This window comes from Agathobaculum ammoniilyticum (genome assembly GCF_025567315.1).
GTDB classification, from domain to species: domain Bacteria; phylum Bacillota; class Clostridia; order Oscillospirales; family Butyricicoccaceae; genus Agathobaculum; species Agathobaculum ammoniilyticum.
The window spans coordinates 1-54,671 of record NZ_JAOQJE010000015.1; the positions used below are offsets into that span (position 1 = coordinate 1).

The following is a 54,671-nucleotide window of genomic DNA, read 5'->3' on the forward strand; positions in this document are numbered from 1 at the left end:
CTCGCCAAACTGCAGAATCTTCTCCGGCGCTTCCTCCAGAATATATCCCTTGTATCCGCTCGCTTTTATTCTTTTGTAATTTAGTTCTTCCATCTTTAATATTTCACTCCTCAAAACGCATTACCAAAGGTTGCCGTCCTCGTCAAAGGGCAGGTATTCCAGCTCGGACTCGATCTCCATCTGCGGATTGTTTTTTGCCTCCTCCAGATAGGATTCGGACAGCATGATATGCTCCAGATGCAGGCTGTTCGGGATGCGCACCACGCGCGGGTTGGATTTGTCGATCTCGTTGCAACTCTTGATGCAGACCTGGATCGTCTCCTTATCGCTTTCCATCACAATCGGGATGCGCACGCCGCCCAGCACTGTGCAGGTGATCGCGTTCGGGTACATGGACGCGAGATCGAGCTGGTCAAACACGCGCTTGGTCGTCGCGCTGGAATAGCCCAAGCCGATGCCGTTCCCATGGGTTTCCGGACTCAGGTCGAGTACCGCCACGCGTTGCGCGTCGATACCGCCGGTTGCGTAAGGCGTGCAGAATGTGCCTGTGATGTTCGGATCCATCCCGTCGCCGCTGAAATTCTTGCCGATCTGATCGACAATCAATACGTCACACGAATCGACAAGGATGCGCGGCATATAGGAAAACGCTTCCTTGAGCAGCTCAGGCTCGACCGCGTCGATATCCTCCGCCGCGACCGCAACGATCTTGCAGGTCTCGTCGAACGCATTCTCAATCGTCGGTACGCCGAACAGGATGGGTGCGTTTTTCAGGATGCAGCGGCCGAACAGCGGCACGTTTTTCGCCATGTTCTTGAAGCCCTCCGCATGGCAGACCTCCGCGCCGTACTGCTTGCCCAGGCCGATCGCCATCATTTTCATCAGACCGCTTTCATACGGCCCGCGGAACGCAGTGTGCGGCTTGACGCGGCAGCCCAGGATGATGCCGTCCGCCTCCGCCGCGTTTTTGTCAATATATACGTCGCCGCCCTCGTCGTTGACGCCGATCTTCTTGACCTCCATCGAGGAGATGATCGGGCAGCCGACATACTCCTCCACAATTCCGTAGCCGGCCAGAATCTCCCGCTGTCCCTCGGCGGTTGCGCCGCCGTGGCTGCCCATCGCCGGCACGATAAACGGATGCGCGCCGCGGGATTTGACAAAATCCGCGATGCACTTGGTGGTCAGCGCGACGTTCGCCACGCCGCGCGAACCTGCAGTGATGGCAATGCGCATACCGGGCTTGACGCGCGAGGCGAATTTCTCCTCGCTGAGCAGGCTGCGGATGATATCCGGTATATCCGCCGGATCGATGCGCGGACGCGGGAATTTCTGACGCACGCGGAACATCTTCGGCACAAAAGTATCCTTCACTAAATCAGCGACCAACGGCCGTTCTCTCATGGCAAAGCCCTCCATTCAAACAGCGGCAAAACCCGGCCTTCTCCAGCGCGCAATCGCGGCCGCAGCAGCACCGGGTCTTAGCCAATTTGCTATCAATTTTTCTCTTAGTAGATCAGATTAACCAAGAACGTAGACAGTGGCGGGAAGTATGTCAGCAGCAGGATATCGGCCGCGAACAGGATATAAAACGGTACCGCTTCCCTGATAAAGTCCTTGGTCGGACACTTGGTAATACCGCAGGTGACGAACATCAGCGTACCCATCGGCGGGGTGAACGCACCGATTGTGCAGTTGAAGATATAAACCATTGCAAAGTGGACCGGATCAATGCCGAACGCCAGCGCAACCGGATGCAGCAGCGGCCCGAGCACGATCATCGACGCATTACCTTCTACGAACATGCCCACGATGATCAGGAAGATGTTGACGACCAGCAGGAATATGTATTTGTTGTCGATGGCGTTGGTCATCCAGTTGGCAAACGTCTGTGGAATCTGCTCGCGGGTCAGCACCCAGGAAAAGCAGGACGCCGCCGCGACGATCAGCATAATCGAGCTGGTGGTGGTGACCGTTTCCTTGCAGCCCTTGGCAAAGTTCTTGAGCTTCATCTCATGGTACAGCACGCCGAGCGCCAGCGCATAAACGATCGCGACCGTGCCGGCCTCGTTCGCGGTGAACACGCCGATACGCACACCGCCGATAATGATGATCGGCAGCAGCATGGGCAGGATCGCCGGACGGATCGCATCCCATTTTTCATGCGCTGATATCTTTTCCGTCTGCATCGGCTTGTAGCCTCGCCTTTTGGATACAAAGTGCGTGAAGATCATCAGCGTGGCGGTCAGGAACAGGCCGGGGCCAATGCCAGCGACGAACAACTGGCCGACCGAGATGTTATTGATGCAGGCGTAAATAATCAGGCCGGTTCCGGGCGGAATCAGCGGCACGACCATGCCGGAGGCCGCGGTGATAACGGTCGAGAACGCCTTGGAGAAGCCGTGCGCCTCCATAGAGGGAACGAGCATCTTGGCTTCCATCGCCGCGTCCGCGAGCGAGGAGCCGGACAGGCCGCCCATCAGCGTGGACAGCAGGATGTTAACCTGCGCCAGACCGCCGGGCATGCGCGCGGTCAGAACGGCGCAGCAGTCCATGATGCGGCGCGTAACGCCCGTATAGTTCATGAATACGCCCGCCATGACGAAGAACGGGATCGCCAGCAGGGACAGACCCTGTGCGCCGGCCAGCGTCTGCTGGGCGAAAATCGTTGCGTTGGTTGCCGGATTGCCGAGGAAATAGATCGCCGAGGCCGCCAGCACCGAGATATACACCGGTACTTTCAGGAAAAGCATGACCAGCAAAAGGATGCAGGAGATACCAATGATATTCATTCTTTCTTCGCCTCCTCGAACTCTTCCTCCGTAATCGCTTCAATGGTTTCCTGCTCGGAATAATGGAAGAAATTCACCAGCACAAAGTTGAAGATCTGCCAGATGCAGGATACCGGTACAATGCAGTAAATTAAAATATAGGAAATGTGCAGCACCGCGGTGGTGCGGCCGCTGTTTGCGAACACCATCATGTACTGTATGGACAGGTAGCCCAGGAACAGCAGCGTGACAATGGTCACGAGCAGGATCAGGATGTTGATTATGTTCTTTACCGCTTTGGGGAAAAACTCAAAAAACACCTCGATCGCCGCATGGTTGCCGGTGCGGAACGCAGCGCCGGCCGCACCAAAAATCACCCAGACGATCATGGCCGCCTGAATCTCCTCAATCCAAGTAAAGGGGGAGCCTAAAATATAGCGTGCAACTACGCCGGCAAAGGTAAGGCCTACCAGCACGCACATCGCAATGGACGCGATCGCTACATCGATGTTGAGCAGCAGAAATCTCCAGTTGCGCTGTTGCTTCATGCGTTTTACCTCCGATCTCTCTTCTATTAACGCATCTTTTCGCACATATTCCGTCCCCGCGGGGAGGAGAAGCGGATCAGCGACCCGCTTCTCCCAGCGAAGAAAACAGATTATGTGTTGTTGTCGGATTATGCAGCGGCGCCGGTCGAAATCCCTTTCACGGTGTCATACAGGCCTTCGGTCCAGCCCAGGGTGCTGGAGGCTTCGTCGAAGAACTTCTGCGCAGCCTCAACCCACTGTGCCTTCTCGTCGTCGGTCAGCTCGATAACGGTTACGCCCGCGTCCTTCATGCCCTGCTCGGCTTCTTCCGTTGCCGCGTCGTACAGCTCGTTGTTATACAGACCCGCTTCGTCCGCGCATTCCATCAGGATCTGCTGCTGCTCTTCAGTCAGGGTGGTGAAGAAAGACTCGCCGCAAATCCACATCGAGGTAGCCAAGATGTGCTCGTTCTTGGTCAGGTATTTGGCAACCTCTTGGAAGGAACGGTTGTAGAGGGAGGTGATCGGGTTCTCAACCGCATCGATCGTGCCGCCGCTCATGGCCTGGTAAACGTCGCCCATATCCATGCCGACCGGCGTTGCGCCCAGGTCCTCAAAGCTTCTGACCGACAGGTCGTTGGAAGATACGCGCAGCTTCAGGCCGGACAGGTCGGACGGGGTGCGAACCTCCTTGATGGAGAGGATGTCGCGCGCGCCGTAAATCCAGTTGGAGGTCAGAACACGCAGGCCGCCGGTGCTTGCCAGCTGGTCGCACAGGTCAGCATACCAGTCGCTGTCCAGCACAGCCCACAGTTCATCCCAGCTCTCAAATGTATACGGCGCATAGAAGATACCGAAATCCGGCACGCCGTAATCTGCGAGGAACGCGCCGTCCGCAACCGTAATCACGCTTTCGCCCATCAGCATCTGGTCGATCAGGTCGTTTTTCTTACCTAACGTAGAGTTCGGGAACAGCTCAAGCTGAATCGAGCCGCCAGACTTCTCCTCAACCAGCTCTTTCCACTTCTCAGCCGCCTGTGCCGCCGGCTCGGTGGTCGCGTTCTCATAGCCAACATTGATTGTAACGGTAGCACCCGCATCATTCGACGCAGGCTCGTCCCCCGCCGTACCGTTCGCCGTCGTGTCCGTGCTGCTGTTGCCGCACGCCGCAAGGCCTGCCATCATCGCTCCGCAAAGCAGGGTGGCCATCATCCTCTTTGTCCATTTCGTTTTCATGCTGATTCTCCTTTTCTCACTTTTTTATTTCACTTCACCGCCGCATATCGGTTCTTCAGGTGAAGTCGATCACAACTTTCAGCATTTTTCCTGCGTTAGCGGAAAACTCCTCAAACGCCTGCGGCGCGTCCGTCCACTTGTAGGTGTTGGTGACGATCTTCTCCAAATCGATGCCGCCCGATTTCACCAGATCAATCAACTCCACAAAGTCCTTTTTCATCGCGTTGCGCGAGCCGTAAATGTTCAGCTCTTTTTTCTGGATGATCGTAAAAAAGAAATTGTCTAAGTTGCGCTTGGATACGCCGATCAGCACCACGCGCGCGCCGAAGCAGGCCGCGTCAATACAGTTCATGAACGTCTCCGGCATGCCGACCGCCTCGATCGTCACATCGAACCCATTCCCGTCGGTCAGCGCGGCGACACCCTTTGCGAACGCCTCCGGCGACTCGTTGAGCAGCTTGTGGTCCAGGCCGAATGTCCGGCAGGCATACTCGAGCTTGTCCGGTGCCACATCGCAGATCGTGACCTCGGCCCCCTTCGCCTTGGCCGCGACTGCGGCCAGCACGCCAATCGTGCCAGCGCCGACCACCAGCACCTTTTCGCCCGCCTTGACGTTTGCCCGCTGCACGCCGTGGTAGCTGATGCAGAATGGCTCGATCAGCGTCAACACCTTGGGGTCCAGCCCCTTGCCGTCGTAAATGCGCTCGACCGGCATGGTGATGTATTCGGCAAACGCCCCCTCGCGCTGCACCCCCATCGTCTCGTTGCCCGTGCAGGCATTGACCAAGCCTCTCCTGCACGAATAACATGTCCCGCAGTTGAAATACGGATTACAGGTTACGATCATGCCCGGCTTAAGCCCTTCCTCGTTTTCGTCGATCTCCACGATCTCCGCCGAAAACTCGTGTCCTGGTATACGCGGATACGATACATATGCGTTCGCACCCCGATAGGAGCCGAGGTCGCTTCCGCAGATACCCCCGTACAGAAGCTTGAGCAACGCTTCCCCCGGCTTCCTTACCGGTTTTTCAATTTCTTTGAGGACGACTTTCCCTGGCTTTTCTATGCAGATTGCTTTCATCTTTAACGGAATCCCTCCAAACCGACATTTTCCGGATCTCGGTGTCCGGACGCTGCACTGCGCGCGCCGCAGTTTGGGCTACAACTTGTATCCCAGATGTACCTTACGCAACCATTTTATTCCCCTTTCCCATTATTGTCAATGACACTTTATCAAAAACAAACAAAATTGTAAGATTAACCAATTTGTAAGCAAGCATTATGTCTAAATTAACAATTTATTTTTACTTGTATCCCTATTGCATATTACTGAAAAGCGCAATATAATTAATTTATATACTCTTTCGGAGGTGCGGATCATGGCGGTCCAAAAAGAGCCCTCAATGCAGTCCAAGGCTTACCATTTTATCAAAAACAAAATCACTTCGTGCGAATATGCTCCAAACCAGCTGCTCAGCGAATCCCTGCTTCAGGAAGAGCTTGGTTTTTCCCGCACGCCTGTCCGCGAGGCGATCAGCCGCCTGGCGCAGGAGGGTCTGCTCAAGGTGTTTCCCAAGCGCGGCATCGTTGTGTCCGGCATCACCGTCAGCGATATCCGCATGATTTTTGAGGTGCGCACCTTGGTCGAGCCATACGCGCTGCGCACCTGCGGCGATAACATCAACCAGCATGAGATCGAGCGCTTCTCCCAAATCTTTCACGATTTTGAAACGACCAATAATTGTCCGGATTTCTATGAACTGGACGACCGATTCCATCTTTTCCTGATTTCCGCCCTGCAGAATGATTATCTGCTTGACCTGTATGCACGCATCCAAACGCAGAATATCCGGCTGCGCATCATGAGCGGTCAGTCCATCGACCGCCGCCTGCAGGAGTCGATGGAGGAGCATGCGCAGATCGCTGACGCCTGCCTTGCGCGGAACTGGGAGCTTGCCGCATCCGCGATGCTGCAGCATCTGGAATTTTCCAAGCAGTCCGCTTTAACCACGATCCTGCGGTTCCGCAGTGACACAGATATTATTTAATTTGCTGAGAGGAGCAATTTCCAATGGACCATGCAACAGAACAGTCTTATTACAAGCGCTTCCGCGCAGCGGCGATCCGGTTTGAGGTTATCGGCGGCGCATTGCTGGCAATCGGCATTGGCGCCAATTTCATTTTCGGCACCTCCATGCTGGCTGTCAGCCTGATTTTCGCAGGTCCCGGCGCCCTTCTTTTGATCCTCGGCGGGTCCAGCCTGCGGCCGCACAACCTCGTAAAAGCGTTTGCCCAGCAATGCATGCGCGAACCGAGCCGCGAAATGGCCCAAGGCCTTCTGGATGCGCTGCACTCGTCAAAAAGAATCCGGCTGATGGGACGTTCTATCCAAGTGGTCCAGGCCGCGGTTGAGGTCTATGCCAATACCGAAGACGCGGATCCGGATATTGTGGACCAGCTTCGCCGTACAGTGGCGGACAGTGTGGTTAAGAAGATGTTTTAATCAGTGTTATGCTACCCCAGAGATTCGCATTTCTACTGCAAAAAAAAATGACATTGAAAACGAGCCTCGGTATAATAATTTTAAAAGGAGTGACTGGTAAGAAAATCAATCCGAGCTGTGTAGACTACGGCATTATGAACTGCCGTACGCTGGACAAACACTGGCCTGATTTTTGTCTGACGACCAATCTGGAAGAGGGGGAGTTAGACCGTATTCTGGAGCGGTATATGGAACCGGACAACAGTAAATATTCCTTGGCTTCAGCCGAGGTAGAGTACGAGGGATACCGTCTTCTGACGCGAGTTGAGGAAATCATCGCTGTAGCCCGTAAAATAAGCGCTTAAAAACGGGGATCGCTACTTGTGACGGTCTAATTGAGGGATCTCGTATTTTGGCGCGCATTTTGCATGTACATGGGTTTGATGTATATGGTGTTATCTGCAAAGTCGGAGCTACGTCCAAAAGCTGCATTGGAATTCCGAAAGAGTGTGAGGAGGTTGGCGTTTCTATATGCAACCCTATCATGCGGGCGGAACGTCTCAACAAAGCGCAAACCGATTTGAATATCGTCGTTGGTTTATGTGTTGGCCACGACAGTCTATTCTACAAATATTCCAATGCGTTTTGCACAACTGCTATTACCGAAAACCGTGTTTTAGGTCACAATCCTGCCGCTGCTCTGTATGGTACATCGTGCTACTATGCTCGGCTATTGAAAGGCGACGAGGACAAATAAAACAAACCGTCTTTGCCTGTGTTTTATACAGCAGGTAAAGACGGTTCTCCATTTTTATTTTATCCGTTGTTTATGAAGGAAAACCTTCGTACACTTTTGGTCGGCAGGCGTATTGAACGCCGACATATGACCTATACTTGGCGCGATGTTGCATTATATCCCTTGGCCGTTGGGTCTAAGGAAGATAATCTTCAGTACACTAAAACACTTCCTACGTTCAGCGCACTTCCATACTGGGGTACCACAAACATTTCTCCTCTCCTGCCTCGCCCCGAACCGGCAGCTTTGTTGGCTGATAAATTTATCCACAGCACAGTCGCCCCTCTTCATTGCCGATCGAGAAGCTGCCCTGCACGATATCCGCCTGATACTTGCATCGGTCTGGGTGTCCACAGCAGGAGGTATGGTCTGATCCGTGTCACCGCCCGTTTGCCTCTACACCATCGTATAAGAGATCGTTGCCCCCCTCGCTCTTGGTTCCCTTCGAGGTGTAGGCCTGTCCTACGGACAGCGGCAAAGCGATATAGGCGACTGTGCGTGCGAGCGCCCCCGCCTGATCAAACTCCTGAATCGTCACATCCAGGTTGCCGGCGCCGTTTCCGACATAACGGAAACCGTACTGTGCATTGTCATAGAACAAAAAGATCTTCTGGTCACCCTCGACAATAACCGAGATCATGCTTCCTTCGGCGCAGACGGGCTGGTTATCCTCCACCCACGCTACCGGATCCTGTTGGCCGTTTTGGTATACATAAACGGCCAACGGACAGGCGGCGGTATACTTTCTGGCCTGCCATTCTTCCAGCCGCTTATATTGCTCATACAGATCACGATGCTTCTCATTGTCTTTCAAAAATTCGATCTAGCCGGTTTGGGGTTCCTCAAAGCGTGCGGCATAGCCATCCTTTTTCCCGCTCACCTGCTCGATTAATTTGTCAAACGTTTCATCCCCCACGAAAAGTGCATCCCAACAGATTTCGTAATAGCGGATGGCCTCATCACAATCTTAGAGCAGCGCGCCGTATCCCAGATCGACGGCGGCCAGATAATTTGGGGCAAGCCTGATGTTTTCTTCTTCATCCGCCTGTATTCCCGTCAGGAATTCGTTTTTTGTGTCCGAATACACCTGATTTAACAGCGATTCCACGATCACAGTAGCCGCCAGCTTGCTCATCTGTTCAATTTTCTTATCATTATCCGTCAAGAAATTGACGATAAACCCCATCCCTTTATAGGCGGCATGGATGGTTTCCAGTTCCGGCAACATTACCAGCTTGATACCTTTCCAAATGAACTCATTCAGTAGATAGCCGGCCTCCTAGATACTGGCTGTCACACAGCTCTTTCCTATAAAATCGGTCAATGCGTCCCCCGTGCAGCTTTTCATGGCAGTTTTCCAACGCTGTCCACCACTTAGCGGAATCGACAAAGCCGCCCTCCTCCAGAAGCTGAAGCAGGGTTTCACCGGGGGGTATCGTTGTAGAGCAGGTCGCTATATGTGGTTTGGTCCTGGAGGCTTCCATCCTCCTTTTCTGCAAACTGTATCGTGGCGCGGCACAGACTCAGCTCAAAATCCGGCGTTTCCTGCCCGACGACAAGGCGGCAACCGGTCGCCGATGTTATCAATTGCGCAGGGAACCACGCTGCTGCCTGCATTTCCACAGGCGATTTTGACTCCGGCCAGATACCGGTAGCCCAGCGCGGCCTGTTCTTCCTCGGTCAGTTCCAGAAAGCTCTGCTGCTCCGGAACAAGCGGCGCGACCGTTTCATCTGAGGAATACCACTCGATATCCGCCTGCGTCAGCTCGACCTCCGTATCGATCTGCATGAACATCGAAATATCCACGGCATATTCCGTCTGGCTGAATTCCGCTGCGCCGATCGGCCGGTCCGGCGTCGTCATGGGTACATACTGCACATAAACTGAGTAGTCGATCGTGGAAATCAACGGATAGCCGCTGTTGTAGTAGCCAGTGTCGCGGATCCAAACATCGTCGTCGCCGTTCAGCTCATGCACGGTCTTCCGCTTTTTCAACTCGCGGGCGGTTCTGGCCTGCGCGTCGGTCGCTGTACCTGTTTCATCCAGATAGCAGGAGTAATTCAGCGCGGCGCTTGCGCTCAGCATAGCCACAGGCTCGCCCTGCACCGTGCCGGCATTATAAACGCCGTTCAGGCGCACCGATCCAGCGATTGATGCAACGATGCCTGCCGGCGTTGAAGTAGCGTTCGATTGCCACGTCGTTGCCAGCCCCTTGGCGGTATGTTATCGCACTGGCAATGCCGCCAACACTTTTGGTGCGGCCGGGCACATTACCCAGATTCCAGCAATCACTGACGCTTTTATGTGCAAGCCCCATGATCCCGCCAACATCATGTTCACCGATGATCGTGCCAACATTATAGCAGTTTTTTATCCGGAATATATCACAATAACCAGTGATACCACCCACATGGATATTGCCGGTTATTTTCCGCTGTTTGAGTTTTTATCAATTATAATCTCACACCAATTATCTTCCATGCCGCCAATAATTCCGCCTGTACGGTCACCTCCCTGCACGGCAGCGCTATGGCAATTGGAAATGGTTGAATAGTTTCCGCTATTTGACCACCTTGCATAACCTGCGATACCCCCAACATTTTCCTTTCCGATAATCAGGGATTCTTCCAGTGAAAGATTTTGTACATTCGTCCAGCTCTATTCAACTTTCGAATAACCCCAAAAGCCTGACTTTTTCCTGCTCCGGTAAATTGATGTACACACTGCGGACGGCATAGCCCCTCCCATCCAATTGTCCACGAAAAGTATTGGTTACATTGCCGATCGGCGTCCATTGGTTTTTCGACGCGGTGTCTTCATCCCAGCTCTGCCGCTCACTCGTATCATTGAGATAGATATCATTGGTCAGCGCCGCATAGCGAAGGCCAAATGTACCGTCATTGACCGCCTGCTCGAATTTTGCCAACTGCGCGCCGTTTGCGATCAGGTAAGGAGCGCTTTCTGTGCCGCTGCCGCCAGCATAGCTTTCCGCAGCCGTGCCGTCCCAGATCTCCGGCTGCGCGCGCTGGTATGCCGCGAACGCCCACACCAGCACATGCCAACCAGCAGGGCGCAGGTCAAAATCAGGCTGATTACTCCTTTTTCACCAATTATGCCCCCACATATGCTTGTTGCTGACCGTATCGATCAGCCCCCTCTCCGTCAATGAAATAACCGCGCAACACCCCATTCATGAGGAAATATACGTTGGTCTGCATATCCTCTTCACGGATCAAAAGCTCGCTCTTTTTCAGGTGGCGCATATATACAGGCGGAAGCAGCCGCTGATTCAGTTCATCATCCTGCAAAAGCATTGCATCGCTCAGGAATTCCAGGATCGTCATTTCCAAATCCCTCTTTGCTTGATTCACAATATCATTATAATCGAATCATTTTCGGCCAGCATTATTATAAGATAATTATTTCTCAGCAGCAGCGAAAAAATATTATGTCATGGCGGTGCGCAAACAAAAAAGCCGCCTGTTTTATCAAACAAGCGGCTTTTCGTGGTACGCCCGATGCGATTCGAACGCACGGCCTTTGGAGTCGGAGTCCAACGCTCTATCCAGCTGAGCTACGGGCGCGGGTACAAAAAGTATTATACCAGCTTTTCCGCAGTTTGTAAAGCATCCACTTCCGGCTTTTTCTTTTTCGGCTTCTTTTTATAGCGGTCTTCTTCCGAGAAGATGCAGCCGCAGTATTTCTGCATGTACAGGCCCAGTTCACGCGCCCTGTCCTGCCCCTCGCGGAAGCGGGGCGAAAAGTCCCTGTGCAGGTACTGCACGCCGTATTTTTCCGCCGCCCGCTCGGCCGCCTCGCGCATGAGCGCATGGTTCTGGTACGGGCTGACGAACAGCGTGGACGTGAACTGGTCAAACCCATGCTCCGCCGCATAGCGTGCGGTTTCTTCAAACCGCAGAGTATAGCAGAATGTGCAGCGGTTGTCAAAATTGGGGTACACCCCCTCAATAAACCGCCGCAGGCCGTATTCATTTTCGATCTCCAGCTTGAGGTCAATGCTTTTCGCATACTCGACCAGCGTATTCTTGCGCATCTTATATTCCGTAAACGGATGGATATTCGGGTTGTACCAAAATCCCACCGGCTCGATGCCCTCCTGCCGCAGCGTATCGATGCAGGCGATCGAGCAGGGCGCGCAACAGATGTGCAGCAGCGTTTTCATGTGCTATCCCTCCCTCTGTTTTGTTATTCTATCATATTCCGGCCGCTCTTGCAAAGCCCGTCCAAAGCCGTTATACTGGAATCACAGAGAGAAAGGAGGCTTCCCCTTATGAAAGATATTGCCTACTACAATGGCGCGATCGGCCGCATCGACGAGATCCGCGCACCGATCACCGACCGCGGCCTTTACTTTGGCGACGGTGTTTACGACGCCGCTATGGTGCGGAACAAAAAAATATTCGCGCTCGCGGACCATCTTGACCGCTTTTATAACAGCCTGGCGCTGCTCCGTATCGATCCGCCAATGGAGCGGGACGCACTCGCCGCCGTGCTGAACGACCTTGTCGCCCGTCTGGATTCGGACGCGCCGCATATGCTCTACTGGCAGTCCACCCGCGCGGCGGCACACCGCATGCACGCGTTCCCCAAGGGTGCAAAATCCACCCTGATGGCTTTTTCCGAGGCGTGCAGCCTCGACAGGCAGGACAGGCCCTACAAGCTGATTACGGTTGAGGACACCCGCTTCCTGCACTGTAACATCAAAACGCTCAACCTCATCCCCAACTGCATGGCCATGCAGCGGGCAGCCGAGGCCGGCTGCGACGAGGTCGTATTCCATCGGGGCGAGCGCGTGACCGAGGGCGCCCATTCCGGCCTTGCGATGCTTAAGGACGGTGTGTTCTGTACCCCGCCAGCGGACGAGCTGATCCTGCCCAGCATCACACGCAAGCACTTCCTCGAGCTGTGCGGTAAGCTCGGCATTCCGTCGCGCATCGCGCCGTTCACGGTCGATGAATTGCTACAGGCAGATGAAATCATGATCCTGTCTACTGGCTCGCACTGTATTGCGGTCAGCGAGATTGACGGGCGGCCGGTCGGCGGCCGCGACGCCGACCGGCTGGACAGGCTGCAAACCGCTTATCAAGAGTGGTTCGACGCACAAACCGCCGGATAAACGAAAGGAGCCGTTATGCCATCTATCCTCATTGTCGGCGGCGGGCCGGCCGGACTGAGTGCCGCAATCTATGCCGCGCGTGCTAATATTCCAACCACCGTACTGTATAAGGATGGCGGCGCGCTGGGCAGGACGGAAAAAATCGAGAACTATTTCGGCTTTGTCGAGCCGCTTTCGGGTCCCGACCTACTGGCGCGCGGCCGCGCCCAGGCCGCCCGTCTGGGCGTGACCCTTACCGAAGCCGAGGTCACCGGTATCGAATACGCGGAAGTCGGCTTTTCTGTCAAATCCACAGGCGGCGCGTTCCCTGCGGACGCGGTTATTCTGGCAACGGGCGCGCCGCGCGCGGTCCCCCCAATCCCGGGCGTACTGAAATTTGAGGGGCGCGGCGTCAGCTATTGTGCGGTATGCGACGCTTTCTTTTACCGCGGCAAGCCGGTCGCTGTGCTGGGGCAGGGAGAGTATGCACTGGAGGAGACTCGCACCCTGCTGCCGGTCGCGTCCTCTGTTACGCTGCTGACAGCGGGCGGCGCGCTACAGGCGGCTGTCCCCGCCGGCCTGTCGGTCGATACCCGTCCGGTCACGGCGGTCGAAGGTACCGATCGGGTGACGCAGGTCGTCTTTGAAAGCGGCGAACCGTTGCCGGTGGACGGTGTGTTCATCGCCTACGGCACGGCAGGCAGCGCGGATTTTGCCCGCAAGCTGGGCGCTCAGCTTGAAAACGGCCGCATCCAGACCGATATCGGCATGGCAACCGCAGTCCCCGGCCTGTTTGCGGCCGGAGACTGCACGGGAGGGCTACTACAGGTCTCCAAGGCCGTATCGGACGGAGCGCAGGCCGCTATGAGCGCGGTCAAATTCCTCCGCAAATAATGCTGTTTAATCTCCCCCGCCTGCCGGCGGGGGATTTTTCATTGACAAACGCTGTTCCAACCGTTATAATATTAGTAAATTAGTAATTTAGTAAATTCAAAGGAAGGAGCTTCCCATGGAAAAGCAGCAGCGGCGCAAAGCCGTGGCAGCCTACAAGGCGCGCCGCCAGCGGGGCGGGGTTTTCCAGATCCGCAACACACAGACCGGACGCATCCTGCTACGCCGCACGCTCGACTTGCGCGGCAGCGAAAACCGCTTCCAGTTCGCGCAGATGACCGGTTCCTGCACCGACCACGCCCTGCAGGCGGACTGGCAAAACGGTGGCTGGACATTCGTTTTTGAGGTGTTGGAGGTACTGACCCAAAAGGAGACGCAGACCGAAGCCGAATTCAAAAGCGATATTGAAGCGTTGTTCGAGCTATGGCAGGAAAAGCTGGCGGACGCACCGCAATACTGAAAAAGGAAACGCCCCACCTCCCAGTCTTGTTTTTTCCAAAACCGCTTCGACGCTTGCGGTTTTGGAAAAACGGTGCGCTTTCGGGTGAAATTACTGTCTTACTTTGCGGTACGGTGCGTTAAAATACATTGATTGTCTTGTTCCTATACAAAACTTTGAGGGGGAATAGCGCCATTATATTTTTAGGGGAATCCCCCTTGTGCGAGATCCCCCAAAAAACGAAATATGTCTCAGAGTTAGATTGCATAGTGGCTTGGAACCTTCAAACAAGTGTTGAGCAGATACGAAACAGAGCAACGTGTGCCCCAAATTGCTCTTGTTCAGTCATTTGCACAAAAATCAAAATTTACACAGATTACTTGCTGGGAGGTTCTTCTGAAAAAGCCACATTTAATCCCCTGTGTGGCCTTGACTGACCGCCTTTTTACAGAATCTTTTTTGATGTCACAGTGCAATTGCAGCTCGATGCTCCATGCCTATCCTGTGTAATCGATTTGATGAACAAACAGGTCCGAAACAGCATTTTCAAGGTGTAAAAGGATGCCGCTCTGCAATGTATTGTGGCTTTGGGATACGTTTAATGTATCACTTGAAGTACGAATTAACGGTACGGCGTATCATCCCAAACAGATTTCTGTGGAAGTGCATGAAGTAGTCCATACCTACATCAACGAAAGGCAGGAATACCGTTCGCATAGTGGAAACTTGGAACCAACAAAGAATGTCAAGTTCTAAATCTCCACTTCGTTAAGATTGAAAGTAGCTACTCCATCCCCGCGTATGCAGAGCCTATCATTGGAACATATTTCCTACAGCGCATACAGGTTTCCTTTGATGATATGTCGTGATACTGTCCGCCTCGAATGCTGCTGAGGTGGTCGTCTCCGCCTTATATAAATCTGCAATATCATATACGAATGACAACTGTTTGCCGGCGTAAATAAAGCCACGCCCTGGAGAGCAGCCCAGCGATACGATTGCAGCATGGCACAAGCCATACCATAAGCATCGCATCGGCTTCCGACATCGCTTGATTGACCGGACCCACCATATCACAATCCTGATTTTTGTAGAAACGCTTATTCCACTTAACGCCAGTTATACGGCGGGCAAGCTCATACGCTTTACGTACGCGGATCCCCTCCATGCCGCGAATTTGCTGCAAGGTCAGGTGATCTGTTTTTACTTTTGGGAAGCGGAGTGCGTACATCCGCCTCACCGCCTGCATATGCAGTTCTTCATCCATGAACAGAGCAGATTCTTTGCGCTTCTCATCTCTCCAATTCCCGCCGCATAAAACAGGTAGTTCCTTCACCGCACCAGATCGCCATACATCCATTTTCACAAATTGCACGAACACCGCATGGGTCACGCTTGTTCCCGATCCAAGCAACAAGCAGGTCATGGCTGCAATCGGAATAGGAAGTCCATCTTTTGGAATGGCAATAATAGCAGCATCATTCTGCTCAATAGCAGCATGCTCCAAGTAGAGATATGTAATGCTGTCCCTTAATTTCGGCAGTTCCTGCAAATTTTTCATCCTTGCCTCCGCAACAAAGGCATTCCCATTCCATATGCTTTTCCAGCACCAATGCATTCTTCCGCCTTGCTCCCGCGCATGATTTCCCATCATGTGGACGCTTTCCTTCTCGTTTGCCTGCAACAGATCAAATCCGTATTGCGCCGCCTTGTGCAAGGGCCATTCCAGCCGCCCTGTTTTTTCACGCAGGATCCGTCGGCGGCTGTTTTAATGTCCCTCCGCCGCCACTTTTTTAGTTGGGGCAGTCAGAAGATCCCCCCTCCAAATCTGCCCTAATTCCTTTAACCAATCTGTCAGATCCCGTTCGCCGGCAAAAGCCATCCCTGCAGTCAACGCGCTCTGATCTACTGGTGTAGTTGAATACAGGTACTGCGCCGTCATCCCCCGATCAGCACGCAGGCGGTATAGGATTTCAGATTCTTTTCTGCCGCTTTGAAACAGTCCGCTTACCAGACGGCGCATCTGCTGGCAGTCTCCCATCGCCCGTTGAATCGCGCGCACTTGCGGGCGCAAGTCAATTCTTGTCAGATACATCATTCTCCTCCTTGCTATCACGCCGCGCCACACGCGTCTCTGCTCAAATTGACGGCTGCCCATCTCCCCCCTGCCATCCTGGCGCGTCATCAATGTCAAGTTCGACTACTCCGGTTCGCACTCGTAATGCGACGGAAACTGCGCCCCACCAAACATGCAGATTTTTGGCACGCCGGTATCGTCACGGTTCAAATTGGTCGGCGGATAATTCTTAATCATGTGGATTTCATACAGCATCAGGTATTTTCTCCTCGTATAATGTATTTACAGACAAAGAATGACCGGAAGGACAGCTTCATTATCGCCCAGATCATGCGCTTCGGACAGTTCTTCGTCACGAATCTGTCACTTGTTTTCAGACACCTTTGGCGCTGCCTCCCCAAAAATACTCTCCCAATATCCCACGCCGGAGGAGTTGTTGTCCGTTTCCACCCGCATACTCTCTAATCTTCTGGCGAAAGCCAGCCACGGCCGATTAGGAAAAGAGAAAGCTGCGGCAGCCGATTCTTTCGGGGTGAACTTTGCCAAGGACGCTTTTGTATTTCAGAGCCGGCAACTCATTGAACATTGGCGTTTCTGGAGGGACAAATCGTGGAGCTGGAGGCTCAAATATCCTCTCTGCTGAAGCAGACCGGCAGCTACATCACTACCATTCCTGGCATTTAGGACATCCTTTATTTTGAGCAAAGCTGGAGACATCCACCGCTTTGACGCCCCCAACAAGCTGGCTGCCTTTGCCGGGTTGGATGTGCGGGTCACACAGTACGGAGAGTTTATCGGAACCCGGCAGGAAATTTCCAAACGCGGTTCGCCCTATCTCCGGAAGGCTGTCTGGCTTGCCGCCTCAAGGGCGGCTTTTTACGCCCCCGTTCTCTCAGAGTATTATCAATCCCTCCTTGCCCGCGGCAAACACCATCTCACCACCATCTGCTCTGTTTCCAGAAAGTTATGCAACACCATCCACACCATCCTTAAAGAGGAAAGGCTGTGGCAGCCGGTACCACCCAGAGACAAAACGTGTCGAATAATACCGAACAATAGCGACAAATAGCGCTTTTCCTGTTTTAGGAAATCTACATGGAAGCTGCTTTACACTTTCACTGTCAGTGGACTACTGTAGAGCGCAGTATCCGAACCGCTGTGGAAAGGGCCTATAAGATCAATCCCATCCTGTTGTGCAAGATAGCTGGCTATCCCCTGACCTGTATCCCTACCGCCTCTGAATTTATTGAGATCATCGCTTCTTACATACTGCATCCCTCTCAACCGCAGACTGCTCCGCGGCACCTTATCATACCCTGATCACTTCTCATCTTTCTTCCACCTTTTTCGTACTAACCTCTTGACCTTTTATAGCTGGTCTTGCCCCTCCCCTATTTTCGCCTACACATTGATGGGATTTTACTATTATAGTTAATTGTTAAAATTTCCCTAACAGTGCATCCCAACTGATCTGTCTGGTTAATATTTATTTATCATTTCCCAGCTTTATTATTTCAACTCAATCCGCCATTCTTTTCCATACTATAAATGTTCTCAGTTTTTTGAGCATTTCCATGCAGCATCCGTTTGCAAACCATTTATCGTTTGTCAGACATCATCTCACTTCGTATTCCTGACGCTATTTCATATGGCTTTCTTATAATCCAGCAATATAAGAGCGCCCTCAACCAAATCGTTCAGGGCGCTCCGTTTTTCCATATATGCCAATATTGTCACAATTCGTTTATGGTTTCTGTGATCGCCATACGGCGTATCCGTTTGGACGGCGCATAGACCGCTGCGGCCGTCGCACTCAGCACAAACAGCAAAATGATACAAAGCGCCGGCACCGGCAGGCTCCATGTGTGATAGGGGAAATGACTGGTAATCAACTTGTCATACAGCAGCCTGCTCAGCGACAGCCCTGCCGCGCAGCCTATGATACAGCCGGAAAACGCATAGGTAGCCGCTTCCGCCGCTATCATCCCTGTCAACTGTCGCCCGTCCATCCCCACCGCCCGCATGGCGCCATATTGCTTCATCCTTGCGGACACGCTCATGGAAATGCTGTTGACGATATTGAACACGGTAATCAGGGCGATGACTGCCAGGAACCCGTAGATAAACAGGCTGAATGCCCAATAGGTGCTTCGGTCGCCCTCGTCCCGCCTGTCTGTAAATTCGTACCGGCCGTTTACCAGATCACGGATTGCAGCTACATCCTGGTCGGCCGCGCTCTTCGCCACCTGTATGTCGATGATCGCATAATCCCGCATGCCTGTCAGCCGCGTAAAGGTTTCCTCGGAGCAGATGAGGATGATCTCCCCATCCGTCCGGCCGCTGTTGGAAAACGGGCTGTATTTCAGCATACCGGCGATCTCCACCTCGAAACCGCCGAGCTGGATTTTGTCCCCGACATCAAGCGGAACATCCTTATCCCAGATGGCCAGCACATAGCCGCTGTCCCCATATACCTTGGACAGGTCGCTCCCCTTCCGCAGCATATCATCGTCTGGGAGCCAGCCCAGTTGTGACTCGTCATAAGAAATCAGATCCACCGTCGTCTGCTCTGTATCCACATCGAATGCTGCCGGAATATTTTCCGCATACATCCGCCCATACGCATGCGTCACGCCTTCCATGCCGCTGATTGTGTCTACCAGCGCATGGTTCACCGTATTGGAGTAAGCACTACTTGCGATCGTCAGATTGGGCGCGGACAGCGACGTCGGCAGCAGGCACCCCAGCAGCTCCACCAGCACGGAAAAGCACAGGAACAGGATGATGCTGAGTGCGAACGAGCCCGACATCAGGAACAGGTTTTTCTTTGCCGAAACCGCATGGGAAACACCCAGCGAGGACTCGATCTTCAAAAAACGCGCCTTTGCCCTGTGCGGTTTGCGCTTTCCGTCCGCCGCATTGCCGGACACCGCTGCAATCGGCGAAACCCTTGCTGCGCGCTTTGCCGGGGATTGGGCCGCGATCCAAACCGTCAGCACGCCGAGCACCGCACCGCTGACAATGCCGACTGCGCTCACCCCGAACACCGGAATTTCGGAAAATTCGCCGCCGACCAGATACCGCAGCACCGCGTTCAGACCCCACGCGAGGCATGTGCCGAGCAACACGCCGATCGGCACGGCTGTTTTGCACCAGTTTAGCGCCTCCAGCCGCACGAAGCGGACGACCTGCTGTTTGCTCATGCCGACGCAGCGCATCATGCCGAAGAACTGCGTCCGCTGGGCGATCGTGCTGTTCAGGCTGCCCGAAATCATCAGCACGCCTGCGATCAGCACCAGCAGGAACAAAATAATAACCAGCGGATACACGTTTTTCACCAGCGTATTGTCGCTCAGCCCTGCCAGTCCCATGAGGATAAAGTTCTGCTGGACGTCCGCATCCGCCAGACCGCACTGTTCCTTGATCTCCGCGATCGCCTTTTTCATGTTGGCATGGCTGCCAAACTGCACATAATACGAGGCGCTGCCCGTATCGCCGTTATCCTGCATGATCCTGCGGAACGCGGATATGTTCATGAACACGCCGACCTGATCCTCATCCACCAGCAAGGCTGTCGTCTCGCCGCTGCCGTTGTTGTTGGCGTACCGACTGTCGTCGCTGCGAAAGCCCGTTACACGGAATGTATAGCTGCCGGCAGGCGTGTCCAGTACCAAACTGTCGCCCACTGCTACGCCGAGCAGCTCCTTCGCATTCGGTGTGAGGATGGCTGCATCATCCGCCTGCACACTGGAAGCCTCGTCAAAGTAGCGCATGATATCCGTTCGGAAGGGTTCTTCGATACCGCACAGGGCAGCCTGCCTGCCGTCGATCGTATATGCCCTGCTCTGATCAAGGTTGACCACATCATACCACGATGCGGCGGCCACATCCGTGCGCGTGCGGATCGTTTGCGCGTCGCTTTCCGTGATATTCTGGATCTGGATATGCCAGTTCCCGTGCGTTTCCTTTGTGTGCATGGTCTCAGACTGCACCAGCATATCCGCCATGCTGAAAATCGCCGTGACAAGGAACACCGCAAAGATGATGCAAAGCAGCGTCATGCGGTTTTGCCGCCGGTGCACCTTTGCCGAGATCGGGATCAGGCTGAGATAGCTCCTCATTCCCGACACCTCCCGAAATCGGTCAGCACGCCGTCGGATACCCGCAAAATCCGGTCCGCAGTCTGCGCAATGCTCCGGCTGTGGGTAATCAGGATAATGGTCTGCTCATAGCTTCTGGAAGCCTGCTTCAGCAGGGCAATGACCTCGCTGCTGTTCTGCGTATCGAGGTTGCCCGTCGGCTCGTCGGCAAGGATCAGCGCAGGACGGGTGATCAGCGCGCGCCCGATCGCCGCGCGCTGCTGCTGGCCGCCGGACAGTTGGCTGGGCAGATGATGGCGGCGTTCCTGCAAATTGAGCACAGTCAGAAGCTCTTCCAGATAGGCTTTGTCCGGCTTCCGATAGTCCAGCAAAACGGGAAATTCGATATTCTGTTCCACGGTCAGCTCCGGGATCAGGTTAAAGCTCTGGAAGATAAAGCCGATGTTCCGGCGGCGGAAAATCGTCAGGCTGCGCTCCTTCATGGAGAAAATATCCCTGCCGTCGATCCATACCTTGCCGGAGGTCGGCGTGTCCAGCGCGCCGATCAGATTGAGCAGCGTGCTCTTGCCCGATCCGGACTCCCCGACCACGGTGACAAATTCACCTTTGGGAACCGTGAAGCTCGCGTTTTTCAATGCGTGTACGGCAGCTTCGCCGCTCCCATAGGTTTTGCAAACGTTTTGCACCTCTAATAGATCCATTCGGTCTCACACCTCTTTCTGATTCGGTATAGAAAGAGTACCATGCGCGCCCTACTGCAGGATGACACACAGCCTACAATTTTGTAGGAATCAGAAAATTCATGGTAAAGGTCGTGCCGGCGCTCAGCTCGCTGTCCACCTCGATGGTGCCGTTATGCGCTTCCACGATCGCCCTGGTCAGCGCAAGCCCCAGCCCGATCCCCTGCGTATCCTTGGAAAAGCGGCTGCGGTAAAAGCGCTTGAAAATATGCGGCAGGTCCTCCGGGTGGATGCCGCTGCCGTTGTCGCGCACCACGATCTGGACAACCGACGCAAATGCCCGCCATGTGATGCGGATTTCATCACCTTGGGCGGTATGGTCCAGGGCGTTTTTCACGAGATTGCCCACCGCTTCCATCAGCCAGTTCCGGTCGCACCACAACGTTGCCGTATCATCACCGGACAAGATCAGCGTTTTCCCCTCCTGCTCCGTCCGGTAGGCAAACTGTGTTTCGATCTTGCCCATCATTTCGGATATGTTGTGCTCCGCCTTGTCAATCACGATCGTTCCCGCATCCAGCTTGGTGATTTTGAGCAGGTTCTGGACCAGCGTTTCGATCCGGTCGAGCTCCTGCTCGGACAGGGATGCAAATTCCCGGATGGTTTGTGCATCGTCTGCATCTTGCTGTATGATGCCGTTATAGATATTCAGCGCAGCCAACGGGGTTTTCAGCTGGTGGGAAATGTCCGAAATGGTATCCTTCATAAACCGTTTGGCGCGTCCTTCGTTTTCGGCATGGGCGTTCAGGACAGCGACAAGCGAGTTGACCTCGTGGAACAGGCGGTACAGTTCGCCTTCTTCGTCGCATTCGATCCGGGCGTTCCGATTCCCCGCGATGTAGTCTTCGATCTGCGCCGCGGCGTTTTCGATCATCCTGCTCTGCGCCCGGAAATACAGATACAACGCAGCGAAAACAGCAATCCCCATGCCGGCACACGCCAAAAGCACATAAACCGCCGCATGCTGTAATTCCATCGCAGCACAGGCAACTGAAAAGATGGAAAATGCAGCGATTATCAGCAGTACTGCGCAGAACAGCCGCTTGATTTTCCGGTTCACCAGTATTTTCATCACGCATCCCGCCCTGCTGTATTCCACTTATAGCCCATCCGACGGACAGTCACGATGTTTTGCGGATTGGCAGGGTCGTCCTCGATTTTCGTGCGCAGCCGGCGGATATAGACCGTTAGGGTGCTGCTGTCGATATAGTTTTCCTCGCAGTCCCACAGCCTGCCCAAAATCTGCTCCGGCGAAAGCACGATGTCTGGGTTCTCCATGAACAGGCACAGCAGCTTGTATTCGCTGGCCGTCAGGTCGATCGGTGCCCCGTTTTTATAGACCTCCCGCTTGAGCTGCAACACCTTGATGCCGTTGGAGTTGAGTTCTGGCTCGGTCTGGCTGAAGTTTTCGCTCCGGCGAAGTAGCGCATTGACGCGGGAAAGGAATACCGCCAGCTTGAAAGGCTTGGTAATATAATCGTCGCCGCCGATGTCCAGCCCCATGGTGATGTCGGTCTCCTCGTCCGCCGCGGTCAGGAACATGACCGGCACCCTGGATGATTCCCGGATCTTCCTGCACAGATCATAGCCCGAGCCGTCCGGAAGTGCCACGTCCAGAATGACCAGATCATAGGTTCCATCCTGCCACAGTTGTTCCGCTTCCATGCTGGTTCGCGCGATGTCGATCTCATATCCCTGCTTTTTCAGGGCAAATGACAGGCCGCCGATCAGACTCAGGTCGTCTTCTACAAAAAATATCCGCTTCATTGGCTGCTACCATCCTTATCCAATATCCTCCGCCTTTTCATTATACCGCTTCCGTTGGATAATACAACGAACGCGCTTTTACAACGCCGCGGCAGTCTCAGCCCCCAATGTCCACGCGATCCGCTTCAGTCCCGTCCCCAATCCCTCGAATCCCACGCACCGGCCCGGACGGACGTTCACGGAATAATCCAGCAAGGGCTGCGCCTGGCAGCTGGTATCCAGCCACAGATCGAGTGCCAGCACATCCTCCCACGCCCGATTGAGAAACGCCACTTCCCGCCGGCCATGGGTGCGGGTGGCATACGGCTCCCCCGCCTGACCGAGATACTCCTCAATCCGCGCTGCCGGAAAACCGGCGGCTGTGAGGCTGTCCGTCAGCCCGATACGGAACAGTGCGGGGATATCCGCCCACTGAAAGGGCATCGCATCATAGCGCACGAATGCATAGCGGCTGTGACAATGGACCACGAGCAAGCATTTCCTGCCCCGCAGATCTATCACATGCAGATCCCAGCAAAAGCGCCGGTCCGTCTGTGTGCCGTAGTCGGGCGCTTTCATTTTCAGGAATCGCTGCAGGGGGAAGGTCAGTCCCAGTTCCATTTCACTTCACCTCATGGGGCATGCTGATTTTTCTCCGTCCGAATCCGGTCGGCCGCGCGTTCCGCTGTCCGTACAAACCGCTCCACATCCGGACAGGGCGACGTGGCATAAAGCAGGCCGTATGGAACAGCGTACTCCCACTCCACCGGAAGCGAGACCAGTCCCGGGTGGACATCCTGCCAGCATTCCAGCGTAAGTAGCGCATGCCCTGTTTCCGCGCAGCGGTTGAACACGGAAATATCGTAAAACCGAGGGGTGTCCTCCACCTGGATCTGCGGATGGTTCTTTCGCAGCTCCGCGCGCAGCCTGTCGTTAAGGCCTGAATCCCCCGCCTTCACCATCATCAGGGTCTGCCCATGCAGGTCGGAAAGCGTCAGCCGCTTCTTTGCGGCCAGAGGATGCTCCCGCCGTACCGCCACCATGCATTTATAGGTACCCAGCGCCAGAAAACTGCATTGGTCCAGCCACGCGCGGGAGTCGCACACCCCCACAAGGAAGTCGAACTTCTCTCCCAGTCTGCCAATTTCGGCAAGGATACCCTGATGGTCGTCCTCAAAAGGGACCAGATGGAGCTTGTAGCCGGGGAACGCCCGATTGACCTGGTACCACAGATCCATGAATGGTTTGGCAGGGTTGAGCAGCGAGGTCCCCACGCAGAAGGTGGTTTCCGCATCGGCTGTCGCAGCCCGGGCGCTGTCCACCGACCGTCTTGCGTAGTCCTGTAAAAACCTCGCATCCCGCGCAATCATTTCCCCCGCCGCGGTAAGGCGCACGCCGTGCGGGGTGCGTTCGAGCAGCCGCAAATCCAAATGCGCTTCCAGCACGTCCATCTGTTTCATCACCGCCGTGGCTGAAATAAACAGCCGCTTGGAGGCACTGGTAAAGCTGCCGCAGTCCGCCACCGTCAGGAAGGTAGTAAGTAATGGGTTGAGCATAGCCCCTCCTTATGTATTAACAATAGGTTGATACCATGCTAACACATTGGAGATTCCCCGTCAAGGCTGCCGCTGGTACAATAGAGGAGGACGAACAATTGGCCACCACTCCCACAGAGCACTTGCTCTCCCTCCTCCGGCATCATCGTCACGCCTCTGGCGCTCGACGAATTTAATGGCCCGTGCGGGGATTTTTATAAGAACATGTTCACCAACTGCCCGGCAGACCGCCCCGGCACATCGGGCGAGGTGACGGGTGTGGCCGAGCTGCTCATCGGCAGCCGCAGCGCTTTCATCACCGGCGCGGACTTTCTGGTGGACGGCGGCGCGACCGCCCCTGTATTTTTACGGACCGCTCAAAACATAATTACATCGATCAAAACAGGAGGAAACACCATGGATTATGTAACATTGAACAACGGGGTCAGGATGCCCCAACTAGGCTACGGCGTATATCAGGTGGCCGCGGCTGAAACCGAACGGTGCGTGGCCGACGCTATCCGCGTGGGCTACCGCTCCATCGACACCGCCCAGGCCTACGGCAACGAGCATGGCGTGGGCGACGCCTGGCGCAAGAGCGGCGTCAGCCGTGACGAGCTGTTCCTCACCACCAAGGTATGGATCGCCAACGCCGGCGAGAAAAAGGCTGCTGCTTCCATCGACGCCTCCCTGCAAGCCCTTCAGACCGATTATGTGGACCTGCTGCTCATCCACCAGCCCTTTGGGGATTACTACGGTACCTATCGGGCGATGGAAAAGGCCTACCGCGACGGCAAGGTCCGCGCGATCGGCGTGAGCAATTTCTACCCCGACCGCTTTATCGACCTGACCACCTTTGCCGAGGTAACGCCCGCGGTCAACCAAGTGGAGACCCATGTATTCCAGCAGCAGAAGGTCGCCCGTGAGGTGCTGGCGAAGCATCATACCCAGATCGAATCTTGGGGTCCCTTTGCCGAGGGCCGGAACCAGATGTTCACCAACCCCGTCCTGACCGAGATCGGCGCCAAATACGGCAAAACCGTAGCCCAGACCGCGCTGCGCTTCCTGCTCCAAAGCGGTGTGGTAGTCATTCCCAAGTCTGTCCACGTCAAGCGGATGGAGGAAAACTTCCATGTATTTGACTTTACCCTGAACGAGGACGACATGGCCGCTATCGCCGCCCTGGACACTGCTGAGAGCGCGTTCTTCTCCCACTATGATCCGGAGACGGTGGAATGGTTCATGTCGCTGATGCGATGAGCGTTATTGGAAAGGAGCAGTTCCGCGTGACAAGGCCGTATATTTTCTGCCACATGATGACCTCTCTGGATGGGAAGATCATGGGCAATTACATGAACCATCCTGCCGCCGCAGAAGCCGGCGAAGCCTTTTATCGCATCGCCTTTGGTGAGAAGCCCTATTACCGGCACCAGGGCTGGCTCTCCGGACGGGTGACCACTGATGACAACTTCACCTTTTATGAAAAGCCCGCGCTGGAGGAGAACGCGCTCCCCGTGCCGGACGGGGATTTCGCGGCCCAGCCGGACTTCGGTATGTACTATGTGTCCATCGATCCTGCCGGCCGCCTGGGCTGGAAGGATGCCGTGCTGCACTACGAAACGACCACCGCCCATGTGATCGAGGTGTTGACCGCACGGGCGTCCAACACCTACAAGTCTTTCCTGCGCAGGCTGGGGATTTCTTACATTATCGCCGGAGAGGAAACGCTTGACGCGACCCTGGCTCTGCAAAAGCTGCGCGCGCTGTTCCACATAAATACACTGATGCTGGGCGGCGGCGCGGTACTCAACTGGTCGTTTATCCAAGCCGGCCTGTGCGATGAGGTGAGCGTGGTCATTGCGCCCTGCGCCGATGGTTCCGCCAGCGCCCAAACCCTGTTTATGGAAAAGCCGGGCATCAGCGACGACACTGCCGCAGGCTTTACCCTGCTGGAAGCCAAATCCCTCCCCGGCAGCGCCGTATGGCTGCGCTATAAGGTGGAACGGCAAGGTATACCCCAAGGATGACCATCCCGCACGGTACGCTTCCAGCATCTGGGATGGTATATGCACCCATAAATAATTTGGTAAAACCACAGGGAAAGCGTCAAGGCTATACGGCCTTGGCGCTTTGTTCATTTTGCTGTTTTCCTCCGGTCGTCCCCCATCGGCCGCTCTTTCCGGTTTACACGCCGCTGTCTTCCCGCTTATCCAGCGGACTGGTCATGCGTGATGCTCTGAACAAATTGCGCTGCGGTGGGTGTGAGGTCGTTCAAATCGTTGGCGAACAGGCCAATCTCAAAAGTGATTTCCAGATTAACCGGATATTTCGCATGCCCTGCCGCCAGCGTTTCCGTCATATATTCCGATTCCAATACCGTCCCGCACCATATTGATCGCGGTTTCCGCAGCCTGCACCTGAAGAACCGCGTCGCAGGCATCGGCTGGCGGATATGGTCCAAAATCGTTTCATATTTTATCCCGGGCGCATCCTCCGGCATCGGCTGTGAAACCACCCGATATTTCGCGGAACACGGCGGGCGTGTCATCGCCACCATGCGTAATCCGCAAAAGGCCGGCAGTCTTTCCCGCAGTAAAAAAGCAGGTCGGGGAAAACCATCCCCGGCCTGCTTCTTATTGTGCGTTTTTCGCCTTGTATGCCTCGCCCCAGTTCCACATGACATCCAGAACCGGCTTGAGGCTGTATCCCAGGTCGGTCAGCGTATACTCCACATGGGGCGGCACCTCCGCAAAAACCCTGCGGGTCAACAGTCCAGTCGCTTCCATCTCCCGAAGCTGCGCGGTAAGGACCTTCTGCGTTACATGGCCGATGGACCTTTTCAGCTCTCCAAACCGTTTTGTTCCCGGCATCAGGTCACGGAGGATCAACACCTTCCATTTATCGCTGATGAGGGTAAGCGTCGTTTCCACAGGGCAGGCCGGCAGTTCCCTTACAGGCTTCCGGCTCACCGGCTTCTCGGCTTCCATCCGTATCCCTCCCTTAGTATCCAAATGGTAACTATGGCACAATATTGTACTTACTTTACAGCAGGGCTGTATGGAAGTATTATAATAGCAGCGGAAGCAAAAAGCAACCCATTCCCACAGAAAACAGTTTGGAGGTCAAAAAAATGAACGAAGTTGTAACATTCCTGAACGAGAATCCGGTGCAGTATCTGGCCACCGTCGGACGGGACGGGAAGGCCAAGTGCCGCCCCTTTATGTTCGCTGGGGAGATGGACAGCAGGCTGTGGTTCTGCACCAACAATCAGAAAGAGGTCTACAAGGATATGCAGGCCAATCCCTGTGTGGAGATCAGCGTCTCCAGCCCCACCTACGCCTGGATCCGCCTGAACGGCAAAGCGGTCTTTGAGGACAGCCTGCCCGCTAAGGAGATGTGTCTCCAAAACCCCATCGTCAAGAGCCAGTACCAAACCGCTGACAACCCCATTTTCGAGGTATTCTATCTGGCCGGTGCGCACGCTGTGATCGCTGATTTTTCCGGCAACCCACCGCGGGAATATGACCTGTAAGCCTGCGGACAGCCCTCGGAAGCCGGTCCAAGCCGCCCCGCACAAGCGCTGGCGGCTTGGACCGCGCGTCCGTTTTCCGTAACCGCCTTTCCGCTTTCACTAGGAGACCGCGCAATGACAACGCAAGAGATTTTGACAACCCTTCAGGCGGACATCCATTCCACTGTGTTCGCCACCCTGGATACGCACGGCCTGCCCCAGACCTGTGTGATCGACCTGATGCTGGCGGATGCCGCGGGTCTTTATTTCCTGACCGTCAGGGGCAAAGCCTTTTACACCCGCCTGACGGCAAAGCCTTTCGTAGCGTTCACCGGCATAAAAGGCCGCGATACGCTTTCCACCTTGGCGATTTCCCTGCGGGGTGCGGTGCGCAGCATTGGAAAGGAACGTCTGGCGGAGATTTTTGAGAAAAACCCTTATATGGCCAAAATCTATCCTACGGAAAAAGCTGTGACGCGCTGGAAGTCTTTCGGATTTACAAAGGCGAGGGGGAGTATTTTGACCTGGGACAGCTTCCTCCCTATCGCCAGTGCTTTTCCTTTGGCGGCGGGGCCGCACGGAAAAGCGGATACTGCATCGATCCGGACAAGTGTATCGGCTGTCAGGGGTGCCGCATCGTCTGTCCGGCGGGCTGTATCAGCGCTTCGTTTCCCCGCAGCATCGACACCGCGCACTGTCTCCATTGCGGCAACTGCTACCGCATCTGTCCGGCTGGGGCGGTGGAGCGGCGCGACGGGTAAGCCTTTCGCAGAAGCAGGTCGTACACGGTGCGATAACCGACATTTCGGATAAGATGGCAGGGGGATATCACCCGCCTGAACGCAGACGCCATTGTAGACGCGAACAATAGCGGTCTGCTTGGCTGCTTTGTCCCCTGCCACGGGTGCATCGATAACACCATCCACTCGGCGGCGGGCCTTCAGCTCCGAGATGAGTGCCACCATCTGATGGAGCAGCAGGGCCGTCCGGAACCCGCAGGGCGAGCCAAGCTGACAAAAGGCTACAACCTGCCCGCCCGCTATGTGCTGCACACCGTCGGCCCCATCATACAGGGCCGTGTGACCCGACGCGATCGGGAGCGGCTGGCCGCCTGCTACCGCGCCTGTCTGGAACTGGCGGCGGCGCAGTCCCTGGAAAGCGTGGCGTTCTACTGCATCTCCACGGGAGAATTCCGCTTCCCCCATCCGGAGGCGGCGGCTATCGCAGTCCGCACGGTCAAAGCATTCCTGCAAACACCTACTTCCATCAGAACGATAATTTTCAATGTTTTCAAGGATATTGACGCAGACCTCTACCGCAGTCTGCTCTGAACCGTTTGCGCAGATACGGCGGGCCTGACCTATTCCGGCCAGCGCTTCGAAAAACACTTCGGGGATTTCATCCGGAAGTATGGCATCCGCGATATGTATACCAGCGGCTTCTATCCTTTCGGAACGCCGGAGGAATATTGGGCCTGGTGGAGCCGCCACATCATGATCAACCGCTACGAAAGGGCTCCGAAACCGGTCTATGACACGCTGCTGCGGCTGGTGAGCGGCAGGGACTACTTTGTGCTGACCACCAACGTGGACCATCAGTTCCAGCTTGCCGGATTTGATAAAGAGAGGCTGTTCTATACCCAGGGGGACTACGTGTTCAAAGCCCTGCTGCCAAAAGACCTGGGACAATGAAGAAACCGTCCGCCGCATGGCCGCCGAACAAAAGGATATGCGTGTGCCGGCGGAGCTGCTCCCCCGCTGTCCGGTGTGCGGACGGCCCATGTCCATGAACCTCCGCTGCGATCAGACCTTTGTGCAGGACAGCGGCTGGTATGCCGCCGCCGAGCGATATGAGCGCTTTCTCCAGCAGCACGAGAGGCTGCGGGTGGTGTATCTGGAATTAGGCGTGGGCGGCAATACGCCGGCCATCATCAAATACCCCTTCTGGCGCCTGACCGAGCTTGGCGAGCCCGCTCTCGGACTGCACAACATAGACATGCTGCTCCTACAGGTTTTTGGCCGTAGGAGCCAGCCGGCCGGCCGCTAAAACCGCTTCCAGCCGGTCCTTTTCCACCGCCCGTCCGTCAAATTATTTGCATGAATACCGTTTTTTGACCGCTTCAAAAAATCCATTTTGTATGTTTCCCTGCAAGGCTTCCTGCCCATACAGCGCCTGTGCGGATGGGTTTTTCTGTTTCTCCGGAGACGGCTGCGCCGCTCCGCACCTCAATAGGATAAGCCGCGTTTTCCGAAATGTAAAATACCTGTGTTTCATGGCTCGTGATTCATTTTCCGTATTTCTGTTTTATGCCGGTCTGACAAACTGTAAAAAGGCGCGAACCGCCCGCGCCAGAACCACTCCGTTATGCAGCACATCATAATTGGCGCAGAAATCCTTTTCTTTCTCATATTCTCCCGACCATGCCGTCAGGGGCGCATGAACCGGCGTATCGATGTGTATGGTCACGCCCCTTGTCCCGACCAGATCGCCCTGCCGGATGCAACGCGCTCCCGCCAGCGAGTGTTCCCTTTGGAGCAGAGCGCCCTTCCGTTCCTTTGTCTGATGCGGATGTACGCATAGCGCGCGGCATGGAACAGCTCCAAAAACAGCCCCATATCCATCGCTTTCCCTCCTGCCCTTATCATACCGCGGCACGTGGTCAAACGCAATAGAGCGCACCCCCGCGAAGCCGGAAAGGGCGTGCCGCCTGGCGGCACGCCCTTTTTCTGCCTGTCCCGTCCAGCTCTCTGCGGCGTCGGTATTTATCCCAGATACGCCTGGAAAAATTCCGTCAGCTTGTCGAACGGGATGGCGTTTTTGCCGCCGCCGTCGTACAGGTCGGTGTGGACGGTATCGGGCAGGAGCAGCAGCTCCTTGTTGTCCGCGTAGGGACTGCCCTCGACCATGGCGGCGTATGCGTCCCGACTGAAGTAGCAGGAGTGCGCCTTTTCGCCGTGTACCAGCAGCACCGCGCTGCGAATTTCGCTACTGTACTGCAAAATCGGCTGGTTTAAGAATGACATGCAGCCGGTCACGTTCCAGCCCCCGTTGGAGTTGAGCGAGCGGGGATGGTAGCCGCGCGGCGTTTTGTAGTAGTCGTAGTAGTCCTTGACAAAGAAGGGCGCGTCTGCGGGCAACGGATCAACCACGCCGCCGCCGAGCGCATAAGCGCCGTTTTTGCAGTCCTCGAGCCGCTGGGCGTTGAGGGCCTGCTTTTTGGCGTAGCGCGCGTCGGCCGAATCCTCGGCATCAAAATATCCATTGGCGTTCACGCGGGCCATATCGTACATGGTCGCGGCCACGGTAGCCCGCACGCGGGTGTCCAGCGCGGCCGCGTTGAGCGCCAGCCCGCCCCAGCCGCAGATGCCGATAAGGCCAATCCTGTCCGCGTCCACCTCCTCCCGCAGGGAGAGGTAATCGACCGCGGCCTGGAAGTCCTCGGTATTGATGTCTGGCGAGGCCATGTAGCGGGGCGCGCCGCCGCTCTCGCCGGTGAACGAGGGGTCAAAGGCCAGCGCCACAAAGCCGCGCTCGGCCATGGTCTGGGCATACAGGCCCGCGGCCTGCTCCTTGACCGCGCCGAACGGCCCGCACACTGCGATCGCCGCCCTCTTGCCCTGCCCATCCTTGGGGACGTACACGTCGGCCGCGAGCGTGATGCCGTAGCGGTTGCAGAAGGTGGCCTTGCTGTGCGCGACAGACGCGCTCTGCGGGAAGGTCTTATCCCATTCCTGTGTCAGATGCAGTTCTTCCATGAGGGTATCTATCCTTTCGTTATGGCCGGAAATGTTAGTACCAGTCGTGTTTTTCGTTGCGGTCCAATACTTTGATCTGCACCAGCTCCTCGTCGGTCAGCGCAAAGTCGAACAGCTCGGTGTTCTCCCTGATGTGGTCGGGGTTGCTCGAGTCCTGAATGACCACCACGCCCTTTTGCAGGCTCCAGCGCAGGATAGCCTGAGCGGAGGGCTTGCCATGCAGGCTGTACATACCAAGCCGTAGATGGGCATTTCGTAGCCGCTGTTCAGGGTGACGCGGCGGGTGTCAAAATCAAACCGGCTGCTCTCGGCCGTAGCAGGGGTATGGGAGTATCCAGACCTCCCATCCAATCCTCTGGAACATCCCCGCGCAGGCGCTCAGGGTCAGGCTGTAGGCCAGCAGCTGGGACAGCCGGCGTTTTTTCACAGCGTTTCCTCCTTTCGGAGGGGCCGCAGAATACGGGCGGGTACGCCGCCCACCACCATCCCGGCGGGTACGTCGCGCGTGACCACCGCACCGGCGGCCACAATGGCCCCGTCCCCAATGGTCACGCCCGGGGTAATGGTCGCATTCGCGCCGATCCACACCCGCTTGCCGATGACGATGGGCTGGGGGATGAGCTCATCGCGGCGGGCAGGGTTCTCGTTGTGGTTGAGCGTGGCCAGCACCACGTTGTGACCGATGAGCGCCCCGTCCCCGATGGTGATGCCGCCCTGGTCCTGGAAATGGCAGCTCGTGTTGATGAACACGTTCTTGCCGACCGTGATGTTCTGGCCGTAGTCGGTGTAAAAGGGCGGGAACAGGCAGAACCCCTCACCCACCGGTTTGCCGGTGAGTTCGGAAAACAGCCGCGCGACCTCCTCCGGCTCGTGGTAAGAGAAGTTGAGTTCTGCGCTCAGCTTCATGGCGCGTTGAGACGCGACGCGCATGTACTGGTAGACGGGCAGGCCAGCCCGTTTTGCCTGTTCTTCGATTTTTGTCTCGTGCATTAGTTACTTCCTTTCTGCGCGGAATGTCTCGCTGTACTCAAGCTGGTAAATCAGGTAATCCAAACAGTCGATTCTCCGCTGTTCCGCATGGCAGCGCTCGAGCAGAAGGCACCGGTGTCTGGCCAACAGCGCCGCCCCTTCGCCGTGCCTTCCGCACTCGAACAGCCGCCAGAATTCCCGGGCGAGCGCCTCCCCGCAGCCCGCGTCCAACAGGTTCTGCATCACGCGCCGCCGAAGCTCCTGCTCCTTCATAATCTCGCTCCCTTTCCCTGATTTGAGTATAAACCGCCGAACAACAAATAGCAAATATATATAAAGAATACATTATTATTCTTGAAAGATATAATAAGACATGCTATACTACCCACAGAAGGAGGGATCGCATGGACATTCGGGTTTTGGAATATTTTCTCGCAGTCGCGCGGGAACAGACCATTTCCGGCGCTGCGATGTCGCTGCACATGACCCAGCCCCCCCTGTCCAAGCAGCTCATGGAATTGGAGCGCGAGTTGGGCAAGCAGCTTTTCCTACGCGGTAAGCGTCGTATCACGCTGACCAAGGAGGGGATGCTGCTGCGCAAGCGCGCCGAGGAAATCGTCTCGCTGGTGGAAAAGACCAAGGCTGAGGTCAGCGCGCCGGACGAGGGCATCAGCGGCGACCTGTACATTGGCGGCGGGGAAACCGAGGGCATGCGGCTGATCGTACAGACTGCCCAGCAGGTCCAGCGCCGGTATCCGGCCATCCGCTTCCATTTTTCCAGCGGGGACGGTTATGATGTGACCGACCGGCTGGACCAGGGGTTAATCGACTTTGGTACGCTCATCGAACCGTTCGACATGGGCAAATACGACTACCTGCGCCTGCCCAGTCCGGATACCTGGGGACTTCTGATGCGCAGGGATCATCCACTGGCGCGGCTGACGCGCATCCGTCCGGAGGACCTGCCCGGCGTCCCGCTCATCGCCTCCCGCCAGTTAGAGGGGGAGGACGGGCTTTCCGGCTGGCTGGGCTACGGCTATGAAAAGCTGCGGGTGGTGGCCACCGGCAATCTGGTCAACACACTTGTCCTGGCTGTGGAGGAGGGCATGGGCTGCCTGTTCACGCTGGACAAGCTGGTGGACCTGTCGGGCAGCCGCAGCCTGTGTTTCCGCCCGCTCGAGCCGCGGCTTGAATCCTGGATGTATCTGGCTTGGAAAAAATACCAGGTGTTCACCCGCGCGGCCGAGGTGTTTGTGCGCGAGCTGAAGCGCGGCCTTTCCACCGCATCGACCTGAGGCGGATTCTCATATTTTTCTGATTGGGGCTTGACGCACCACCCTGGTCGGCTGATATAATAAAGTGTAATGTATACTGTATCCGGAAGCAGGTTCGGTCGTATGCGATCCGGCGGCTGTGGACCGGTGCCAGAAGGCAGGCCGGTCCCATAGCCGCCATTGAATCCCCATCAGAGGAGGCAGACCAATGAAAAAACAACAGTCCCGCCGCGTGCTGGTTCTGGACGGACAGGGCGGAGGCATGGGGGCGCAGCTTATCCGCCTTCTGGCGCCCGTTTTGCCGCAGGACTGCGTGCTGCGCTGTGTCGGCACCAATGTTCTCGCCACAAACGCGATGCTCAAGGCTGGGGCGGCGCAAGGGGCGACCGGTGAAAACGCCGTTATCTACAATGCCGCCCGCGCGGATTTGATCCTCGGCCCGATCGGCATTATCCTGGCAAACGGCATCATGGGCGAGGTTTCGCCCGCCATGGCTTCCGCAGTATCCGGGGCAGAAGCCCCTAAAATCCTGATCCCCTCTTCGACCTGCGGCATTTTTGTCGCGGGGACGGAGGACCGCCGGCTTGACGAATACCTCCAGCGCGCGGCGGAGCTGGCGGTGCGGGAGCTGTCCCCATGAGCCTGTCGTTTGCAAGCATCCTGCAGTTCCATAGAGAGCGCTATCCCGCGATGCAGCCGCAGGATTTCGGCAAGCTGGCGTATCAAAGCGAATTCGGGCCGGAGCATCTGGTCTCGGACCGGACCGCGGTCCAGCAGGCGCTTTTCCGCGAGTGGGAGACGCTTGCCCCGGATGTCTGCGCCCCCGCGCCCGATCCGCTCGGGAACGGCCTGTCACGCTTCCATCTGGATTACCGGTTGGGTACGGCATCGACGGTCCCCCTGTTGGCCGATCTGGTCCTCCGCACGGCCGCCGCGCACCACGGCTCCGCAGACGGGCTGGCGCGGCGGCTGGACGCCCTCTCCCCCCTGCCGATCCCCGGCATGGCGGGCTGGGTGGCAGCCTACCGCGCTCAGGGCTGCCCGCCGCCCCGCCACAGCGAGGCGTTCCGCGCCGCCTACCGGCCGCATTACCGCTTGCTTCGCACCTCCTACGCGGGCTACTTCCCCGCCCTTTTGTCGGTACAGCGGCTGACGCAGAGCGGCAGACCCGCTATCGTTGCGGTCGACGGCCGCTGCGGCAGCGGCAAAACCGGCTTCGCACGGCTCCTGCAGGAGCTGTTCCCCTGCCGCGTGGTACATATGGATGATTTTTACCTCCCGTTTGACCAGCGCCCGCCGGATTGGGCGGAGCAACCGGCTGGGAATATGGATCTCTCGCGGTTCCGCGAGGAGGTCCTGGTTCCGCTCCGCGCCGGCGGCAGCGCCATCTACCGGCCGTATTCCTGCCAGACCGGACAAATGCTCGCGCCGGAAACGCTTGCGCCCGCCCCTCTTACCATTGTGGAGGGGAGCTATTCCCTGCATCCGTCGCTATCCGGCTTTTATGACCTGCGGCTGTTCCTGACCTGCTCGGGCGAAGCCCAGGCCCGCCGTCTGCAGGCGAGGGAGGGCGCGCACTACGCCGCGTTTCAGGAACGCTGGATCCCCTTTGAGGAACGGTATTTCCAGCGGTACCGCGTTGCCTCCGGCAGCGACATGATGCTCGACACGAGCGCGTTCTTCCTTTGACGCACCCCGCCACGAAGGCGGTTTTATCCCCCGCGCTCCGTAAAAAAGCCATGAAGGCCCCGCCCTCAGAAGAGGCGCATATCCAGACTTTTGATAAGGAGTATCCCCGCTATGAAACAAAAAACATCCAAACAGCGCATTTACGACCTGATCCTCGCCGCACTGTGCATGGCCCTCGGCATCGTCCTTCCGTTTTTCACCGGACAGATCCCGCAAATCGGCGGCATGCTGCTGCCCATGCATCTGCCGGTCCTGCTCTGCGGCCTGCTCTGCGGCTGGCAGTACGGCGGCCTGGTAGGCTTTGTCCTTCCGCTGCTGCGGTATGCCATGTTCGGTATGCCGCCAATCTTCCCGACCGGCATCGCCATGGCCTTTGAACTGGCCGCCTACGGCATCATCGCCGGCTACCTGTACAACCACTCCCGCTGGCAGTGCGTCATATCGCTGTACCGCTCTCTGATTGCGGCGATGATCGGCGGGCGTATCGTATGGGGTGTTGTCCGTGTGCTGCTCACCGGCGTGAGCGGCGAGCCGTTTACCTGGCAGCTGTTCCTGTCCGGCGCGTTCCTGACCGCCATCCCCGGCATCATCCTCCAGCTTGTTTTCATCCCCGTACTTATGGTCGCCCTCGACCGCACGGGCATGGTGCGTTTCCGTCGGGAAGATAAAACCGCGGAAACCGTCCAAAGCTGATCCCCCCAATCAAAAAGGGACGTCTTGCAGACGTCCCTTTTTGTATATCCCGAGCTTCTTTTGCGGGCCTGTCACCCGCCCAAAAATGCTGCCAGACGCGGCGCATCGGCCAGGGTGCGCAACACGAAATGCGCGCCCGCCTCACGGAAGCGGCGCGCGGCTTCACGACAGCGCGTCTCCCGTTCCTCCGGTGGAAGCGCGCTAAACTCCTCCTCGCTCAGGCCGAGCGCCGAACTGCCTTCGATTACGCCGGCCGTCCAGACGCCCGCGTTGACGCCCTCCTGCATATCGGACACCGTATCGCCGATCTTGAGTACATTTTTCACTGAGGAGACGCCCAGCCGCCGCATATTCTCAAAGATCATGTACGGATAGGGACGCCCCAGGCCGCCGACGCTGTCCGGACTGAGCCAGAGATCAGGCGCGTAGCCCTGCCGCGCCGCACACGGCGCGACAATCTCCATCATCGCATCTGTGTAGCCGGTCGTCGAGCCGATCCTGACGCCCATATCCCGCAGCGCGGCCGCCGCTTCGCAGACGTGCGGCTTGGGTGCGGTGAACTGCTCCAGAATGGAAAGCAGCCCAGGCTCGAACTGTGCGTAAATCGCTTCCACATCCGCCTCTCCTGCCTTCCGGCCGTACACCTGCCGCCAGGCCCGCGCGATACGTTCCATCCCCAGCATTGTCCGGATATGGTCCTTTTTCAGCAGCCCCATGGGAGTACGCGTCTCCTCCATGGTCGGCTCGACGCCGAACTGACGGAACGCTTCGATAAAGGCCTGTACCGGCGCGAAGCAGCCGTAGTCCACGGTCGTACCCGCCCAGTCAAAAATCACCGCCTGTATCATGCAGTCTCCCCTTTCCTCTCACGCAGAAAATCATAAATAATCGCGGCCAGCTTTTCGATATCCTCCTCGTAAACCTCGCCGATGGTGCCAATACGGAACGTATCCCGCTCGGTCAGCTTGCCGGGATAGATCGCATAACCGCGCGCCTTGATGTACTGGTAGAATTCCGGAAAACGGAACGAAACACCCACCGGATAGCAAAACGTCGTGATGATCGGCGACTGGTGTTCCGGCCCGATGTAGGTGGCAAAGCCGAGCTGCCGCATGCGCTCGATCAGCAGGCGGTTGTTGGCCGCGTAGCGGCGGTGGCGCGCCGGAATGCCTCCCTCCTCCGCCAGCTCCTCCAGCGCTTTGGAAAACGCCAGCACAACATGTGTCGGCGAGGTGTAGCGCCATTTGCCGTCCCGTTCCATGCCGCGCCACTGGTCGAGCAGGTTGAGCGACAGCGAACGCGCCTTGCCCTCGCTGGCCAGCAGGGCGGCACGCCGGCAGAGGATGAAAGAGAACCCCGGCACGCCCTGGATACACTTGTTCGCGCTTGAAATCAGAAAGTCAACGCCCCAGTCTGCGACCGGAATTTCCACGCCGCCGAACGAGCTCATCGCGTCCACGATGAATGTACGGCCCGCCGCCTTGACCACGGCGCCGACGGCCTGGATATCGTTCAGGATGCCGGTCGTGGTTTCACTGTGTACTATAGCCACATGCGTAATGGACGGGTCCCGCGCCAGTATGTCCGCAATCTTGCGCGCGTCCGGCACCTTGTCGTAAGCCTCCGCATAGTGCGCATATGGGATGCGGTTCCATTCGCAGATCTGAACCTGGCGCTCCCCGTAAGCGCCGTTCGAGCAGATCAGCAGCTTATCCTGCGCGCCGACTACGCTGGACAGCACGCTTTCCACGCCGAACGTGCCACTGCCCTGCATCAGCACCGCCGTATACTCCTGCTCGGATACCTGCGCCAGTTCCAACAGCCGGCGGCGTATTTTCTGGGTCACGGCCTTATAGTCGTCATCCCAGGTGCAGCGGTCCACCAGCATTTCCCGCTTGACCGAGTCCGTGGTCGTCAGCGGCCCCGGGGTAAGAAGCTTATAGGCTTGCGTCATAGTCAATCACTCCTGTCTTACGGCTTGGCCGCTTCGGAAAGCGCCTGATGCGCTGAGAACAGCTCGAAGGTCAGCGGCTGGTCAAAGGTTTTCGGATAAGCGGATTTGTTAGCGGAATCCGCGCCCTCCCCCTCGTAAAGCGGGTTGGGATAGGTCTGCTGCAGCGCAGCGCGGCCGTTCTCAATGATGCACTGCGCCATCTTCATGGCCTCCGGATTGGTCGCGTCACCCTTGTCCAGCACGGCGACCGACTCAGTCAGAGAGAAGTTGCCCTCCGTCGGGTCGACGAAATCAATCGGCAGTCCGTCCGCCTTGTCCGCGACCGCCTGATGGCGCAGGCCGAAGCCGATAGCCACCTCGCCCGCGCGGCACAGCTTGAGCGGCGCGGAGCCGGAGGATTCGATATGGTCGCCCGCATTTTCATAGATGCCGTGCAGCACCTCCTGGGCGCCGTCCTCGCCATACGCGGAGACAAGCGCCTGTATCATCAGCCAAGCGGTCGAGGAGGACTGGATATCCGTCACCGCAACCTGTCCCGCGTATTTCGGGTCGGCAAGGTCCTGCAGGCTGGCCGGCTTGTCCAGCCCCGCCTCGGCCAGCACCTCGGTATTGAGGATGATCGCCCCCTCCTGCGAGGTGATCGGCGCGGTGTAGTCCGGCACGGCTTCCAGCGTGTTCACGTCAAATTCCAGCGGCAGGAACATGCCGTTCTGCTCCTGCGCGCTCTGCAGGTAAAAGGTGCTCATGGTCACCAGATCAGCCTCCAGATTCGTTCCCTCGGCAAGCAGCTTGCCACCCAGCTCGGATGTGCCGAACGTCTCAAAAATGTACCTGCCCTCATAGCCGTTGGCGTCCAGCGCGTTGGACATGGCGGTGATTGCCTCGTCGTCTGCGTTGGAGTAGATAATGACCTGCTCATCCGCGGCTTTCGCGCCGCAGCCCGCCAGAACGGACAGGGACAGCGAGCAGGCAAGCCCCAGCGACATCAGTTTTCTCAGTTTTATCATAATCAAATTCCTTTCCGGTCTGTTATCGTAAGCGATAGATACAAAGTTTGTTTGCAGGAGAAACGCCGGCCGCGTCACGCCTTTTTCTTCTGTGAGCTGCGGTTGGCAAGCCAGGAAAACAACGCTTTTGCAATCAGGTTGGTAAACAGGATCAGCAGCGACAGGACGAACACTTCGTTGAACTTATTGACATATTGCAGCTGCTTAATCTCGGTCGTCAGCACCATGGTGCGTGCGCCCGCGATGAAGACCAGCGCGCTGATCGTGACCATGCCGTTGATAAAGTAATAGCTGAACACCTCGATCAGACTGGACAGCGCGTTAGGCGTGACCACGCGCAGAATGGTTTTGATCCAGCTGTCCCCCATGAGCATCGCGGTCGTCTCCCAGCCCGCATTCATTTTGGAAAGCGAGTTCTTCATCATCAGATAGGGCGTGGAAAAATAGTGGACGATGTTGCACAGGACCATCAGCTCCAGCGTGTTCTGCAACGCCGAGCCGGAGAATGAAAACAGGAACGCGATGCCCAGCACCATGCCTGGAATGGTGTTCGTCACAAGCGCGATGCTTTCGACCGCTTTCTTATACCCTCCCGACAGCGAGCTGCGCGCCGTAATCAGCGCGGCGCCGTAAGCCAGCAGCGTCCCGAACAGCGCGGTCAGCAGCGCCATCCAGATGGAACGCGTGTAAATACGGAGCAGGTTGCTGTCGGACAGCACCTCGCGCACATGCTCGAGCGAGAACGCCGTGCGGTACGGCCAGTCCTCCACCAGCGGCACAACAAAAATCACCGCGAACACCGCCAGCACCGCCGCCGCGATCATGACGCCCGACAGCCCCCAGCCCACGTCGCGCACCGTGTTCCTGCGCAGTTCCGCATCCGAAATGCGGCTGTAACGGATATTAAACCGCTCCAACAGCTGCAGCAAACAGATGCTGCCAACCGAGGGAAGCAGCATAATCATGGCGACGACCGCGCCGCGGTTAAAATCCGGTATGCCGCCGAGCATCTGGTTATACAGCACGGTAGCCACGACCTCATACCGGCCGCCGACCGACGCCGGTATGCCGAAATCCGTGAAGCTGAGGAAAAACGCCTGGATGAACGCCCCTGCAAGCGTCCCCAGCAGCGGCCGGAGAACGCCGATCCAGAAGGTGGACAGCGCGCCATCCCCCATCACCCTGGAAACCGTCAGCGTCTTTTTGTCAATGTATCCCATCGTATTGTGGATCAGCAGGAACGCGACGGGTACAGTATAGATGACATAACCGGTCATCAGACCGCCGAAGCCGTAGATATTAAACATTTGGAAGCCGAGCAACTGCGTGATCAGTCCCTGCTTGCCAAACGAGTAGATGATGGCAAATCCGTAGGTGATGGTCGGGAGGAACATGGGCAGCGTCGCGGCCGCCTGTAGCAGCCGTTTGCACGGGCGCGGCAAGCGCGTATAGTGAATCGCATACGCGATCACAAACGCCAGCATTACCGCCGCTGCGGCCGCGGCCGCGGAAACAACAAAGCTGTTGCGCAGGGCTGCTCCAAAGCCCTTTTGCGCAAATACCGAGGCGTAGAATTCCACGGTCAGCCCGTTTGCCCCCCAAACGGATTTAAGCAGAAGCTGCAGCGCCGGTATGACAAGGAACACCGCGAACAACACGACGATTCCAAGGAATACGATCCGCAGTTCCCTGTTCTTGCGCATCATACCGAATCACACCGCCTTGCCGCGCGCCGCCCCGCCTCCAAACAGCGCATAGATATTGTTCCGCTTGATCTCAAGCTGGTTCAAAATGAATTTCCGCACAAAATCGTTCTGCGGCCGGCAGATGATCTCCGCTGGCTGCGCATACTGCGAAATACTTCCCTGATCGATAATCAGCACGCGGTCGGAAAGCGTGAGCGCTTCCTCCGGATCGTGTGTGACGATGATGGTTGTCAGGTGGTACTCTTTCGCAATCGTGCGGATACGATCCTTGATCGACTCCTTGATGACTCCGTCCAGCGCAGAGAGCGGTTCGTCAAGCAACAGGATGCGCGGCTTCATCACCATAGTGCGCGCCAGCGCCACACGCTGCTTCTGGCCGCCCGACAACTGATCGATGCGCTTATCCAGGTGCTCGCGCAGGCCGAGCAGGTCGATCAGCTCCTCCACCTCTTCCCGTGCAGAGATCCCCGGCCTGTTTTTCAGACCGTAAATGATATTCTTATAAACATTCAGATTCGGGAACAGCGCGTAATCCTGAAAAACGATGTTAAAGCCCCGTTTTTCCATCACCGTATGCGTCAGATCCTCGCCATTGTAGAGGATCTGCCCCTCGTCTGCGTCCGTGATGCCCAAGATCAGGTTGAGCAGCGTCGTCTTGCCGCAGCCGGACGGTCCCAGGATCGAAACGATCTCCCCGTCCCCTACCTGAATCGAGATATCCCTGAGCACGGGCATCCCATCATAGGACTTTTTGATATGCTTGAGTTCCAGCACAAAAAGGCTCCTTTCCAATCTGCTTTTTGATCTCATTTTCTCGCCTAAGTAATTGTACCGGACCGCCCTGCCAACCGCAACGAAATCCATGTAAAATGAAAGTAAGAATCCGCGCATATTTCCGCCGCCGTTTTATTTTTCCGTTTTCTTTGTATGCATAAAAAGGCAGGGTACGCAAAACCTGCGGTTTTGTGTACCCTGCACGAAACGATTGCTTTTCCCTTTTGCCCGTTAAAACAGCGGCAGATCCCCTGTGATCGGATCGACCTGTTCGGGCAGCGCGGGTTCGAGTGCCAGACAGGTATAGGTCGGCTGCCCATGAAATTCCGTCAATCCGTTATCGCAAATCAGCGCGGACAGCAGGCCGGCCGCTTTTGCCTTTCGGTCGATTGCAAGCAGGTCTTCCTCGGAATCGACATATACGCATACCTTGGCCACGCCTCTTGCAAACCACTCGCTCAGCGGAGTTGCCGCCCCGCCACCCGGCGTCAGCAGGATACCGCCGACTTCCGCGCGCACCTGTCCCATCCGACGCTCCTTTTCCAGCGCTGCGAGCACAGCGGTCACGCACGCATGGCCAGCCTGTGCAGCGATTTTCCCCTTTCGCATTTTCAAGTCGCGCCGCATGACAATCATCTGCTTTGGTTTGTCCATCACGTTATTCCTCTGTTTTCAGGTTTACTTGAATCTTATCACCCTAGCCCGCTTTTGTCAGCTTTATGACCTAAAACCCTTTAGCGCTTTAACCCGCACCATACTTATAACTCTTCCAACTGCTATTGATAGTGTAATCCACCGATAAAGAGACATATATAGGCACGAAACCAGTTTTAAAACCAGAACGCAGCAACAAATTCACACAGTCCATCCGCCGCCTACAGCCTGAATGACAATGGGATTACTACGAAAGCCTGTACGCGAAAGTAGAGTGGATTTGATTCCGTTCAAAATGCTTTCTTCCAAATCATCTTTCACCTGACGTTTCCTCATCACTAATTTTGATGTTTGGGATTGTTTCTCATCAATTGTATCCGCTCCATCTATGCTTATAATACATTGAAAACGGGGTATGTCCGAAAATTTTCTTAGTGCGGATCCAACGTTTTTATAAGCACTTAAAACAACTGGAAAATCATAGATTTTTAAGATATTATAATATAATTATATCACAACAACCAAATCCTGTCACTCGTTTTTACTTTCAAGTGTAATTATGGTGCTTTGAAAGCTTTGTTACCTTACACTCCCTCAAGGATATAGTATAGCAAAAGACCGCCGACAAAAGTCGACGGCTTTTTCAGCGAGCCGAGTGGTGCGACTAAACCCACGAGCCTCGCGCTCCCAAACCGCGCGTTCTATCAACTGAACTACACCCAGATATTCAGTTTTTTGCATAATACCATGCGGAGAAAGAAGAAGCAAGTTTTTCGTGTCTGTGGGCGACGCTGTGGTCAAACCCGATTTTGCGAGCGTTTTTCAACCGTAGGATTTCCACCACAAGCTACTGTCCCAAGGACTTCCGGAATTTCTCTTTTGAGGGGAATGGATAGGTCGTCTATCTTCCCAAATAAGTACTGAAAAGTTTTTTGTATTATTTCCGCTTGTTTTTTTGCTGTCTCCACTCCATCTCATTTGCCTTCTATCACTCTTTGAAAGTGCTGGCACAGAAGATGAGTACACAATAGCCACGGAATATATACGGTAGCCGTCCCATAGCTGGCCGGTATTGAGGGCATTCTCGCTTAACAGCAGAACGCTCTCTTTCGTGTCGGTTGCGGCGGCCTCGGTGTCCAGCACCCGCCATTTCAAACCGCCGTAATAAACATAGTCCTAGCCGTTCTGGCCGTCGTCTGCCTTTTGGTGAACCGGGTAGTTCTGGAGGTTCCCCACCCCGGACAGGGCTACTCTGCCTGTTGCAGGTGCGGCGATAGCTGCCGTGGGCAACAGTCCAAGCACCATCACGATGGTGAGCAGCAACGCCCAGGGCCGTCTAAATCGTTATTTCATCGCTTCTGTTCTCCTTTAGTATGACCCCGTATTGACGGGGTTGCTCAATGCGGCCATCAGCCGCGCTCTGGCCTCCTGCGTGGTTGACGCAGGAGAGGCCTGTGTCAGATAATCCAGCGCGTCGTTCCAGTCGTGGAGGCTGGCTGCGTCTGCTGGAATATTCTCCAGCGCACGCATCAGTCGCGCCCTCTGCCAGCCGGTGGCACGGGGCAGGTCGGAGAGGTATGCGCAGCCCGCCTTATATGCCAGAAAATCCAGCAGGGGCAGGGCAAGGGCATGGCCCATCAACCACTCACCTCCCTCGCACGAAAAATCACTCTGGCCGGACGGGGCTCCGGCTGTGCTGAAATCTGCCGTATGAAGTATGTCGACCACCTCCGTCTGTTTCCCTGCCAGTGACAAACTTCATAGTTTGTCTATCAAAAGGGCGGTGCCAGTTAGCAAAGGTTCCGCCGTATGGCATGAAAAACACCCCATGCGGCACATGGGGCGGTAAATCAGGCGCACAAAATAAGGCCAATCAAAAAAGAGGCTTGATTGGCTTGATTTTCCATGCCCCAAACCAGCGAATCTCTTGCGCTCCCGTGATTTCCATGCTAAAATGTCCCTGTGAATATGTACTCTGCCGGTTGGGTTTCTGCTAATCTAGGACAAACTATGAAGTTTGTCCTATCCTACCAAACCCAGCCGCTCTAACTGCTTTACATGCTCCGTTCCGGTGGAGATCAGGTAGATGCGGGTCGTCTCCATGCTGGAATGACCCAGCACGTCAGCGAGCTTGGCAACGTCCCTGCAAACTTTATAAAATGTCCGGGCGAACAGGTGCCGCAGATTGTGGGGGAACACTTTGGACGGGGCTACCCCAGCCGCTTTACACAAGGCCTTCATCTCTGCCCAAATCTGCTTTCGGGACATGGGCTTTCCGTTTCTGGTGAGGAAGAGCTCGCCGGAGGCGGTTTTGTTTTTTCGGGCGAATTTGAGCAGCTTTTTCCGTAGCTTACCGGGGATGAGAATAGTGCGCACCTTCCCCTTGAGGGCGATCTCCGCCCGCCCTTTCTGCACGGCCTCCACAGTGAGATAGCGTACCTCGCTCACACGGATGCCGGTGGCGCAGATGGCCTCCATGAGCAGGGCCAGCCGCTCCCTGCCTTGAGCGTGGGCAGTAGTCAGCAGGCGGTCGTACTCCGCGCGGGTCAGTTCCCTGCTGTCATCCCGAAACAAGCGACGCTGAAGCCGCAGAGTCTTGACCTGGCAATCCTGCCAGTCCATAAAAGCAAAGAAACGGTTTAGACTACCCAGCATGGCGTTGATGGTAGCAGGGGCGTAGCCTGCCGTCACCAGATACGCTTTCCATCCAGCCGCCACCTCTTTCGTCACCTCTCCTCTGCCCAGCCACGCCGCAAAGGTGCGGACGTGACGAAGGTAGTTCTCTATGGTGCCGGGGCTGCGCTCCTCCTCGTACAGGTTTTGAGAGAACGCTTCGATCTGCTGACTAGTGATACTCATGAGCAAAACCCTCCTGTGAAAAAGATGTCCTTATTTTACCGTAGGGTAGCTTTGCTATGCACTGCGGAATCACCTAGAACATCAATATCGGAACGGTTAAAAATTTGCGCCGCATAAACAATGAAAGACCAGGCTGATTTCAGCCTGGTCTACTTTTACTTTCTTGTGAATAGTCCTGCCCGCCGCCTGTATAGATGGAAAGGCAAAACATTGAGGTATCGTTCTCCTAGGGCTGTGTCCTGTGGAATTGGCGGTGTAAGGTTTCCTGCGGCAGTGTGAAAAACACAAACCCGCCAGTGCTGGCCCAGCATCCAGGCCATTGGCAACGCGGTTGGGATGAGTGAGGATACTGCGCGCAAATACTTCTGGCAACGGAAGGGGGGCCTGCCCCTCCCGACAGCTTGGGGCCGCTGTTCCCACTGCTTGGACGACAAATCTTCGGTCACTCGAACGATTTTCGAGGAACGAAAGATAGGCAGGAGAAAGCCCTGATGCCTTTGTGCGCCTATGCGGTCACCTCCACCCGCAATGCGGGCGGTTTCCGGAGACGGGGCTGACGCTTTTTCGGAACGCCCAAACTGCGATTGACGCTGTTTCCAGAAAAACAGGCGAATATCCCCGCTGTTGAGGGATACTCGCTGACGCTACGACAGAGTTTGGAGGAATTTGACAATGGATGAAAATAGACATAGACACACTGTTTGGATGGACGATAATGTATGGGTTCATGTGGAGTCCCACTACCAGAGGGACAACTGTACGACCAAAAACGAATTTATTGAAAAAGCCGTTCGGTTCTACTCTGGCTATCTGGACGCGGAATCTGCCGCTGCTTACCTGCTTCGTGCCCTATCCGATGTGCTGGAGGGCAAGCTGGGCACCCTGGGCAAACGGATGGGACGCCTGCTAGCGGTGGAGCAGAGTCTCATGGAGAATGTCCTAGCCGCCGGCATAGACACCGGATCTGGATCAGCTGAGAAAAACCCTGGTCCGATGCGCCAAAGAAGTAAAAGAAATCAACTTCGAAGACGCGCTTCTTTTCCAGAGAGGGGGCTGAGTGATGCTGGGACTGCTCCAGAAGCCGGGCTACATCAGACCCTGAAACGGCAGCGACTACTTGGAATATATGGCGGAGCGCCCCCGCTCCCACGGACTGTTTTCCGCTGACGGTCCTGCCGATCTGGAAAAACCATGGAGGAGATCAACGGGCATACCGGGCTGGTGTGGACCTTCGTCAACTCCCTGAAACGGGAGGACGCCCACCGGCTGTGCTATGAGAACAGCGAGAGCTGGCGCCGGTTATTGCTAGCCCATCAGACGGAACTGGCCCAAGCAATGAAAATCTTGCCCAGCAACTTCCGATGGTATGCCGCCTTCCACGACAAGAAGCACCACCCTCACATCCACATGATGGTCTGGTCGGCGGATCCCCAGCAGGGTTTTCTAACGGAAAAAGGTATCGAGAAGATGCGCTCCCAGCTGTCCAATGAGATCTTTCGTGACGAGCTTCCGTCTCTGCATCAGCAGAAAGATCTGTTCTACAGCCAAGTGCGGGACGCGGCAATGGAGGCCATGGGACGGCTCATCTGGAGGATGGAGACAGGCCTGTATCACAACCCTGCCATCGCAGAGCGGATGGATACGCTGGCTGGGATGCTGGAGGACCACAAGGTCAAAAAGGTCTATGGCTACCTGAAAAAGCCAATAAAGGCCCAGGTGAATGCCATCGTGGATGAGCTGGCCAAGGTCCCTATGGTGGCAGAGTACTATGAACAGTGGAATCAGTCTCGGGACGAGGCAGAGCAGGTGTAGGTGCTGGCGGGACGGGCGAGGCATCCTCCCCGATGACCAGCAGGCGGAGCTGTGGTTCCGGCGGGCGGCTGACGCGGGATATAACTTCGCCCAGTACGCATTGGGGAAGCTTCTGCAAAGCCAAAAGAGAACGGAGGAAGCGGTATCCTGGTATGAAAAAACGGCGGCTCAGGACAACGCCTGCGCCGCCTACCGTCTGGGAAAACTGTATCTGGAAGGAAAAGATGTTCCGAAGGACGTACCAAAAGCGGTGGCCTATCTCACTGAGTCCGCATGACCTTGGGAGAGTGGCTGAACCGGTGGATGGAGGACTACGGTGCGGCCACTCTGCGGCCCAACACCTTACGCAGCTACGATCAGTTCATCCGGTGCCATATCAAGCCCTATCTGGGGGATAAGATCGTGTCTTGGGTAGCCCGCATGGACATTCTGAAATTGTATCGAAAGCTGAAACACGAGGGCCGTGTCCTCGAGTACTCGGAATACGGGCACGAGCTGTCAGACACCATGGTACTCCGCATCCACGCCATGGCTCCACCGGTGCCTGAAGGACGCGGAGGCAGCCCATGTGATCGCCCGGGGCCGCGGTGCCCAAGGCCAGCTATAAACCCAAGCAGATCCTCACAAAGGAGCAGGTGGACACCTTCCTGGCGACGGTGGACCGCAACGAGATCTGGCAGGACTTCGACGAGAAGGCCGGACACTGAAGGTCCTTCGGTCGGTGAACGTCCCCAAGGCTGGGGAGTTGGAGATCGGCGAAACAAAGACCAGCCAGGGGCGGCGGACCATCCACCTGCCGCCCAGCACGTCCAGCGGCTACGGGAACGGAAGAAACATGCCATCAGCCAGTGGAGCTTCCCAAAACCTCTGGCTCCGGAGAAGCCAGTGCGCCCAAGCGCCGCCTACTACTGGATGAAGCGGATCTTAAAAGCGGCGGGACTGCCTGCGATTCGATTCCACGATTTGCGGCACACTTTTGCCACCCACGCCCTCACCAGCAGCGTGGACGCCAAGACCCTGTCCGGCATCCTGGGCCACACCAACGCCAGTTTCACCCTGGACACCTACACCCATGTGACGTCGGACATGCAGCAGGAGGCCAGCCACATCATAGGCGGCTTCCTGGAAAATCTCCTGAGGAAAGGCCTGAAACCGCGGCAGAAAAACAGGCCGGAAGGAGGTGCACGCCATGGCTAAACGGCGAAAAAAGGGCGAGAGTTCCGTCCACCAGCGCAAGGACGGCCGCTGGGAGGGCCGGGTGGTCGTCGGTTACGTCGAGAAAGGCCTGCCCAAAACGAAGAATGTCTTGGCTAAGACCAAACGGGAGTGCCGGGAGAAACTGAGGCAGCTCTGGGAGACGGCGACCGCCCCCAGGACAGAAAAGGTCCGGCCGGAGACGCCCTTCGGGGAGTGGCTGGACTTCTGGTATCAGAACTACGTCAAGCCCCAGATCCGCCCCACCACCCAGGTGAACTACAAAACGAAGATCTATCAGCACATCCTCCCTGAGCTGGGGAAGATCCCTCTGAACCAGCTGCCCCAGAAGGACCTCCAGCAGTTCTATACCTGGATGAAAACGGCTGGGCGGCTCATCCGCACGGAACAGTTCGGCAAGGTGCTCTCCGACTCCATGGCGCGCGGCCTCCACGCCGTCTGCCGGTCCGCGCTGGAGAAAGCGGTGCAGGAGGAACTCCGGCGCTTCTTCATCCAGGCTCAGGCGGAGGGCTATTACGAGCTGTTTCTCCTGGATCTGTGTACCGGCCTGGCGGAGGGGCGAACTGCTGGCCCTCCAGTGGGACGACCTGGACTTCAAAACCAGAACCCTGACCGTAAACAAGCAGATTTACGGGGTGAAGGGACAGCTCCATGGGAGCGTCCCGAAGACCCGCGCCTCCATCCGTAGACTGGGTCCTGCCGCCCTGCGTGGTGGGGATACTGCGGCACTACCGAGAAACGGTGGACTCCCGGTGGATGTTCCCCTCCCCTGTCAAAGAGGACGTGCCCATGACACTGGGGGGCGGTGCGCCGGCGACTCCAGATCATTCCGGAGCGGGCAGGGTGCAAAAGAATCAGATTTCACGATTTACGCCAACCATATGTCAAGCTTACTACAAAAAATATATTCTGCAAAAGCAGAAATCCCAAACCGTCAAATGTGATGGCATGGGATTCCTGTTTTTCAACTTCTGGATTGTCGAAAGCAACTTAGTATTTTACACAGATCTCAACGGCTTCATTTTGTGCATCTAGATGACTCTGATAGGGTGGTGTATTCAAGATAGAATAGTTCAGTGGTAGGGACAATGATTACAACATAGGAAAATTGAAGCCCTTCACTAGACGCCTTTGATAGCATCCTGTTCTCGTATTTTCAGGAAATTTCCATATACAGCTAGAACATAACTAGATTTCTTTCAATATACCATAACCTTTTGACCAGAATCCACCTGTATTGTATTTATTTCGTCGACTATCTCCATGAGGGGCCGCTCTATATGCTATTTGTGATATCAACTCAATTAACCATTACAAAACACCATAAATTCGGTAAATGTCTTCAATACTGATCTCTCTGCCCAGTATTGAACATATCTCTTGCGCTCTTGAAAAAAACAATTTTGCGATTAACTTTCTAACATCCTCCTTTTTTCCATAATGAATTTGATTATGACAGTTGCTGCATAGCGAAAAAATGTTTTGCTCTCGGTCTAAATTCACTCCAAAATAGTCGGTAAAAGATATTGGGATCAAGTGGTGCGGCTCCATATACAACACATGCCCATTTCTGCGTAGAAATGATACATGGGATGGATTTGCTTCACACAAATGGTTTGCCCTGCTAAGTGCCCGTTTAGCTACAGCTGAATCACGCGGATAGATAATGCGGCTTCCTGAAATACGCGAAGTACGTTTTCTCTCGGGTTCGTTTGAAAAAGCATCTGGGACAGATACAGAGTCCATATCTTCCACAGCTATCCGCGCAATATATTGTGCTTCTTCATCCTTTTCATCAAGAGCTATACCATCTATGGACAGAGGAGCAGAAAAGAGCTTTTGATAGAATGCCAGTGTAAACAAACGGTTCTCCTCCGGCGGTATATTTTGGGCTTGCTCTATTAGTTTGCTCAGGTACTCCTTTCCTCTCTCTGTAATGATCCAATTCCCATCTCCACCAGCCTTCATATATCCATCAGCGACTAAATGTTGCCGCTCGTATGAAAAATTATTCCGCCATTTTGACTCAGATGGACGTGTTGTACCCAGTACATCATTTGTATCATTTTTATGCCAATAGCTATTGTCGTTAATATGCTGTAATACCAGATGACGCTTTCCGCCGCCACCTATTTCATTCATGGCATAGAGTAGAACCAATTTCATTTGTTCCGATTGCGTCATCATTCGTCACGCCCTTTCTGAAAAAGTAAAATGGGATATGTAATAAACTTATCAATAAAAGCCCAGATAAAATGATTTATTAATTCGCCTAATTCCATATCCTGGTGTTCTTGATTAAAACGAATTACAGAAGACAGCGTTTCCCCGATTGCATGTTGCCACGTCATGCTTCGATAATATAAACGTATCATCGAAAGCTGATGAATGTTGATATTCGCACGAGTTGTATAAACAAAAGAACACCGTTCAATTTCTTGCTGATATATCTTACTGCGAAAGTATGTCGCTATATATCGAGGATCGACCCAGTCGTCTTTTATTGGCCGCAAGCGTTTCAGGTATGCTCCATACACCGCAGCCTGGTCTTTCAACGCTACACTACAGCATGCCAACTCATCTATAGTCTCGCTTGTTCGATTCAGCAGCACATCACCGCGTTTGATATAATATTTGGGAGCATCACCATCCGTCAACTCAACGCAGGCAGGAAGATTTTCCGGTAGGAATATGTGGTGAATCACGGTTTTACGTCTACCATAGGCGTACCCCGCCCAAAGGCTTCTTTCTTTGCGCATACACCTCCAAAAATGTTATATAGCTCGGATAAATACACTTCGTTCCAATCTTTAGGAACGCTTTTTGTCTTTCATTTTTTAATACTTTCACAGAGCTGAGATGTCGGAATTCGGTTGCACAATATATCTACCGACGTGTTGAAATCTTCAGATATCTGCTCAAACGAAGGTAACAAGAGTTCTTTCGGAAGTGTGTACAGATTAGGGCTCAGAACATAGCGTTTTTGAGCAATCTCCGCTATAGATGCTACGGCATACCATTGTGTTGTTTCAAGTTGCTTATCATTCCGATATTGACACAGAAGCGCAGAAATTTTTTTGCCATCCTGCTGTCCAAGAATGTCTAGCTGTCTTGCGTCAACAAAAAGTACCGTATCGTGTGCGGAAGATTTGTTTATAACCCACGCGCAGCAGGGAATCTTCGTTCCATAAAAAAGCCCGTCGGAAGCGCAAGAATTGCTTCAATCCATCCATCAAGAAGAATTTGCTTACGAATCTCGCTTTCTGCAAGATTCTGAGTTGTTAACGTTCCATTCGGTAAAAGTGTAACTGCACGTCCATTGGGGGACAAGTGACTGATGATGTATTGGAGCCACGCAAAATTAGCGTTTTTTTCGTGGTGGATACCCATATTGCCAATGTACATTCCTGTTCGCAGTGTCATTTCCGCACCAATCGGAAGAATTAAACGGCGGATTTGTAAGAATGTCTATTATAAATATTGATCTGCGTGCATATCCTCTATGAGTGTATTGGCAGGACATTTTCCCAAATCCGCAGAAAGACCGTGCAACATAAGGTTCATTTGGCAGATGGAAAAGGATTCCTGATCGAGTGTTTGCCCATACAACAATAGTTTTTTGCTGGGATGAGAAAGGGCTATGCCACACAGCATTGCACCGCTCCCGCAACAAGGATCGTATACTTTCCCGCCATGTCCAATTCCCAGTAGCTCTGCCATCAACTGAACAACTTGTTTAGGTGTATAAAAATCGCCAGCGTTGGGCGAACCGGTCCGTACTTCCCTTGCCAGATTATGCTCAAAAATAGCGGATAAGGTATCGTTATCTGTTGATATATTAGAAAGCAAATGTACAATATCTTTCAGTGGGTACTCGTCCACTGCAACAGTACATAAGCGTTCAGCCAGGTTTGCGGTGAATAACAGATGGGGTTTTATTTGGCCAATAGCATATTTATTGCAGAAAAATATTTCCATCAGCCTTACTCGCCTCTTGCACTATCATGCTCCACATCGTTTCTCCATTGTTGCATTTTATCGCTTTGCTCCAACACTGCTCCTCATCTGGTGTTGCACATATATGTTTGATTAACAATAGACGTTCAATACATCCGGATTTGTACTGGATACAAGTCTTAACATATCTACAGTTAGCAGTTGTCCATCATTCATAGACATCCTCCGTTTATTTTCTATACGCAATCTAAAATTCTATTCTTCTCAGCTAAGACATTAACGGATGAATTCCTTATTTGTTCTATGTTTAAACTCAATCCTAATTGAATTCCATTTATATATTCTATATGGCCCTGTACTGATATAGGACCAAATTGCAGGTCTTTGGTTTGATAAGCCTGACAGGTATCGAGCGGCGTTTCCATATGATGCGATTGTCCAGTGAAAAGTACGAGCCAAAGTCTTTGCTACTGCATCTGGATTTACTTCTACAAACTCATTGAGAACACTACTATATTTCGGCTTTTCAAAAATTCCTCTAAGAACGCGCCGTAATATTCCTGCCTGTACAAGGCGGTTCAAACTTTGTCGTACAGTTGCCGAATCAGCAATATCTGCGAAGTCGGAAATAGCAAAGATGGTTCCGTCTTCTGCAGACAGAATTCGTGCACGTTTCTGTTTCATATATCCACTATCCAAAGAACCACCTCCTGCAAGATGTCACGAATATTATACATAATTCGTGACATCTTTTCAACGTCTGTAAACCGTTAAAGCACATATTTTTATACCAATACGTAAACATGGAAATTTATTAGAGGAAAGAACAGCGCTACCTAATAATTGCCCATTTAGAATTCAATCGCCCATTTGAGAGTAATGCTTTTGTTTGGACATATGATAATCTCATCAATACAGTCCATAATTTCGCTGAGAGCAATTTCTTTGTGACTTGCTTTCAATAATTTGCGAAACAATTGATACAGTCTTTCGTAATCCGTCTTGCTTGTAATCGTATCATCTCTAATTGCTTTTTTTCATTCGCTGCATCTTGAGCTGCTCGAAATTCCTCTTTGCTGATTTCTCCGTCAACAAACCTCTCATAATGACGAATGGCATTCCTAAAAGCCTCTTGATATTGCTGATCAGATTGGGCAATATCTTTGTCAATCCTCTTTATTACCTGCTTATACTATGAATCGGAAATAAAATGTTCGTTTACATATAGCTTTAGTTGATGATAGATAGCATGAAAGACATCTTCCTCCCGCACATACATACCGGTGCACTTGCCAACGCCTAAAAGGTTTTTAGTAATACCGGTAAAAAAGTACCAATCTGCATGATTGGTTCCGCGCTTACGCTGCATTTTCCCACCACAGCACCCGCAAATAACCTTCCCTTTTAAAACATTTTCCGTCGATTGGCTTTTTGTGGCGAGATTAAACGCTTTTGCTTGAAATGACCTTTGAATGGCGTCAAAGGTATCCGTGTCTACCAAAGGCTCATGTGTTGCGGCAACAGCGCTCTTTTCTTTTCCTTGTATGAGCATGCCGGTATAGGTTCGGTTGGTCAGGATATACTTGACTGACCTGCTATTCCAATCTCCGTTGCCATCCTCATAGTTTCCAGCTAATTCCTTTGATCTCGCATATTGGATTGGTGTGGGAATATTTTTCTCGTTCAGATATCGGACTATGGCGGTCACACCAGTGCTATTCGATGCTAACTCAAAGATTTTCCGGACAACAATAGCTGCTTTAGGATCAGGAATGAGTTTATCGTGGTTAGATTCTGATTTTTGATAATCGAATGGGGCTCTTGGCACAATAAATGGTACCGAGTTGTGCTTTCATGTCTAATGTCGCCTCCACTTTCTTTTTTATTTCAATAGATGTTTGCTCATTAAATGCATTTATTATTGGTACGCGTATTCTGGAACTGTAAGGACGTTTTTGATTGTTAATACCGTCAACCGTATCAAATTGATCGTTTACAGAGACAAATCGGACTCCGTTAGCTGGGAAAATGACTTCGATATAGTAACCAGTAGTAATGTAGTCCTTTCCTAGGCGATGGAGATCCTTTACAATAACGCAGTTGATTTTGCCCGCAAGGATGTTTTCAATCATTTTTTGAAACGCAGGGCGATCAAAAGCTGACGTTAGATAACGATACTTTTGAAAACACTGGAAAATCAAGGTTTTTCGAGCGACGGACAAGCAGGGTATTGTACTAAAAACTGAATACGACGCAGAAGCGGCGTTTCTTACTCTCTACATGGGAGAACAGGAACGCCGCTTTTTTATGCCCTTTGTTACGCAGTAGGGGCAGAAAAAGCCTTGCTACAAGCGATTTTGCGGGCGCGTATCTGGCGCGGCAAGGG

64 protein-coding genes, 1 tRNA gene and 3 pseudogenes are annotated in these 54,671 nt (G+C 54.7%); 24 read left to right on the forward strand and 44 right to left on the reverse strand.

Features of this window, described 5'->3' with window-relative positions:
• Positions 1–120: 120 nt before the first annotated feature.
• The 5 genes from OCV66_RS13220 to OCV66_RS13240 form a co-directional block, all read right to left on the reverse strand.
• Positions 121–1,404 (reverse strand): nickel pincer cofactor-dependent isomerase, group 22, encoded by a 1,284-nt coding sequence (locus tag OCV66_RS13220; protein WP_054328449.1) that lies wholly within the window; start codon positions 1,402–1,404, stop codon positions 121–123.
• A gap of 104 nt (positions 1,405–1,508) precedes the next feature.
• A complete protein-coding gene (locus tag OCV66_RS13225) occupies positions 1,509–2,792 on the reverse strand; it encodes a TRAP transporter large permease (RefSeq protein ID WP_107631530.1) in 1,284 nt (427 codons plus the stop codon).
• A complete protein-coding gene (locus OCV66_RS13230; RefSeq protein ID WP_054328448.1) occupies positions 2,789–3,319 on the reverse strand; it encodes a TRAP transporter small permease in 531 nt (176 codons plus the stop codon). The genes OCV66_RS13225 and OCV66_RS13230 overlap by 4 nt, the downstream gene beginning before the upstream one ends.
• Before the next feature lie 128 nt (positions 3,320–3,447).
• Complete coding sequence (gene dctP / locus OCV66_RS13235) at positions 3,448–4,533, reverse strand: C4-dicarboxylate TRAP transporter substrate-binding protein (protein ID WP_107630739.1); 1,086 nt, start codon at positions 4,531–4,533, stop codon at positions 3,448–3,450.
• Positions 4,534–4,588: 55 nt separating this feature from the next.
• Positions 4,589–5,614, reverse strand: a complete 1,026-nt coding sequence (locus OCV66_RS13240; protein ID WP_147574500.1) for a zinc-binding alcohol dehydrogenase family protein — start codon at positions 5,612–5,614, stop codon at positions 4,589–4,591.
• A 298-nt stretch (positions 5,615–5,912) separates the two neighbouring features.
• Between OCV66_RS13240 and OCV66_RS13245 the strand changes: the two genes are divergently transcribed.
• The 4 genes from OCV66_RS13245 (at position 5,913) to OCV66_RS15735 (ending at position 7,772) form a co-directional block, all read left to right on the forward strand.
• Positions 5,913–6,581 carry a GntR family transcriptional regulator gene (locus tag OCV66_RS13245; protein ID WP_054328447.1) on the forward strand — a complete coding sequence of 223 codons (669 nt, stop codon included), beginning with the start codon at positions 5,913–5,915 and terminating at the stop codon, positions 6,579–6,581.
• Between the two features lie 23 nt (positions 6,582–6,604).
• Entirely contained in the window at positions 6,605–7,036 is a 432-nt protein-coding gene (locus OCV66_RS13250; RefSeq protein ID WP_054328446.1) for a hypothetical protein, read from the forward strand.
• A 227-nt stretch (positions 7,037–7,263) separates the two neighbouring features.
• Positions 7,264–7,380: a DUF1847 domain-containing protein gene (locus OCV66_RS15730; RefSeq protein ID WP_456237157.1), complete on the forward strand. Its 117-nt coding sequence runs from the start codon at positions 7,264–7,266 to the stop codon at positions 7,378–7,380.
• A 59-nt stretch (positions 7,381–7,439) separates the two neighbouring features.
• The gene (locus OCV66_RS15735; protein WP_456236940.1) at positions 7,440–7,772 is read left to right on the forward strand and encodes a DUF1847 domain-containing protein; all 333 of its coding nucleotides are present in this window, start codon (positions 7,440–7,442) and stop codon (positions 7,770–7,772) included.
• 418 nt (positions 7,773–8,190) lie between these two features.
• Here OCV66_RS15735 and OCV66_RS13260 read toward each other — a convergent pair whose 3' ends face one another.
• The 8 genes from OCV66_RS13260 to OCV66_RS13295 form a co-directional block, all read right to left on the reverse strand.
• A complete protein-coding gene (locus tag OCV66_RS13260; RefSeq protein ID WP_054328445.1) occupies positions 8,191–8,625 on the reverse strand; it encodes a hypothetical protein in 435 nt (144 codons plus the stop codon).
• A 153-nt stretch (positions 8,626–8,778) separates the two neighbouring features.
• Complete coding sequence (locus OCV66_RS13265; protein WP_054328444.1) at positions 8,779–9,039, reverse strand: hypothetical protein; 261 nt, start codon at positions 9,037–9,039, stop codon at positions 8,779–8,781.
• A gap of 300 nt (positions 9,040–9,339) precedes the next feature.
• Positions 9,340–9,903, reverse strand: a complete 564-nt coding sequence (locus tag OCV66_RS13270) for a hypothetical protein (RefSeq protein WP_147574501.1) — start codon at positions 9,901–9,903, stop codon at positions 9,340–9,342.
• Between the two features lie 25 nt (positions 9,904–9,928).
• On the reverse strand, positions 9,929–10,222 hold the full coding sequence (locus OCV66_RS13275; protein ID WP_147574502.1) for a hypothetical protein: 294 nt from the start codon (positions 10,220–10,222) through the stop codon (positions 9,929–9,931).
• A gap of 252 nt (positions 10,223–10,474) precedes the next feature.
• A complete protein-coding gene (locus OCV66_RS13280; RefSeq protein ID WP_107630744.1) occupies positions 10,475–10,867 on the reverse strand; it encodes a hypothetical protein in 393 nt (130 codons plus the stop codon).
• 55 nt (positions 10,868–10,922) lie between these two features.
• Positions 10,923–11,156, reverse strand: coding sequence for a cyclic nucleotide-binding domain-containing protein (locus OCV66_RS13285; protein ID WP_054328440.1), 234 nt, complete (start codon positions 11,154–11,156; stop codon positions 10,923–10,925).
• Between the two features lie 163 nt (positions 11,157–11,319).
• Positions 11,320–11,396, reverse strand: a tRNA-Arg gene (locus OCV66_RS13290).
• A gap of 14 nt (positions 11,397–11,410) precedes the next feature.
• Positions 11,411–11,995: an epoxyqueuosine reductase QueH gene (locus tag OCV66_RS13295; RefSeq protein ID WP_054328233.1), complete on the reverse strand. Its 585-nt coding sequence runs from the start codon at positions 11,993–11,995 to the stop codon at positions 11,411–11,413.
• Positions 11,996–12,103: 108 nt separating this feature from the next.
• Here OCV66_RS13295 and OCV66_RS13300 point away from each other — a divergent pair, with 108 nt between their 5' ends.
• The 3 genes from OCV66_RS13300 to OCV66_RS13310 all read left to right on the forward strand — a co-directional run bounded on the left by OCV66_RS13300 (position 12,104) and on the right by OCV66_RS13310 (position 14,279).
• Positions 12,104–12,949 (forward strand): aminotransferase class IV, encoded by an 846-nt coding sequence (locus tag OCV66_RS13300; RefSeq protein ID WP_147574503.1) that lies wholly within the window; start codon positions 12,104–12,106, stop codon positions 12,947–12,949.
• Positions 12,950–12,964: 15 nt separating this feature from the next.
• Entirely contained in the window at positions 12,965–13,822 is an 858-nt protein-coding gene (locus tag OCV66_RS13305) for an NAD(P)/FAD-dependent oxidoreductase (RefSeq protein ID WP_054328232.1), read from the forward strand.
• A 115-nt stretch (positions 13,823–13,937) separates the two neighbouring features.
• On the forward strand, positions 13,938–14,279 hold the full coding sequence (locus tag OCV66_RS13310; protein ID WP_054328231.1) for a GIY-YIG nuclease family protein: 342 nt from the start codon (positions 13,938–13,940) through the stop codon (positions 14,277–14,279).
• Positions 14,280–15,186: 907 nt separating this feature from the next.
• Here the strand turns inward: OCV66_RS13310 and OCV66_RS13315 are convergent.
• From OCV66_RS13315 to OCV66_RS13325, 3 genes are all read right to left on the reverse strand, one after another.
• Entirely contained in the window at positions 15,187–15,912 is a 726-nt protein-coding gene (locus OCV66_RS13315; RefSeq protein ID WP_107630769.1) for a CRISPR-associated endonuclease Cas1, read from the reverse strand.
• 114 nt (positions 15,913–16,026) lie between these two features.
• Positions 16,027–16,356, reverse strand: coding sequence for a type I-E CRISPR-associated protein Cas6/Cse3/CasE (locus tag OCV66_RS13320; protein ID WP_161804780.1), 330 nt, complete (start codon positions 16,354–16,356; stop codon positions 16,027–16,029).
• A 102-nt stretch (positions 16,357–16,458) separates the two neighbouring features.
• Positions 16,459–16,590, reverse strand: coding sequence for a type I-E CRISPR-associated protein Cas7/Cse4/CasC (locus OCV66_RS13325; protein WP_107630771.1), 132 nt, complete (start codon positions 16,588–16,590; stop codon positions 16,459–16,461).
• 442 nt (positions 16,591–17,032) lie between these two features.
• On the opposite strand from OCV66_RS13325, the gene OCV66_RS13330 reads away from it, so the two are divergent.
• Both OCV66_RS13330 and OCV66_RS15665 read left to right on the forward strand, forming a co-directional pair.
• A complete protein-coding gene (locus OCV66_RS13330) occupies positions 17,033–17,404 on the forward strand; it encodes a transposase (RefSeq protein ID WP_186949574.1) in 372 nt (123 codons plus the stop codon).
• A gap of 26 nt (positions 17,405–17,430) precedes the next feature.
• On the forward strand, positions 17,431–17,655 hold the full coding sequence (locus OCV66_RS15665; protein ID WP_082397374.1) for a sporulation initiation factor Spo0A C-terminal domain-containing protein: 225 nt from the start codon (positions 17,431–17,433) through the stop codon (positions 17,653–17,655).
• A 413-nt stretch (positions 17,656–18,068) separates the two neighbouring features.
• Here OCV66_RS15665 and OCV66_RS13335 read toward each other — a convergent pair whose 3' ends face one another.
• From OCV66_RS13335 to OCV66_RS13360, 6 genes are all read right to left on the reverse strand, one after another.
• Entirely contained in the window at positions 18,069–20,456 is a 2,388-nt protein-coding gene (locus OCV66_RS13335) for an ABC transporter permease (RefSeq protein ID WP_243182366.1), read from the reverse strand.
• Positions 20,453–21,136: an ABC transporter ATP-binding protein gene (locus tag OCV66_RS13340; RefSeq protein ID WP_147574505.1), complete on the reverse strand. Its 684-nt coding sequence runs from the start codon at positions 21,134–21,136 to the stop codon at positions 20,453–20,455. The genes OCV66_RS13335 and OCV66_RS13340 overlap by 4 nt, the downstream gene beginning before the upstream one ends.
• Before the next feature lie 73 nt (positions 21,137–21,209).
• Positions 21,210–22,247, reverse strand: coding sequence for a sensor histidine kinase (locus tag OCV66_RS13345; protein ID WP_147574506.1), 1,038 nt, complete (start codon positions 22,245–22,247; stop codon positions 21,210–21,212).
• Positions 22,247–22,942, reverse strand: a complete 696-nt coding sequence (locus OCV66_RS13350; protein ID WP_147574507.1) for a response regulator transcription factor — start codon at positions 22,940–22,942, stop codon at positions 22,247–22,249. Before OCV66_RS13350 ends, OCV66_RS13345 begins: the two co-directional genes overlap by 1 nt.
• Positions 22,943–23,020: 78 nt before the next feature.
• Entirely contained in the window at positions 23,021–23,542 is a 522-nt protein-coding gene (locus OCV66_RS13355; RefSeq protein WP_054328224.1) for a DUF6933 domain-containing protein, read from the reverse strand.
• 11 nt (positions 23,543–23,553) lie between these two features.
• Positions 23,554–24,477, reverse strand: coding sequence for a LysR family transcriptional regulator (locus OCV66_RS13360; RefSeq protein WP_054328223.1), 924 nt, complete (start codon positions 24,475–24,477; stop codon positions 23,554–23,556).
• 396 nt (positions 24,478–24,873) lie between these two features.
• Between OCV66_RS13360 and OCV66_RS13365 the strand changes: the two genes are divergently transcribed.
• Both OCV66_RS13365 and OCV66_RS13370 read left to right on the forward strand, forming a co-directional pair.
• Complete coding sequence (locus OCV66_RS13365; protein ID WP_107632123.1) at positions 24,874–25,716, forward strand: aldo/keto reductase; 843 nt, start codon at positions 24,874–24,876, stop codon at positions 25,714–25,716.
• Positions 25,692–26,483 carry a RibD family protein gene (locus OCV66_RS13370; RefSeq protein WP_242977810.1) on the forward strand — a complete coding sequence of 264 codons (792 nt, stop codon included), beginning with the start codon at positions 25,692–25,694 and terminating at the stop codon, positions 26,481–26,483. Before OCV66_RS13365 ends, OCV66_RS13370 begins: the two co-directional genes overlap by 25 nt.
• Positions 26,484–26,662: 179 nt before the next feature.
• Here OCV66_RS13370 and OCV66_RS13375 read toward each other — a convergent pair whose 3' ends face one another.
• Complete coding sequence (locus OCV66_RS13375; RefSeq protein ID WP_186949579.1) at positions 26,663–26,815, reverse strand: hypothetical protein; 153 nt, start codon at positions 26,813–26,815, stop codon at positions 26,663–26,665.
• A gap of 274 nt (positions 26,816–27,089) precedes the next feature.
• Positions 27,090–27,443, reverse strand: a complete 354-nt coding sequence (locus OCV66_RS13380) for a winged helix-turn-helix transcriptional regulator (protein ID WP_054326903.1) — start codon at positions 27,441–27,443, stop codon at positions 27,090–27,092.
• A gap of 143 nt (positions 27,444–27,586) precedes the next feature.
• Here OCV66_RS13380 and OCV66_RS13385 point away from each other — a divergent pair, with 143 nt between their 5' ends.
• From OCV66_RS13385 to OCV66_RS13400, 4 genes and pseudogenes are all read left to right on the forward strand, one after another.
• The gene (locus OCV66_RS13385; protein WP_054326902.1) at positions 27,587–27,988 is read left to right on the forward strand and encodes a pyridoxamine 5'-phosphate oxidase family protein; all 402 of its coding nucleotides are present in this window, start codon (positions 27,587–27,589) and stop codon (positions 27,986–27,988) included.
• A 114-nt stretch (positions 27,989–28,102) separates the two neighbouring features.
• Positions 28,103–28,780, forward strand: a complete 678-nt coding sequence (locus tag OCV66_RS15740) for a hypothetical protein (RefSeq protein ID WP_442908793.1) — start codon at positions 28,103–28,105, stop codon at positions 28,778–28,780.
• Between the two features lie 38 nt (positions 28,781–28,818).
• On the forward strand, positions 28,819–29,298 hold the full coding sequence (locus tag OCV66_RS13395; protein ID WP_407925829.1) for a macro domain-containing protein: 480 nt from the start codon (positions 28,819–28,821) through the stop codon (positions 29,296–29,298).
• A gap of 15 nt (positions 29,299–29,313) precedes the next feature.
• Positions 29,314–29,923: pseudogene (locus OCV66_RS13400) on the forward strand (Sir2 silent information regulator family NAD-dependent deacetylase); the annotation flags it as partial.
• Positions 29,924–30,429: 506 nt separating this feature from the next.
• On the opposite strand, the gene OCV66_RS13405 reads toward OCV66_RS13400, so the two are convergent.
• From OCV66_RS13405 to OCV66_RS13430, 6 genes are all read right to left on the reverse strand, one after another.
• Entirely contained in the window at positions 30,430–30,588 is a 159-nt protein-coding gene (locus tag OCV66_RS13405) for a hypothetical protein (protein ID WP_153802381.1), read from the reverse strand.
• 141 nt (positions 30,589–30,729) lie between these two features.
• Positions 30,730–31,722 (reverse strand): alpha/beta hydrolase, encoded by a 993-nt coding sequence (locus OCV66_RS13410; protein WP_054326899.1) that lies wholly within the window; start codon positions 31,720–31,722, stop codon positions 30,730–30,732.
• 34 nt (positions 31,723–31,756) lie between these two features.
• On the reverse strand, positions 31,757–31,954 hold the full coding sequence (locus tag OCV66_RS13415) for an aldo/keto reductase (RefSeq protein ID WP_147574508.1): 198 nt from the start codon (positions 31,952–31,954) through the stop codon (positions 31,757–31,759).
• Between the two features lie 60 nt (positions 31,955–32,014).
• Positions 32,015–32,149, reverse strand: a complete 135-nt coding sequence (locus OCV66_RS13420; RefSeq protein ID WP_256435174.1) for a hypothetical protein — start codon at positions 32,147–32,149, stop codon at positions 32,015–32,017.
• Complete coding sequence (locus OCV66_RS13425) at positions 32,146–32,712, reverse strand: sugar O-acetyltransferase (RefSeq protein WP_054326897.1); 567 nt, start codon at positions 32,710–32,712, stop codon at positions 32,146–32,148. Before OCV66_RS13425 ends, OCV66_RS13420 begins: the two co-directional genes overlap by 4 nt.
• 3 nt (positions 32,713–32,715) lie before the next feature.
• The gene (locus OCV66_RS13430; protein ID WP_054326896.1) at positions 32,716–32,964 is read right to left on the reverse strand and encodes a hypothetical protein; all 249 of its coding nucleotides are present in this window, start codon (positions 32,962–32,964) and stop codon (positions 32,716–32,718) included.
• Positions 32,965–33,095: 131 nt separating this feature from the next.
• Between OCV66_RS13430 and OCV66_RS13435 the strand changes: the two genes are divergently transcribed.
• From OCV66_RS13435 to OCV66_RS13450, 4 genes are all read left to right on the forward strand, one after another.
• Positions 33,096–33,986, forward strand: coding sequence for a LysR family transcriptional regulator (locus OCV66_RS13435; protein ID WP_054326895.1), 891 nt, complete (start codon positions 33,096–33,098; stop codon positions 33,984–33,986).
• 187 nt (positions 33,987–34,173) lie between these two features.
• Positions 34,174–34,605: a DUF3842 family protein gene (locus tag OCV66_RS13440; RefSeq protein ID WP_054326894.1), complete on the forward strand. Its 432-nt coding sequence runs from the start codon at positions 34,174–34,176 to the stop codon at positions 34,603–34,605.
• Positions 34,602–35,654 (forward strand): uridine kinase family protein, encoded by a 1,053-nt coding sequence (locus OCV66_RS13445; protein WP_174887848.1) that lies wholly within the window; start codon positions 34,602–34,604, stop codon positions 35,652–35,654. The genes OCV66_RS13440 and OCV66_RS13445 overlap by 4 nt, the downstream gene beginning before the upstream one ends.
• A gap of 111 nt (positions 35,655–35,765) precedes the next feature.
• Positions 35,766–36,347, forward strand: a complete 582-nt coding sequence (locus OCV66_RS13450; RefSeq protein WP_054326893.1) for an ECF transporter S component — start codon at positions 35,766–35,768, stop codon at positions 36,345–36,347.
• A 71-nt stretch (positions 36,348–36,418) separates the two neighbouring features.
• Here OCV66_RS13450 and phnX read toward each other — a convergent pair whose 3' ends face one another.
• The 8 genes from phnX to OCV66_RS13490 all read right to left on the reverse strand — a co-directional run bounded on the left by phnX (position 36,419) and on the right by OCV66_RS13490 (position 45,301).
• Entirely contained in the window at positions 36,419–37,195 is a 777-nt protein-coding gene (gene phnX, locus OCV66_RS13455; protein WP_147574509.1) for a phosphonoacetaldehyde hydrolase, read from the reverse strand.
• Entirely contained in the window at positions 37,192–38,301 is a 1,110-nt protein-coding gene (gene phnW, locus OCV66_RS13460; protein WP_147574510.1) for a 2-aminoethylphosphonate--pyruvate transaminase, read from the reverse strand. Before phnW ends, phnX begins: the two co-directional genes overlap by 4 nt.
• 17 nt (positions 38,302–38,318) lie before the next feature.
• Positions 38,319–39,308 carry an ABC transporter substrate-binding protein gene (locus OCV66_RS13465; protein WP_147574511.1) on the reverse strand — a complete coding sequence of 330 codons (990 nt, stop codon included), beginning with the start codon at positions 39,306–39,308 and terminating at the stop codon, positions 38,319–38,321.
• 74 nt (positions 39,309–39,382) lie between these two features.
• Complete coding sequence (locus OCV66_RS13470) at positions 39,383–41,014, reverse strand: ABC transporter permease subunit (RefSeq protein WP_242977811.1); 1,632 nt, start codon at positions 41,012–41,014, stop codon at positions 39,383–39,385.
• 6 nt (positions 41,015–41,020) lie between these two features.
• Positions 41,021–41,788, reverse strand: a complete 768-nt coding sequence (locus OCV66_RS13475; protein ID WP_054326890.1) for an ABC transporter ATP-binding protein — start codon at positions 41,786–41,788, stop codon at positions 41,021–41,023.
• 231 nt (positions 41,789–42,019) lie between these two features.
• Positions 42,020–42,442, reverse strand: a complete 423-nt coding sequence (gene pth2, locus OCV66_RS13480) for an aminoacyl-tRNA hydrolase (protein WP_054326889.1) — start codon at positions 42,440–42,442, stop codon at positions 42,020–42,022.
• A 1,368-nt stretch (positions 42,443–43,810) separates the two neighbouring features.
• On the reverse strand, positions 43,811–44,080 hold the full coding sequence (locus OCV66_RS13485) for a hypothetical protein (RefSeq protein WP_054326887.1): 270 nt from the start codon (positions 44,078–44,080) through the stop codon (positions 43,811–43,813).
• Between the two features lie 384 nt (positions 44,081–44,464).
• Positions 44,465–45,301, reverse strand: a complete 837-nt coding sequence (locus tag OCV66_RS13490; protein ID WP_147574513.1) for a tyrosine-type recombinase/integrase — start codon at positions 45,299–45,301, stop codon at positions 44,465–44,467.
• A 1,191-nt stretch (positions 45,302–46,492) separates the two neighbouring features.
• Between OCV66_RS13490 and mobP3 the strand changes: the two genes are divergently transcribed.
• From mobP3 to OCV66_RS15560, 5 genes and pseudogenes are all read left to right on the forward strand, one after another.
• On the forward strand, positions 46,493–47,113 hold the full coding sequence (gene mobP3, locus OCV66_RS13495; protein ID WP_242977813.1) for a MobP3 family relaxase: 621 nt from the start codon (positions 46,493–46,495) through the stop codon (positions 47,111–47,113).
• Positions 47,070–47,390 carry a tetratricopeptide repeat protein gene (locus OCV66_RS13500; RefSeq protein ID WP_243182368.1) on the forward strand — a complete coding sequence of 107 codons (321 nt, stop codon included), beginning with the start codon at positions 47,070–47,072 and terminating at the stop codon, positions 47,388–47,390. The genes mobP3 and OCV66_RS13500 overlap by 44 nt, the downstream gene beginning before the upstream one ends.
• A pseudogene (locus OCV66_RS13505) lies at positions 47,384–48,310 on the forward strand (tyrosine-type recombinase/integrase); the annotation flags it as partial. The gene OCV66_RS13500 and the pseudogene OCV66_RS13505, both read left to right, overlap by 7 nt.
• Positions 48,303–49,016, forward strand: a complete 714-nt coding sequence (locus OCV66_RS13510; protein WP_317258429.1) for an N-terminal phage integrase SAM-like domain-containing protein — start codon at positions 48,303–48,305, stop codon at positions 49,014–49,016. The pseudogene OCV66_RS13505 and the gene OCV66_RS13510, both read left to right, overlap by 8 nt.
• A 101-nt stretch (positions 49,017–49,117) precedes the next feature.
• On the forward strand, positions 49,118–49,363 hold the full coding sequence (locus OCV66_RS15560) for a hypothetical protein (protein WP_317258430.1): 246 nt from the start codon (positions 49,118–49,120) through the stop codon (positions 49,361–49,363).
• A 276-nt stretch (positions 49,364–49,639) separates the two neighbouring features.
• Here OCV66_RS15560 and OCV66_RS13515 read toward each other — a convergent pair whose 3' ends face one another.
• The 6 genes and pseudogenes from OCV66_RS13515 to OCV66_RS15675 all read right to left on the reverse strand — a co-directional run bounded on the left by OCV66_RS13515 (position 49,640) and on the right by OCV66_RS15675 (position 54,507).
• On the reverse strand, positions 49,640–50,515 hold the full coding sequence (locus tag OCV66_RS13515; protein ID WP_054326885.1) for a winged helix-turn-helix domain-containing protein: 876 nt from the start codon (positions 50,513–50,515) through the stop codon (positions 49,640–49,642).
• Positions 50,512–51,087, reverse strand: a complete 576-nt coding sequence (locus OCV66_RS13520) for a restriction endonuclease subunit S (protein WP_054326884.1) — start codon at positions 51,085–51,087, stop codon at positions 50,512–50,514. The genes OCV66_RS13515 and OCV66_RS13520 overlap by 4 nt, the downstream gene beginning before the upstream one ends.
• A 71-nt stretch (positions 51,088–51,158) precedes the next feature.
• Positions 51,159–52,306: pseudogene (locus OCV66_RS15670) on the reverse strand (HsdM family class I SAM-dependent methyltransferase).
• 255 nt (positions 52,307–52,561) lie between these two features.
• Positions 52,562–52,984: a DUF6088 family protein gene (locus OCV66_RS13530; RefSeq protein ID WP_243182370.1), complete on the reverse strand. Its 423-nt coding sequence runs from the start codon at positions 52,982–52,984 to the stop codon at positions 52,562–52,564.
• 493 nt (positions 52,985–53,477) lie between these two features.
• Positions 53,478–54,113 (reverse strand): recombinase family protein, encoded by a 636-nt coding sequence (locus OCV66_RS13535; RefSeq protein ID WP_262564711.1) that lies wholly within the window; start codon positions 54,111–54,113, stop codon positions 53,478–53,480.
• Entirely contained in the window at positions 54,073–54,507 is a 435-nt protein-coding gene (locus OCV66_RS15675) for a recombinase family protein (RefSeq protein WP_407933176.1), read from the reverse strand. Before OCV66_RS15675 ends, OCV66_RS13535 begins: the two co-directional genes overlap by 41 nt.
• Between the last annotated feature and the right edge of the window lie 164 nt (positions 54,508–54,671).

Bases quoted from the DNA above. Each gene is read 5' to 3' on its own strand.
- OCV66_RS13220 (WP_054328449.1), bottom strand. From the start codon at position 1,404: ATGAGAGAACGGCCGTTGGTCGCTGATTTAGTGAAGGATACTTTTGTG.
- OCV66_RS13225 (WP_107631530.1), bottom strand. From the start codon at position 2,792: ATGAATATCATTGGTATCTCCTGCATCCTTTTGCTGGTCATGCTTTTC.
- OCV66_RS13230 (WP_054328448.1), bottom strand. From the start codon at position 3,319: ATGAAGCAACAGCGCAACTGGAGATTTCTGCTGCTCAACATCGATGTA.
- dctP (WP_107630739.1), bottom strand. From the start codon at position 4,533: ATGAAAACGAAATGGACAAAGAGGATGATGGCCACCCTGCTTTGCGGA.
- OCV66_RS13240 (WP_147574500.1), bottom strand. From the start codon at position 5,614: ATGAAAGCAATCTGCATAGAAAAGCCAGGGAAAGTCGTCCTCAAAGAA.
- OCV66_RS13245 (WP_054328447.1), top strand. From the start codon at position 5,913: ATGGCGGTCCAAAAAGAGCCCTCAATGCAGTCCAAGGCTTACCATTTT.
- OCV66_RS13250 (WP_054328446.1), top strand. From the start codon at position 6,605: ATGGACCATGCAACAGAACAGTCTTATTACAAGCGCTTCCGCGCAGCG.
- OCV66_RS15730 (WP_456237157.1), top strand. From the start codon at position 7,264: ATGGAACCGGACAACAGTAAATATTCCTTGGCTTCAGCCGAGGTAGAG.
- OCV66_RS13265 (WP_054328444.1), bottom strand. From the start codon at position 9,039: ATGTTGCCGGAACTGGAAACCATCCATGCCGCCTATAAAGGGATGGGG.
- OCV66_RS13285 (WP_054328440.1), bottom strand. From the start codon at position 11,156: ATGACGATCCTGGAATTCCTGAGCGATGCAATGCTTTTGCAGGATGAT.
- OCV66_RS13295 (WP_054328233.1), bottom strand. From the start codon at position 11,995: ATGAAAACGCTGCTGCACATCTGTTGCGCGCCCTGCTCGATCGCCTGC.
- OCV66_RS13300 (WP_147574503.1), top strand. From the start codon at position 12,104: ATGAAAGATATTGCCTACTACAATGGCGCGATCGGCCGCATCGACGAG.
- OCV66_RS13305 (WP_054328232.1), top strand. From the start codon at position 12,965: ATGCCATCTATCCTCATTGTCGGCGGCGGGCCGGCCGGACTGAGTGCC.
- OCV66_RS13310 (WP_054328231.1), top strand. From the start codon at position 13,938: ATGGAAAAGCAGCAGCGGCGCAAAGCCGTGGCAGCCTACAAGGCGCGC.
- OCV66_RS13315 (WP_107630769.1), bottom strand. From the start codon at position 15,912: ATGATGGGAAATCATGCGCGGGAGCAAGGCGGAAGAATGCATTGGTGC.
- OCV66_RS13320 (WP_161804780.1), bottom strand. From the start codon at position 16,356: ATGATGTATCTGACAAGAATTGACTTGCGCCCGCAAGTGCGCGCGATT.
- OCV66_RS13325 (WP_107630771.1), bottom strand. From the start codon at position 16,590: ATGCTGTATGAAATCCACATGATTAAGAATTATCCGCCGACCAATTTG.
- OCV66_RS15665 (WP_082397374.1), top strand. From the start codon at position 17,431: ATGGAAGCTGCTTTACACTTTCACTGTCAGTGGACTACTGTAGAGCGC.
- OCV66_RS13335 (WP_243182366.1), bottom strand. From the start codon at position 20,456: ATGAGGAGCTATCTCAGCCTGATCCCGATCTCGGCAAAGGTGCACCGG.
- OCV66_RS13340 (WP_147574505.1), bottom strand. From the start codon at position 21,136: ATGGATCTATTAGAGGTGCAAAACGTTTGCAAAACCTATGGGAGCGGC.
- OCV66_RS13345 (WP_147574506.1), bottom strand. From the start codon at position 22,247: ATGAAAATACTGGTGAACCGGAAAATCAAGCGGCTGTTCTGCGCAGTA.
- OCV66_RS13350 (WP_147574507.1), bottom strand. From the start codon at position 22,942: ATGAAGCGGATATTTTTTGTAGAAGACGACCTGAGTCTGATCGGCGGC.
- OCV66_RS13355 (WP_054328224.1), bottom strand. From the start codon at position 23,542: ATGGAACTGGGACTGACCTTCCCCCTGCAGCGATTCCTGAAAATGAAA.
- OCV66_RS13360 (WP_054328223.1), bottom strand. From the start codon at position 24,477: ATGCTCAACCCATTACTTACTACCTTCCTGACGGTGGCGGACTGCGGC.
- OCV66_RS13365 (WP_107632123.1), top strand. From the start codon at position 24,874: ATGGATTATGTAACATTGAACAACGGGGTCAGGATGCCCCAACTAGGC.
- OCV66_RS13370 (WP_242977810.1), top strand. From the start codon at position 25,692: ATGGTTCATGTCGCTGATGCGATGAGCGTTATTGGAAAGGAGCAGTTC.
- OCV66_RS13375 (WP_186949579.1), bottom strand. From the start codon at position 26,815: ATGACGGAAACGCTGGCGGCAGGGCATGCGAAATATCCGGTTAATCTG.
- OCV66_RS13380 (WP_054326903.1), bottom strand. From the start codon at position 27,443: ATGGAAGCCGAGAAGCCGGTGAGCCGGAAGCCTGTAAGGGAACTGCCG.
- OCV66_RS13385 (WP_054326902.1), top strand. From the start codon at position 27,587: ATGAACGAAGTTGTAACATTCCTGAACGAGAATCCGGTGCAGTATCTG.
- OCV66_RS15740 (WP_442908793.1), top strand. From the start codon at position 28,103: ATGACAACGCAAGAGATTTTGACAACCCTTCAGGCGGACATCCATTCC.
- OCV66_RS13405 (WP_153802381.1), bottom strand. From the start codon at position 30,588: ATGGATATGGGGCTGTTTTTGGAGCTGTTCCATGCCGCGCGCTATGCG.
- OCV66_RS13410 (WP_054326899.1), bottom strand. From the start codon at position 31,722: ATGGAAGAACTGCATCTGACACAGGAATGGGATAAGACCTTCCCGCAG.
- OCV66_RS13415 (WP_147574508.1), bottom strand. From the start codon at position 31,954: ATGTACAGCCTGCATGGCAAGCCCTCCGCTCAGGCTATCCTGCGCTGG.
- OCV66_RS13425 (WP_054326897.1), bottom strand. From the start codon at position 32,712: ATGCACGAGACAAAAATCGAAGAACAGGCAAAACGGGCTGGCCTGCCC.
- OCV66_RS13430 (WP_054326896.1), bottom strand. From the start codon at position 32,964: ATGAAGGAGCAGGAGCTTCGGCGGCGCGTGATGCAGAACCTGTTGGAC.
- OCV66_RS13435 (WP_054326895.1), top strand. From the start codon at position 33,096: ATGGACATTCGGGTTTTGGAATATTTTCTCGCAGTCGCGCGGGAACAG.
- OCV66_RS13440 (WP_054326894.1), top strand. From the start codon at position 34,174: ATGAAAAAACAACAGTCCCGCCGCGTGCTGGTTCTGGACGGACAGGGC.
- OCV66_RS13445 (WP_174887848.1), top strand. From the start codon at position 34,602: ATGAGCCTGTCGTTTGCAAGCATCCTGCAGTTCCATAGAGAGCGCTAT.
- OCV66_RS13450 (WP_054326893.1), top strand. From the start codon at position 35,766: ATGAAACAAAAAACATCCAAACAGCGCATTTACGACCTGATCCTCGCC.
- phnX (WP_147574509.1), bottom strand. From the start codon at position 37,195: ATGATACAGGCGGTGATTTTTGACTGGGCGGGTACGACCGTGGACTAC.
- phnW (WP_147574510.1), bottom strand. From the start codon at position 38,301: ATGACGCAAGCCTATAAGCTTCTTACCCCGGGGCCGCTGACGACCACG.
- OCV66_RS13465 (WP_147574511.1), bottom strand. From the start codon at position 39,308: ATGATAAAACTGAGAAAACTGATGTCGCTGGGGCTTGCCTGCTCGCTG.
- OCV66_RS13470 (WP_242977811.1), bottom strand. From the start codon at position 41,014: ATGATGCGCAAGAACAGGGAACTGCGGATCGTATTCCTTGGAATCGTC.
- pth2 (WP_054326889.1), bottom strand. From the start codon at position 42,442: ATGGACAAACCAAAGCAGATGATTGTCATGCGGCGCGACTTGAAAATG.
- OCV66_RS13485 (WP_054326887.1), bottom strand. From the start codon at position 44,080: ATGGGCCATGCCCTTGCCCTGCCCCTGCTGGATTTTCTGGCATATAAG.
- OCV66_RS13490 (WP_147574513.1), bottom strand. From the start codon at position 45,301: ATGAGTATCACTAGTCAGCAGATCGAAGCGTTCTCTCAAAACCTGTAC.
- mobP3 (WP_242977813.1), top strand. From the start codon at position 46,493: ATGGAGGAGATCAACGGGCATACCGGGCTGGTGTGGACCTTCGTCAAC.
- OCV66_RS13500 (WP_243182368.1), top strand. From the start codon at position 47,070: ATGAACAGTGGAATCAGTCTCGGGACGAGGCAGAGCAGGTGTAGGTGC.
- OCV66_RS13510 (WP_317258429.1), top strand. From the start codon at position 48,303: ATGGCTAAACGGCGAAAAAAGGGCGAGAGTTCCGTCCACCAGCGCAAG.
- OCV66_RS15560 (WP_317258430.1), top strand. From the start codon at position 49,118: ATGACACTGGGGGGCGGTGCGCCGGCGACTCCAGATCATTCCGGAGCG.
- OCV66_RS13515 (WP_054326885.1), bottom strand. From the start codon at position 50,515: ATGATGACGCAATCGGAACAAATGAAATTGGTTCTACTCTATGCCATG.
- OCV66_RS13520 (WP_054326884.1), bottom strand. From the start codon at position 51,087: ATGCGCAAAGAAAGAAGCCTTTGGGCGGGGTACGCCTATGGTAGACGT.